The sequence below is a fragment of the Microbacterium sp. A93 genome (genome assembly GCF_051842835.1).
Window position 1 is genome coordinate 1 of record NZ_JBPXMT010000017.1, and the last position, 57,292, is coordinate 57,292.

53 protein-coding genes (1 of these 53 cut by a window edge) are annotated in these 57,292 nt (G+C 65.5%); 30 read left to right on the top strand and 23 right to left on the bottom strand.

Features of this window, described 5'->3' with window-relative positions:
* From ACSU1G_RS31490 to ACSU1G_RS31500, 3 genes are all read left to right on the top strand, one after another.
* The coding region (locus ACSU1G_RS31490) for a 3-hydroxyisobutyryl-CoA hydrolase (RefSeq protein WP_439285095.1) at positions 1-936 on the top strand (936 nt) is incomplete at its 5' end.
* 15 nt (positions 937-951) lie between these two features.
* Positions 952-1,860, top strand: coding sequence for a 3-hydroxyisobutyrate dehydrogenase (gene mmsB, locus ACSU1G_RS31495; protein ID WP_439285097.1), 909 nt, complete (start codon positions 952-954; stop codon positions 1,858-1,860).
* Between the two features lie 11 nt (positions 1,861-1,871).
* Positions 1,872-2,648, top strand: a complete 777-nt coding sequence (locus tag ACSU1G_RS31500; protein WP_439285099.1) for an enoyl-CoA hydratase — start codon at positions 1,872-1,874, stop codon at positions 2,646-2,648.
* Positions 2,649-2,683: 35 nt separating this feature from the next.
* Here the strand turns inward: ACSU1G_RS31500 and ACSU1G_RS31505 are convergent, their stop codons facing one another.
* Entirely contained in the window at positions 2,684-3,217 is a 534-nt protein-coding gene (locus tag ACSU1G_RS31505) for a MarR family winged helix-turn-helix transcriptional regulator (RefSeq protein ID WP_439285101.1), read from the bottom strand.
* Positions 3,218-3,423: 206 nt separating this feature from the next.
* On the opposite strand from ACSU1G_RS31505, the gene ACSU1G_RS31510 reads away from it, so the two are divergent.
* The 6 genes from ACSU1G_RS31510 to ACSU1G_RS31535 are packed head-to-tail and all read left to right on the top strand — an operon-like array spanning position 3,424 to position 10,587.
* Positions 3,424-4,260: a pyruvate, water dikinase regulatory protein gene (locus ACSU1G_RS31510; protein WP_439285103.1), complete on the top strand. Its 837-nt coding sequence runs from the start codon at positions 3,424-3,426 to the stop codon at positions 4,258-4,260.
* A 37-nt stretch (positions 4,261-4,297) separates the two neighbouring features.
* Positions 4,298-6,694: a phosphoenolpyruvate synthase gene (ppsA, locus tag ACSU1G_RS31515; protein ID WP_439285105.1), complete on the top strand. Its 2,397-nt coding sequence runs from the start codon at positions 4,298-4,300 to the stop codon at positions 6,692-6,694.
* Between the two features lie 48 nt (positions 6,695-6,742).
* A complete protein-coding gene (locus ACSU1G_RS31520) occupies positions 6,743-7,765 on the top strand; it encodes a TIGR03557 family F420-dependent LLM class oxidoreductase (RefSeq protein ID WP_439285106.1) in 1,023 nt (340 codons plus the stop codon).
* Position 7,766: 1 nt separating this feature from the next.
* Positions 7,767-8,591, top strand: a complete 825-nt coding sequence (cofE, locus tag ACSU1G_RS31525; protein WP_439285108.1) for a coenzyme F420-0:L-glutamate ligase — start codon at positions 7,767-7,769, stop codon at positions 8,589-8,591.
* Entirely contained in the window at positions 8,569-9,585 is a 1,017-nt protein-coding gene (gene fgd / locus ACSU1G_RS31530; RefSeq protein ID WP_439285110.1) for a glucose-6-phosphate dehydrogenase (coenzyme-F420), read from the top strand. The genes cofE and fgd overlap by 23 nt, the downstream gene beginning before the upstream one ends.
* A gap of 15 nt (positions 9,586-9,600) precedes the next feature.
* A complete protein-coding gene (locus ACSU1G_RS31535; protein WP_439285112.1) occupies positions 9,601-10,587 on the top strand; it encodes an LLM class F420-dependent oxidoreductase in 987 nt (328 codons plus the stop codon).
* A 36-nt stretch (positions 10,588-10,623) separates the two neighbouring features.
* Here ACSU1G_RS31535 and ACSU1G_RS31540 read toward each other — a convergent pair whose 3' ends face one another.
* From ACSU1G_RS31540 to ACSU1G_RS31560, 5 genes are all read right to left on the bottom strand, one after another.
* Positions 10,624-11,019, bottom strand: a complete 396-nt coding sequence (locus ACSU1G_RS31540) for a PPOX class F420-dependent oxidoreductase (protein WP_439285113.1) — start codon at positions 11,017-11,019, stop codon at positions 10,624-10,626.
* A complete protein-coding gene (locus ACSU1G_RS31545; protein WP_439285115.1) occupies positions 11,016-11,867 on the bottom strand; it encodes an ABC transporter ATP-binding protein in 852 nt (283 codons plus the stop codon). The genes ACSU1G_RS31540 and ACSU1G_RS31545 overlap by 4 nt, the downstream gene beginning before the upstream one ends.
* Positions 11,864-12,931 carry a putative F420-0 ABC transporter permease subunit gene (locus ACSU1G_RS31550; protein ID WP_439285117.1) on the bottom strand — a complete coding sequence of 356 codons (1,068 nt, stop codon included), beginning with the start codon at positions 12,929-12,931 and terminating at the stop codon, positions 11,864-11,866. Before ACSU1G_RS31550 ends, ACSU1G_RS31545 begins: the two co-directional genes overlap by 4 nt.
* Positions 12,928-13,935, bottom strand: coding sequence for a putative F420-0 ABC transporter substrate-binding protein (locus ACSU1G_RS31555; protein WP_439285119.1), 1,008 nt, complete (start codon positions 13,933-13,935; stop codon positions 12,928-12,930). Before ACSU1G_RS31555 ends, ACSU1G_RS31550 begins: the two co-directional genes overlap by 4 nt.
* Before the next feature lie 196 nt (positions 13,936-14,131).
* On the bottom strand, positions 14,132-14,992 hold the full coding sequence (locus ACSU1G_RS31560) for an LLM class F420-dependent oxidoreductase (RefSeq protein ID WP_439285121.1): 861 nt from the start codon (positions 14,990-14,992) through the stop codon (positions 14,132-14,134).
* A 131-nt stretch (positions 14,993-15,123) separates the two neighbouring features.
* Here ACSU1G_RS31560 and ACSU1G_RS31565 point away from each other — a divergent pair, with 131 nt between their 5' ends.
* The 9 genes from ACSU1G_RS31565 to ACSU1G_RS31605 all read left to right on the top strand — a co-directional run bounded on the left by ACSU1G_RS31565 (position 15,124) and on the right by ACSU1G_RS31605 (position 24,764).
* Complete coding sequence (locus ACSU1G_RS31565; protein WP_439285123.1) at positions 15,124-15,696, top strand: hypothetical protein; 573 nt, start codon at positions 15,124-15,126, stop codon at positions 15,694-15,696.
* Between the two features lie 68 nt (positions 15,697-15,764).
* Positions 15,765-16,778, top strand: coding sequence for a LacI family DNA-binding transcriptional regulator (locus ACSU1G_RS31570; protein ID WP_439285125.1), 1,014 nt, complete (start codon positions 15,765-15,767; stop codon positions 16,776-16,778).
* A gap of 144 nt (positions 16,779-16,922) precedes the next feature.
* On the top strand, positions 16,923-18,257 hold the full coding sequence (locus tag ACSU1G_RS31575; RefSeq protein WP_439285127.1) for an ABC transporter substrate-binding protein: 1,335 nt from the start codon (positions 16,923-16,925) through the stop codon (positions 18,255-18,257).
* Positions 18,258-18,336: 79 nt separating this feature from the next.
* Positions 18,337-19,242 (top strand): carbohydrate ABC transporter permease, encoded by a 906-nt coding sequence (locus ACSU1G_RS31580; RefSeq protein ID WP_439285129.1) that lies wholly within the window; start codon positions 18,337-18,339, stop codon positions 19,240-19,242.
* Positions 19,243-19,250: 8 nt separating this feature from the next.
* Entirely contained in the window at positions 19,251-20,201 is a 951-nt protein-coding gene (locus ACSU1G_RS31585) for a carbohydrate ABC transporter permease (protein WP_439285131.1), read from the top strand.
* Positions 20,198-21,496: an arabinan endo-1,5-alpha-L-arabinosidase gene (locus ACSU1G_RS31590; protein WP_439285133.1), complete on the top strand. Its 1,299-nt coding sequence runs from the start codon at positions 20,198-20,200 to the stop codon at positions 21,494-21,496. Before ACSU1G_RS31585 ends, ACSU1G_RS31590 begins: the two co-directional genes overlap by 4 nt.
* Positions 21,493-22,152, top strand: coding sequence for a YesL family protein (locus ACSU1G_RS31595; RefSeq protein ID WP_439285135.1), 660 nt, complete (start codon positions 21,493-21,495; stop codon positions 22,150-22,152). The genes ACSU1G_RS31590 and ACSU1G_RS31595 overlap by 4 nt, the downstream gene beginning before the upstream one ends.
* Positions 22,153-22,245: 93 nt before the next feature.
* The gene (gene arfA / locus ACSU1G_RS31600; RefSeq protein ID WP_439285137.1) at positions 22,246-23,745 is read left to right on the top strand and encodes an arabinosylfuranosidase ArfA; all 1,500 of its coding nucleotides are present in this window, start codon (positions 22,246-22,248) and stop codon (positions 23,743-23,745) included.
* A gap of 35 nt (positions 23,746-23,780) precedes the next feature.
* Entirely contained in the window at positions 23,781-24,764 is a 984-nt protein-coding gene (locus ACSU1G_RS31605) for an arabinan endo-1,5-alpha-L-arabinosidase (protein WP_439285139.1), read from the top strand.
* Between the two features lie 62 nt (positions 24,765-24,826).
* Here ACSU1G_RS31605 and arfA (ACSU1G_RS31610) read toward each other — a convergent pair whose 3' ends face one another.
* The 5 genes from arfA (ACSU1G_RS31610) to ACSU1G_RS31630 form a co-directional block, all read right to left on the bottom strand.
* The gene (arfA, locus tag ACSU1G_RS31610) at positions 24,827-26,353 is read right to left on the bottom strand and encodes an arabinosylfuranosidase ArfA (RefSeq protein WP_439285140.1); all 1,527 of its coding nucleotides are present in this window, start codon (positions 26,351-26,353) and stop codon (positions 24,827-24,829) included.
* 40 nt (positions 26,354-26,393) lie between these two features.
* Entirely contained in the window at positions 26,394-27,305 is a 912-nt protein-coding gene (locus ACSU1G_RS31615) for a carbohydrate ABC transporter permease (protein WP_439285142.1), read from the bottom strand.
* Complete coding sequence (locus tag ACSU1G_RS31620) at positions 27,305-28,249, bottom strand: carbohydrate ABC transporter permease (protein WP_439285144.1); 945 nt, start codon at positions 28,247-28,249, stop codon at positions 27,305-27,307. The genes ACSU1G_RS31615 and ACSU1G_RS31620 overlap by 1 nt, the downstream gene beginning before the upstream one ends.
* On the bottom strand, positions 28,246-29,583 hold the full coding sequence (locus ACSU1G_RS31625) for an extracellular solute-binding protein (RefSeq protein ID WP_439285146.1): 1,338 nt from the start codon (positions 29,581-29,583) through the stop codon (positions 28,246-28,248). Before ACSU1G_RS31625 ends, ACSU1G_RS31620 begins: the two co-directional genes overlap by 4 nt.
* A 94-nt stretch (positions 29,584-29,677) precedes the next feature.
* Positions 29,678-30,724: a LacI family DNA-binding transcriptional regulator gene (locus ACSU1G_RS31630; RefSeq protein ID WP_439285148.1), complete on the bottom strand. Its 1,047-nt coding sequence runs from the start codon at positions 30,722-30,724 to the stop codon at positions 29,678-29,680.
* A gap of 238 nt (positions 30,725-30,962) precedes the next feature.
* Here ACSU1G_RS31630 and ACSU1G_RS31635 point away from each other — a divergent pair, with 238 nt between their 5' ends.
* From ACSU1G_RS31635 to ACSU1G_RS31680, 10 genes are all read left to right on the top strand, one after another.
* On the top strand, positions 30,963-31,952 hold the full coding sequence (locus tag ACSU1G_RS31635) for a substrate-binding domain-containing protein (protein ID WP_439285150.1): 990 nt from the start codon (positions 30,963-30,965) through the stop codon (positions 31,950-31,952).
* A gap of 62 nt (positions 31,953-32,014) precedes the next feature.
* A complete protein-coding gene (locus ACSU1G_RS31640) occupies positions 32,015-33,589 on the top strand; it encodes a sugar ABC transporter ATP-binding protein (protein WP_439285152.1) in 1,575 nt (524 codons plus the stop codon).
* Positions 33,586-34,632 (top strand): ABC transporter permease, encoded by a 1,047-nt coding sequence (locus tag ACSU1G_RS31645; RefSeq protein WP_439285154.1) that lies wholly within the window; start codon positions 33,586-33,588, stop codon positions 34,630-34,632. The genes ACSU1G_RS31640 and ACSU1G_RS31645 overlap by 4 nt, the downstream gene beginning before the upstream one ends.
* Positions 34,629-35,678 carry a galactofuranose ABC transporter, permease protein YjfF gene (yjfF, locus tag ACSU1G_RS31650; RefSeq protein WP_439285156.1) on the top strand — a complete coding sequence of 350 codons (1,050 nt, stop codon included), beginning with the start codon at positions 34,629-34,631 and terminating at the stop codon, positions 35,676-35,678. Before ACSU1G_RS31645 ends, yjfF begins: the two co-directional genes overlap by 4 nt.
* Before the next feature lie 82 nt (positions 35,679-35,760).
* A complete protein-coding gene (locus ACSU1G_RS31655) occupies positions 35,761-36,780 on the top strand; it encodes a LacI family DNA-binding transcriptional regulator (protein WP_439285158.1) in 1,020 nt (339 codons plus the stop codon).
* A 109-nt stretch (positions 36,781-36,889) separates the two neighbouring features.
* The gene (locus tag ACSU1G_RS31660; protein WP_439285160.1) at positions 36,890-37,954 is read left to right on the top strand and encodes a LacI family DNA-binding transcriptional regulator; all 1,065 of its coding nucleotides are present in this window, start codon (positions 36,890-36,892) and stop codon (positions 37,952-37,954) included.
* Positions 37,955-38,035: 81 nt separating this feature from the next.
* Positions 38,036-38,770 carry an L-ribulose-5-phosphate 4-epimerase gene (locus ACSU1G_RS31665; protein WP_439285162.1) on the top strand — a complete coding sequence of 245 codons (735 nt, stop codon included), beginning with the start codon at positions 38,036-38,038 and terminating at the stop codon, positions 38,768-38,770.
* Positions 38,767-40,368, top strand: a complete 1,602-nt coding sequence (locus tag ACSU1G_RS31670; RefSeq protein ID WP_439285164.1) for a xylulokinase — start codon at positions 38,767-38,769, stop codon at positions 40,366-40,368. The genes ACSU1G_RS31665 and ACSU1G_RS31670 overlap by 4 nt, the downstream gene beginning before the upstream one ends.
* Before the next feature lie 92 nt (positions 40,369-40,460).
* Positions 40,461-41,978, top strand: a complete 1,518-nt coding sequence (araA, locus tag ACSU1G_RS31675; protein ID WP_439285166.1) for an L-arabinose isomerase — start codon at positions 40,461-40,463, stop codon at positions 41,976-41,978.
* 23 nt (positions 41,979-42,001) lie between these two features.
* Positions 42,002-42,922, top strand: coding sequence for an aldose 1-epimerase family protein (locus ACSU1G_RS31680; protein WP_439285168.1), 921 nt, complete (start codon positions 42,002-42,004; stop codon positions 42,920-42,922).
* A gap of 34 nt (positions 42,923-42,956) precedes the next feature.
* Here the strand turns inward: ACSU1G_RS31680 and ACSU1G_RS31685 are convergent, their stop codons facing one another.
* The 9 genes from ACSU1G_RS31685 to ACSU1G_RS31725 all read right to left on the bottom strand — a co-directional run bounded on the left by ACSU1G_RS31685 (position 42,957) and on the right by ACSU1G_RS31725 (position 52,280).
* On the bottom strand, positions 42,957-43,535 hold the full coding sequence (locus ACSU1G_RS31685; RefSeq protein ID WP_439285170.1) for an antibiotic biosynthesis monooxygenase: 579 nt from the start codon (positions 43,533-43,535) through the stop codon (positions 42,957-42,959).
* Between the two features lie 160 nt (positions 43,536-43,695).
* Entirely contained in the window at positions 43,696-44,055 is a 360-nt protein-coding gene (locus ACSU1G_RS31690) for a hypothetical protein (protein ID WP_439285172.1), read from the bottom strand.
* 268 nt (positions 44,056-44,323) lie between these two features.
* The gene (locus tag ACSU1G_RS31695; protein WP_439285174.1) at positions 44,324-45,376 is read right to left on the bottom strand and encodes a branched-chain amino acid ABC transporter permease; all 1,053 of its coding nucleotides are present in this window, start codon (positions 45,374-45,376) and stop codon (positions 44,324-44,326) included.
* The gene (locus ACSU1G_RS31700; RefSeq protein WP_439285176.1) at positions 45,373-46,251 is read right to left on the bottom strand and encodes a branched-chain amino acid ABC transporter permease; all 879 of its coding nucleotides are present in this window, start codon (positions 46,249-46,251) and stop codon (positions 45,373-45,375) included. Before ACSU1G_RS31700 ends, ACSU1G_RS31695 begins: the two co-directional genes overlap by 4 nt.
* A gap of 1 nt (position 46,252) precedes the next feature.
* Positions 46,253-46,960, bottom strand: coding sequence for an ABC transporter ATP-binding protein (locus ACSU1G_RS31705; RefSeq protein WP_439285178.1), 708 nt, complete (start codon positions 46,958-46,960; stop codon positions 46,253-46,255).
* Positions 46,957-47,724, bottom strand: coding sequence for an ABC transporter ATP-binding protein (locus tag ACSU1G_RS31710; RefSeq protein WP_439285180.1), 768 nt, complete (start codon positions 47,722-47,724; stop codon positions 46,957-46,959). Before ACSU1G_RS31710 ends, ACSU1G_RS31705 begins: the two co-directional genes overlap by 4 nt.
* A 57-nt stretch (positions 47,725-47,781) precedes the next feature.
* Complete coding sequence (locus ACSU1G_RS31715) at positions 47,782-49,065, bottom strand: ABC transporter substrate-binding protein (protein ID WP_439285182.1); 1,284 nt, start codon at positions 49,063-49,065, stop codon at positions 47,782-47,784.
* A gap of 26 nt (positions 49,066-49,091) precedes the next feature.
* The gene (locus tag ACSU1G_RS31720; protein WP_439285184.1) at positions 49,092-50,684 is read right to left on the bottom strand and encodes an alcohol dehydrogenase catalytic domain-containing protein; all 1,593 of its coding nucleotides are present in this window, start codon (positions 50,682-50,684) and stop codon (positions 49,092-49,094) included.
* Between the two features lie 3 nt (positions 50,685-50,687).
* Entirely contained in the window at positions 50,688-52,280 is a 1,593-nt protein-coding gene (locus ACSU1G_RS31725) for a long-chain-fatty-acid--CoA ligase (protein WP_439285186.1), read from the bottom strand.
* Positions 52,281-52,467: 187 nt separating this feature from the next.
* Between ACSU1G_RS31725 and ACSU1G_RS31730 the strand changes: the two genes are divergently transcribed.
* Entirely contained in the window at positions 52,468-53,676 is a 1,209-nt protein-coding gene (locus tag ACSU1G_RS31730) for a TetR/AcrR family transcriptional regulator (RefSeq protein WP_439285188.1), read from the top strand.
* Between the two features lie 6 nt (positions 53,677-53,682).
* Here the strand turns inward: ACSU1G_RS31730 and ACSU1G_RS31735 are convergent, their stop codons facing one another.
* Positions 53,683-55,176, bottom strand: a complete 1,494-nt coding sequence (locus tag ACSU1G_RS31735) for an aldehyde dehydrogenase family protein (RefSeq protein WP_439285190.1) — start codon at positions 55,174-55,176, stop codon at positions 53,683-53,685.
* Positions 55,177-55,301: 125 nt separating this feature from the next.
* On the opposite strand from ACSU1G_RS31735, the gene ACSU1G_RS31740 reads away from it, so the two are divergent.
* Positions 55,302-55,907 (top strand): TetR/AcrR family transcriptional regulator, encoded by a 606-nt coding sequence (locus tag ACSU1G_RS31740; RefSeq protein ID WP_439285192.1) that lies wholly within the window; start codon positions 55,302-55,304, stop codon positions 55,905-55,907.
* A 10-nt stretch (positions 55,908-55,917) separates the two neighbouring features.
* Here the strand turns inward: ACSU1G_RS31740 and ACSU1G_RS31745 are convergent, their stop codons facing one another.
* Both ACSU1G_RS31745 and ACSU1G_RS31750 read right to left on the bottom strand, forming a co-directional pair.
* Complete coding sequence (locus ACSU1G_RS31745; RefSeq protein ID WP_439285194.1) at positions 55,918-56,910, bottom strand: NAD(P)H-dependent flavin oxidoreductase; 993 nt, start codon at positions 56,908-56,910, stop codon at positions 55,918-55,920.
* A protein-coding gene (locus ACSU1G_RS31750; RefSeq protein WP_439285196.1) for a 3-hydroxyacyl-CoA dehydrogenase NAD-binding domain-containing protein crosses the window boundary here: on the bottom strand, positions 56,907-57,292 show its 3' portion. 1,816 nt of this gene lie beyond the right edge of the window; only the last 386 of its 2,202 coding nucleotides appear in the window; its start codon lies beyond the right edge, outside the window; it ends in the stop codon at positions 56,907-56,909. The genes ACSU1G_RS31745 and ACSU1G_RS31750 overlap by 4 nt, the downstream gene beginning before the upstream one ends.

Here is a 57,292-nt window from a genome sequence, read left to right on the forward strand (position 1 = left end):
ACACTCGCTCAATGGGCCACAGATGACTCTGTCGCCACCGTCGCGATCGTCGGTGCGGGCGAAAGGGGGCTCTGCGCCGGTGGAGATATCGTGTCGCTGTACAACGATGCCATCTCCGGCGATGGTGCCACTTCTGCCGCGTTCTGGTTCGACGAGTATCATCTCAACGCCGAGATTGCCCGCTTCCCGAAGCCGATCGTTACCGTCCAAGACGGGATCGTTCTGGGAGGAGGGATCGGCATCTCTGCGCATGCATCGCACCGAGTGGTGACCGAGCGGGGGCGTCTGGGCCTGCCCGAGGTTGGTATCGGATTCGTCCCGGACGTCGGAGCAACCTGGTTGCTTTCACGCGCGCCCGGCGAGATTGGGACGTTCCTCGCGCTCACCGCGGCGTCTGTCGGTGCGGCGGATGCGATCGAAGTCGGACTCAGCGACGTCTACATCCGATCCGAAAGGATCGCGAATCTACTGGCGGCACTTGAGACGACCGACGCTGGTGAAACGGTCATGCTTCTCTCGGAAGACCAAGGAGAGGCACCGCTGCGTGCTGCGCGTTCCTGGATCGATGAGGCGTTCGCCACGGATGATGTCGATGAAATCATCAGTCGTTTGCGCGCGAGCGGGATCGCAGAAGCAGGCCAGGCCGCAGACGCGATCGTTGCCAAGTCGCCGACGGCGCTGGCTGTGACCCGAGAATCGTTGCGCCGCGCCGCTCAGCTGTCGTCGCTGGAGGAAGCCCTCGACCAGGAGTATCGGGTGTCGCTGAGGATGCTCAAGGCACACGATTTCACTGAAGGCGTTCGAGCGCAGGTCATCGACAAGGACCGGAACCCCAGGTGGGAGCCGGCCGGTGCCGTCGAAACGGCAGTTGTCACAGCATTCTTTGACCCGTTGGATGTCCGTGAACTGGGCCTTGCTGCACGCACGGCCACCTGAAGGAGAAGTGAAAATATGACGAATATCGCATTCCTTGGCCTGGGCCACATGGGAGGTCCCATGGCGGCCAACCTGGTGAAGGCGGGCCACAGGGTCATCGGCTTCGACCCGATGCCCGCCGCCCTCGACGCTGGACGCGCGGCCGGTATCGAGATTTCCCCGGATGCCGTCTCCGCGGTGGCGGATGTCGACATCGTGATAACGATGCTCCCCAGTGGCGCGCATGTGATTGACGCGTATTCCGGTGTGGCGGGCGACCCGGGGCTGTTGGCCTCGGCGAAGCCGGGGACGTTGTTCATCGATTCTTCGACGATCGCCGTCGACGAAGCTCGGAAGGCTCACGACCTGGCCCTTGAGTCGGGGCACCGCGCAGCGGATGCCCCGGTCTCGGGCGGCGTGGTCGGTGCGGAGAAGGGCACGCTGGCGTTCATGGTCGGAGCCAGCGATGAAGACTTCCAGACGATCCAACCGATCTTGGATGTGATGGGCGGACGCATCGTGCACTGCGGCGGCTCGGGACTGGGGCAGGCAGCGAAGGTCTGCAACAACATGATCCTCGGGATCACCCAGATCGCCGTCGCCGAGGCATTCGTGCTCGGCGAGCGGCTCGGGCTCAGCCATCAGGCGCTGTTCGATGTCGCATCGAACGCCTCCGGGCAGTGCTGGGCGCTGACGACGAACTGTCCCGTCCCCGGCCCCGTGGCTACCAGCCCCGCGAACAACGATTACGAGCCCGGGTTCGCCGGTGCCCTGATGTCGAAGGATCTGGGGCTCGCGGAATCGGCCATCGACCTGACCGGCGTCGATGCGCAGCTTGGGCGTCATGCCCGTGAGATCTACCGCGCGTTCGCCGACGGTGATGGTGCACGCAAGGACTTCTCCGGAATCATCAACACGATCCGTGCGCAGAGCGCGGACGCCTGACAGGAGCAACTGTGAGCGACTACGAAACGATCATCACCGAGACCAAAGGCCGTGTCGGCTGGATCACGCTGAACCGTCCCGAGGCGCTCAACGCGCTGAACGCGAAGCTCATCAGCGAGGTCGTCGCGGCCGGTAAGGCCTTCGATGACGATCCCGCCATCGGTGCCATCGTGATCACCGGTTCCGCGAAAGCGTTCGCAGCGGGAGCGGATATCAAGGAGATGGCGGACAAGGGATACATCGACATGTATCTCAACGACCCCTTCGCCGATTGGAACGACTTCGGCCGGCTACGTACCCCGGTGGTTGCAGCGGTCGCGGGATTCGCGCTTGGTGGCGGATGTGAGCTCGCGATGATGGCGGACATCATCCTCGCCGCCGACACTGCGAAGTTCGGTCAACCGGAGATCAACCTCGGTGTCATCCCCGGTATCGGCGGCACCCAGCGTCTTCCCCGTGCGATCGGGAAGTACAAGGCTGCTGAGCTGGTGCTCACTGGACGCATCATGGGTGCCGAAGAAGCCGAGCGGTCAGGCCTCGTTTCACGAGTCATTCCTGCCGATGAGCTGCTGGACGAAGCGGGGAAAGTCGCTGAGACGATCGCGTCGAAGTCGCTCCCGGTCGTCTATGCGGCCAAGGCCGCGTTGCAGGCGGCGCAGGAGACCACCCTCGCCGAGGGGATGCGGTTCGAGAAGCAGGCGTTCGCGGCGACGTTCGCTCTGGATGACCAGACCGAGGGTATGGCCGCCTTCCGTGACAAGCGCCCGCCGGTCTTCACGCACCGCTGAGCACCTGATGCTGTGCGCTCGCTAGGCGTACAGCATCAGAGCGGGTCAGGCGGCTGCACTGGGTCCGAGAAGTCTCCGGCCTCCTTGCGGAAGCGTGCGAGGATCCGGACGAGGTCGACGGTGTCTTCATCAGCGAGCCCGACGTCACAGAACACTTCGTTCAGTGCTGCGGTTGCCGACTCGATGATCCCCCGGCCGGCGGGAGTCAGGACGACGAGGGCGGCTCGGCCGTCATCAGGATGTTGTTCACGCTGCACCAGCTCGTCTTTCACGAGACGTGTCACAGTGTTCGTCACACTCGTCGGGTGAACCTGCAGGCGCGCTATCGCACTAGCCATCGGCATCCGGCCCTCGCGCGTGAAGGCGAGAAGCCGCAGCATCTCGAACCGTGCGAAAGAAAGCCCGAAAGGCTTCAACGTCCGCTCCACTCGCGCGAGCATGAGCTGCTGTGTGCGCATCACCGACGTCACGGCCGACATGCCGGCGGCGGCATCCTGCCACCCGTGAACGGTCCACTGGCGCTTGGCCTCAGCGATCGGGTCAACAGGAAGCGGATTGTTGCGTGTCATCGTTCACTCTCCCCTTCACCGTCAAACATATTCGTTCTGACTCAATCGGCAGAATGCACCACGCAGGGCTTGTCGGCGCACGGGTGGGCGAGCAGCGGTCCCACAACGGAAAGGGAAAGACTTCGTCTTACCGGTCGGGTAAATATGCAGAATCCTTCGCCATGAAATGGCCATTCATCATGATGAACTTTCCGTAGCGTTGTCTCATGACCACTCCCGTAGTCGCTGACATCGCAGCCCCGCGCGCCGCGTACTTCGTCTCGGACAGCACGGGTGTCACCGCCGAAACCCTCGGCAACGCACTGCTCGCAAACTTCCCCGGCATCCGCTTCCTCAAACACACAATCCCGTTCGTCGTAACCGACGCCGAGGCGCGCACCGTCGTCGCCAGCATCGACGCTGACGCAGAACAAGGCCGCGCACCGCTCGTCTTCACAACGGTTAAGCACGCCGCACTCCGCAGCATCCTGGCCACCTCCAAAGCCACACTCATCGACCTCCTCGCAGGTCACCTGACCGAACTCGAGCAGGCGCTCGGCACGACGGCATCCGAACAGCTCGGCCAGTTTCATGGCCTAGGCGATACCGACCGATACTTCGCGCGGATGCGAGCCGTCGAGTACGCGATCGAGCATGATGACGGGCAGAGCTCCAGGGCCCTCGACCAGGCCGACGTCGTCATCATCGCCCCGTCGCGCTGTGGCAAGACGCCGACGACGATGTACCTCGCGCTGCAGCACGGCCTTCGCGTCGCGAACTACCCGCTGACGGACGACGACTACCCGACTGAAGGCCTCCCGCGCAGCGTCGAGAAGTACGGCGACCGCTGCTTCGGGCTCACCACCACGCCCCTGCGACTGAGCCAGGTGCGCCACGAACGGCGTCCCAGCTCGCAGTACTCCAGCCTCGAGCAGTGCACCATCGAGCTGCGTCGCGCCGAAGACCTCTACCGACGAAACCGTGTTCCCTTCCTGAACTCCTCGACCAAAAGCGTCGAGGAGATGTCCGCGGTCATCATGCAGACCATGAAGCTGCGTGCGTGACCGTGTTTTCAATGAGCCCAGTGAAAGAGGCATCACTATGAGCAACATCCTCTGGTTCGACGAGGTCGGCATGGCAGACCTTCCCCAGGTCGGCGGAAAGAACGCCTCCCTTGGCGAGATGGTGTCGCACCTCTCCGACCTCGGCGTGCGCGTGCCCGGCGGCTTCGCGACGACAGCGGATGCTTATCGCTCCTTCCTCTCGACAAGCGGCCTCGACCTGCGCATCCGCGAGGCGGTCGACGCGATCGACGTCGATGACGTCACCCAGCTCTCGCGCGTCGGCGCAGCGGTACGCGAATGGATCGAGCAGCAGCCGCTTCCCGCCGACATCGAACGCGATATCCGTGACGCCTACACGCGCCTGGTCGAGAACGACCCGGCACCGGATGCCGTCTCCTGGGCCGTGCGCTCATCAGCCACAGCCGAGGACCTCCCCGACGCCTCCTTCGCGGGTCAGCAGGAGACGTTCCTCAACATCTCCGGCATCGAGCACATCCTGCAAGCCGTGAAGCAGGTGTTCTCCTCGCTCTACAACGACCGCGCAATCTCATACCGGGTAAACAACGGCTTCGACCACCACGACGTCGCGCTCTCCGTCGGCGTGCAGCGGATGGTGCGCTCTGACATCGGAGCATCCGGAGTCATGTTCACCGTCGACACCGAATCCGGTTTCGAGGACGCCGTCTTCATCACCAGCTCGTACGGGCTGGGGGAGGCTGTTGTGCAGGGTGCCGTGAACCCCGACGAGTTCTACGTCTACAAGCCCGCGCTCGCCGCCTTCCGCCCGGCGATCCTCAAGCGCTCCGTCGGCGAGAAGGCCATCGCGATGCGGTACACCGAGAGCGAGCAGGTCGGCGGCACGACCGTCTTCGAAGACGTCCCGGCTGACCTGCGCCGACTGCTCAGCATCACGGATGCCGAGGTCGAAGAGCTCGCCCGGCACGCCGTCACAATCGAGCAGCACTACGGCCGGCCCATGGATATCGAGTGGGCGCGCGACGGCGTCGATGGCAGGATCTACATCCTGCAGGCCCGACCGGAGACCGTCGTCTCCCGCGCCGACGCGAACGTCATGCGCCGCTTTGTGCTCGCAGAGCGCAGCGAGGTGCTCTCGACCGGACGCGCGATCGGCCAGAAGATCGGCTCCGGCGCGGTGAGCGTGCTCCGCAGCATCGACGAGATGGCGAGTTTCAAGGCGGGCGACGTACTCGTGGCAGATATGACCGACCCCGACTGGGAGCCGATCATGAAGAAGGCATCCGCGATCGTCACCAACCGCGGCGGACGAACCTGTCACGCGGCGATCATCGCGCGCGAGCTCGGTATCCCCGCCGTCGTCGGCACGGGTGATGCCACCAGCGTGCTCCCTGACGGCCTTGACGTCACCGTCTCGTGCGCCGAAGGCGACGACGGCCTCGTCTACCAGGGGCTCCTCGACTTCACAGAGGAGGAGACGCACCTGGATCGGATGCCGGAGGTCCCGGTCAAGATCATGATGAATGTCGGAACGCCCGATCAGGCTTTCTCGTTCTCTCGTCTGCCCAATCGCGGCATCGGACTCGCGCGCCTGGAGTTCATCATCAACCGCCAGATCGGCATCCATCCGCGTGCGCTGCTCGAATACGAATCGCTCCCGGATGACCTGAAGGCCCAGATCACCGACCGCATCGCGGCCTACTCGTCACCACGCGAATTCTTCGTGCAGCGCGTCGTCGAGGGCGTTGCGATGCTGGCCGCGGCGTTCGCGCCGGAGCCGGTGATCGTGCGGATGAGCGACTTCAAGTCGAATGAGTACGCGAACCTGCTCGGCGGTGACCGCTACGAGCCGCACGAGGAGAACCCGATGATCGGGTACCGCGGGGCGTCGCGCTACATCTCGGCTGACTTCCGCGAGTGCTTCGACATGGAGTGCGAGGCGATCCGTCGGGTGCGCGATGACATGGGTTTGAAGAACGTCAAGATCATGATTCCGTTCGTGCGCACGGTCGCCGAGGGCGCAGCCGTTATCGAGCTTCTCGCCGCCAACGGTCTCCGTCGCGGTGAGAACGGGCTCGAGGTCGTGATGATGTGCGAGGTGCCGTCGAACGCGCTGCTGGCGGACGAGTTCCTCGACCACTTCGACGGCTTCTCGATCGGGTCGAACGACATGACTCAGCTCACCCTCGGCCTTGACCGTGACTCCGCACTCGTCGCGCAGACGTTCGACGAGCGTGACCCCGCGGTGAAGAAGATGCTCGCGATGGCGATCGAGGCATGCCTGCGCCGCGGCAAGTACGTCGGTATCTGCGGGCAGGGCCCGTCGGATCATCCGGACCTCGCCGACTGGTTACTCGATCAGGGCATCGAGTCGATGTCGCTCAACCCCGACACGGTGGTGGAGACCTGGATGCGGTTGGCGCAGCGTGCGGATGCGGCGGTGCCCGCGCTTGGCTGACTGGTCGCCGGAGCCCGTGCCCTCTCCATCGCGCAATAAGCTTCCGGTATGACCCCCAGCTTGATGAATGCCACGCCCGGTGAGGTTCATCACGTCGTTGCTCTGGAGCAGTTCGCTCCGGATGCCGCGGTCGAACTGGCGTCCGCGGCCGACAAGAGCGGTTTTGCCGGCACGGTCGTCGCTGACCGGTTCCAGCCGTGGCTGCCCGGCCAGGGAAATGCGTCGTTCGCGTGGACGGTGCTGGGTGCCATCGGGCAGCGAACGACCGGAATGGTGACGGCTTCGGCCGTGCCGGGCTATCGGATGCATCCGGCAGCGGTGGCGCAGGCGAGCGCGACGCTGGCGGCGTTGTACCCGGACCGGCACCGGCTCATCCTTTCCGCGGGTGATGCGATCGACGAACACATCGTGGGCGAGTACTGGCCGGAAGCGTCCGAGCGCGCGGCGAGGCTGTTCGACGCGGCAGAGGTCATCCGCAAACTCTTCGCAGCCTCGGTCAAGGGCAATGACACTCGGCACTCCGGACCGCACTTCCGGCTGGAATCCTCGCGCCTGTGGACGATGCCCACGTCGTCGCCGATGATGAAGGTGTGGGCAGGCGGCCCGATGACGGCGCGGCGTGCGGGGCGCACCCTCGACGGCATCGTCGTGCAGGCGGGCCCAGCAGAGCGACTGACGGCATTGCTCAATGCGTTTCGAGAAGGCCGGCGGGAGGCCGGACGCTCCACAGGACCCGCTCAGACGGTGGTCCACGCCCAGTTGTCGTGGGCACCCACCGATGACGAGGCGATGACCCAGGCCTTGCGGGACTGGCCGATGGCCGGGTTGCGCTTTCCGCGCGGGGATATCCGCTCTCCATTCGACGTCGATCAACTCGCGCGTTCCGTCACAGCGGACGATATCCGCGCACGCATCCCCATCTCGTCCGACCCCGAGGTTCATCGCGCGTACCTGCAGTCACTCTTCGATCTGGGATTTGATGCGATCCATGTGCATAACGTCGGCTCCCCGACGCAGGGCGAATGGCTCGAGATTGCCGGCCGTGAGATTCTTCCGAAATTGGTGAAATGACATGACTGATCGGATGCAGGTGTGGGCACTTACGGGAATCCCTGAAGTTGCCGCGGGCGCCGACCTGCCCAGGATGATTCTGGATGCTATCGCCACCGCCGGAGATCAGCTGATCGACGGTGACATCCTCATCGTCACGTCGAAGATCATCTCGAAGGCCGAGGGGCGGTCGGTGCGGGCGGAGGACCGCGAGGCCGCGATCACCGCAGAGACCGTCCGCGTCGTCGCGACGCGTGAACGCGCGGATGGTGGTGTGACGCGCATCGTTCAGAACCGTCTCGGAATCGTCGGGGCGGCGGCGGGAGTGGATGCCTCAAATACCGAGCCGGGAACGATCCTGCTGCTGCCCCTGGACCCGGATGCGTCCGCCCGTGCGATCGCGTCTGCAATCCGCGAAGAGACCGGCGCGGACGTCGGCATTATCGTGAGTGACACGCTGGGGCGCCCGTGGCGTGATGGGCAGACCGATGTGGCCATCGGCGCGGCGGGAGTGCACGTCTTCGACCAACTGCACGGGGAGCTCGACAGCGCGGGGCGGCCGCTGATCGTGACGCAGCCCTGCGTCGCGGATGAGTTGGCGGCTGCCGGTGACCTGGTCAAGGGCAAGATCAGCGGATGCCCGGTTGCTGTCGTCCGTGGCATGGGGCGACTGGTGGGCGATCTTGATCTTCCTGGCGCCTCGAGCATCGTGAGATCTTCCGAGAAGGACATGTTCCGTTTGGGCGCCGACGAGGCGCACCGGATCGGGTTCGAAGAAGGATATAGAGCTGCCGGTGTGGCCGCTGAAACGAAGGAGACAGTCAATGACGCTGACACTGGGTTATAAGGCATCCGCTGAGCAGTTCGCTCCGCGTGAATTGGTCGATATTGCTGTTGCCGCAGAACGGCACGGCTTCGAATCGGTGGCGGTGAGTGATCATTTCCAGCCGTGGCGGTACACCGGCGGTCACGCGCCGTTCTCGATCGCATGGGCTGCGGCTGTCGGTGCGCGCACCGAGCGGATCCGGATCGGCACCAGCGTGATGACCCCGACGTTCCGCTACAACCCCGCCGTCATCGCGCAGGCTTTCGCGACACTCGGATGCCTGAGCCCAGGACGGGTGTTCCTCGGCGTCGGCACGGGTGAGGCGCTGAACGAGATCGCAACGGGTTTTCAGGGTGCGGGTGAGCAGGAGTGGCCGGAGTTCCGTGAACGCTTCGCGCGGCTGCGGGAGTCGATCCGCCTGATGCGTGCGTTGTGGACGGGGGAGCGGACGAGCTTCGATGGCGAGTATTACTCGACGCACGATGCATCCATCTATGACGTTCCCGAGGGTGGTGTCCCGGTGTATATCGCCGCGGGAGGGCCGCTGGTCGCGAAGTATGCGGGGCGTGCGGGTGACGGGTTTATTTGCACGTCTGGCAAGGGCCGTGAGCTGTATGTCGACAAGCTGGTTCCTGCTGTCAAGGAAGGAGCGGCGGCAGGTGGTCGCAGCTTCGAGCAGATCGATCGGATGATCGAGATCAAGCTGTCCTACGAGGAGACGGCCACGGCCTCGCTAGAAAACACCCGGTTCTGGGCGCCGCTGTCGTTGTCGAAGGAGCAGAAGCACGACATCACTGACCCGATCGAGATGGAGAAGGCTGCGGATGCCCTCCCGATCGAGCAGGTCGCGAAGCGCTGGATCGTGGGCACGGATCCCGACGAGGTTGTCGCGCAGATCAAGGAGTACATCGACTGGGGCTTCAACCACCTCGTCTTCCACGCCCCCGGCCACGACCAGGAACGCTTCATGACGCTGTTCGAGCGTGACCTGGCGCCGAGGCTGCGGGCGCTGTAGCCCTAAGCTGGCCGCATGCGCTTCGGAACTTTCATCCCTCAAGGCTGGCGATTCGATCTCGTTGGCATCGACCCCGCTGATCACTGGACGACGATGCGCGACCTTGCGCAGGCCACGGATGCCGGACCCTGGGAATCGCTGTGGGTGTATGACCACTTCCACACGACCCCGGTTCCCAGCGAAGAGGCCACCCACGAGGCGTGGACGCTCATGTCGGCATTCGCCGCATCGACCAGTCGCATCCGCCTCGGACAGATGTGCACCTGCATGACGTACCGCAATCCGGCGTACCTCGCGAAGGTTGCGGCGACGGTCGACATCGTCTCCGGCGGGCGCACCGAGATGGGGATCGGCGGTGGGTGGTACGAGCACGAGTGGCGCGCCTACGGCTACGGATTCCCCTCGGTGGGTGACCGCCTCCGCCGTCTCGACGAGGGTGTCCAGATCATGCGCCAGGCGTGGACGACGGGCGAGGCCACTCTGGATGGGAAGTTCTACCAGGTAGACCGGGCGATCGTCCGGCCGCTTCCGCTCCAGGAGGGTGGCATCCCGCTGTGGATCGCCGGCGGCGGCGAGAAGGTCACGCTGAAGATCGCCGCGAAGTACGCGGACTACACGAACTTCGCTGGCAGCCCGGAGGAGTTCACCCGCAAGAGTGAGATCCTGCGGCAGCACACGCTCGACGTCGGAACGAATTTCGACGCGATCGTGCGCTCGACGAACTTCAACACCGTGATCGGTGCGACCGAGGCTGAGGTTGCCGAACGGCTCGCCGTGATCGAGGCGCGCGTTGCTCCTCACCTCGGCGACCGTACGGATGCATATATGCAGAACTATCGCGGCGATCAGGGTCTCGCGGGCACTCCGGAGCAAATCGTGGAGCGGCTGCAGGCCATGTCCGACCGCGGGCTCGGCTACGCGATCCACTACTTCCCCGAGGCCGCCTACGACCGGTCCGGGATCGAGCTGTTCGAGCGTGAGGTCATCCCCGCGCTGAGCTGAGCTCGCACCGAGCGCGCTCTGACCCGAGTCGCAGCCTTAGCGACCGATGACGCGGTCGATCGACATCGTGAGGATCACGCGGTCGGCGCTGTCCGCCGGCGCAGGCGTGTCAGGCGTGCCGTACCGGCGACCAAGCTGCTGATAAAACGCACCGGTGGGGTCATCCGTGATCTCGATGAGGCGCCCGCGCACCTCGACGTATCGGGTCGGGTTATCGGAATCGAACACCGCAAGGCTCATTGACGGATTGCGCTGCAGGTTGCGGTACTTGGCCCGCTTGTTCGTGTGAGTGAAGCGGATGGTGTCACCATCGCGTTCGAACCACATCGGGCTCACGTTCGCGGCGTCGTCACGGCCGACCGTGCCCAGGGCGCCGTACAGTGGCCGCTCCAACAGGTCGATCAGATGGTCGGGGACGCTCGAAGTACTCATGCCTCCGAGTGTATCGACGCCCAGGACGGCGAGGACAATCCGGTGGTGGGCTCGACAGGCTCGGCATCCAGCGGCGAGAATGCGATCAACGGTGAGCCGTCCACCGGATGCGGGATGACGTCGGCGCGCACACCGTAGACGAGCTGGATCAGCTGAGGGGTGAGAGTGTCGGTCGGCGCCCCGGATGCCACGACTCGACCGTGGTCGACGACGATGACCTGGTCGGCGTAGCGGGCAGCGAGCGGGAGGTCGTGCAGCGCCGCGAGGATCGCGATGCCGTCGTCGGCCAGCGTGCGCATCAGCCCGAGCGTGTGCAGCTGCGCATGGATGTCGAGGTGGTTAGTCGGCTCGTCCATGAGTAGCAGTGTCGGCTCCTGCGCGAGTGCGCGGGCCAGCAGCACTCGCTGGCGTTCGCCGCCGGAGAGCTCCTGGAACCGCCGCCCTGAGAAGGCATCCGCCCCCGCGCGACGCAGCGCCGCTCGGGCGATTTCAGCATCCGCCTGATCCGGCCCTCCGAGCATCGAGAGGTGAGGAGTGCGCCCGAGAAGGACGACATCGAGCACGCTCAGGTCGAGATCGGTGTCTGCCTGCTGCTCGACGAGCGCGGTGTAGCGTGCCCGCGCGCGGCGACGCATCGTGCGAGCATCCGTCCCGCCGAGCTCGATCGCGCCCGTCGTCGGCGCCTCCGCTGCGGCGATCAGATGCAGCAGCGTCGACTTGCCCGCACCGTTGGGGCCGACGAGCGCGGTGAGGGAACCGGCCTCGACCGTGCAGTCGATACCGTCGATCAGCATCCGCCCGCCACGGTTGAATGAGATGCCGTGAGTACGAAGGGGCGCGCGCGTCATGAGATCCTCCGAGAGCGCAGCAGCAGGAGCCCGAACAACGGTGCCCCGATGAGCGCAGTGACGACGCCGACGGGCAACTCCCTCGGGTCAAAGAGCGTGCGAGCCAGTGTGTCGGCCCAGATCAGGACGATTGCACCGGTCAGTGCCGACAGTGGCAGCAGTACGCGGTGCCGAGCGCCGACGATCAGTCGCACCGCGTGCGGAACGACCAGACCGATGAAGCCGATCGAACCGCTCACCGCGACCAGGCACCCCGTCAGCAGCGCCGTGGCGCCGAGAAGGATCCAGCGGGTTCGTTCGACCGAGACCCCGAGGGATGCTGCCGCGCGGTCGCCGAAGGCGAAGGCATCCAGTGCGCCCGCGCTGAGCATCAGCGGCCCGCCCACCAGTGCAATCGCCGCCAGCGCGAGGATGGCCATCGGCCAGGTAACACCGGCCAGCGACCCGAGCAGCCATCCGAGGATCTCCCGGTAGGTGTCGCCGGTCGCGCTCCAGAAGATCACCAGACTCGTCAGCGCGCCGAGCGCGGCAGAGACGGCGACGCCGGCCAGGATCGTCCGCGACGCGGTCATGCGCCCGATCGCACCGGCCATCACGAGCGTCAGTGCCAGCGCGCCCAGCGCACCGCCGAACGCGGCGAGAGGCAGTGCGATCGAGAACCCCAGCACGATCACCAGGACGGCACCGAGGGATGCGCCGGAGGAGACGCCGAGCAGATAAGGGTCAGCGAGCGGATTGCGCAGCACCGCCTGCATGATCGCCCCGCAGATCGCGAGTCCGGCGCCGACGGCGGCGGCTGCGAGCACGCGCGGCATCCGCAGTTGCCAGATGATTCCGTCGCGCAACGGCGTCAGAGAGGATTCCCCGATCCCCAGATGAGACAGGATGCTTCCCCACACCTCGCCGGCGGATATCTGCGCCGGGCCCAGGGTGACGCTGACCACGACGGAGAGCCCGAGCGCGATGATCAGCGCGACCGTCCACGCACTGGTACGCGCGCCGGACCGATCACGCCGATCGTTATCGGGCGCAATAACCGGTTGATTCGAGGTGAGGGCGGTCACGGCAGGTCGATCGCCTCCAACTGGGTGAGCAGAGACTCGACGGCCTCGACATTGCGGACCCCGGCTTCGGCGGTGGGGAACGGCACGACCAAGTACCGGCCGTTCAGAACCGCCGGAAGCTGCGCCGTCGCCGGGTTCGCCTCGAGCAGGCTGATCTTCTTCTCCGTCGAGCCCCACGCAGAATCGACCAGCACGATGACGTCGGGGTTCGCGTCGACGATGACCTCCCAGCTCAGGCTCGACCAGGTCTCGTCCACGTCTGCGGCGATGTTGGTGAGGCCAGCGGCATCCATCATCATCTGTGGTGCGCCGATGCCGGCGCCGACGAACGGGGTGTCGCTGCCGGAGCTGAACCAGAGCGCGGTCAGGCCGCGGTCATCAGGGGTGACCGCATCGAGTCGGGTCTGCAGTTCGGTGACGAGGTCGGCCGCGGCATCCGATGCGTCGAAGATCGCACCGACCTGCTCGATCTCGGCGAAGACGTCATCGAAAGTCAGCGGAACCGGCTGATAGCCAGGCTCCTGGCAGGCCGAAGGCGAGACGAACGTGTTCACGCCGAGAGAAGCGAGCACCTCGCGGTCACCGGCGCCGTCGGCCGTGACGTTCGACTCCCACCCCGCGTACACGAGGTCAGGTTCGAGCTCGAGCGTCGCCTCTTGGCCGGGCACCTTGTCGGAGATTACCGGGACCTCGGCGCCACGATCTGCCCACGCTTCTGCGAGCGGTCCGTCCGAGAAGGCAGTACCGATCATCCGGTCTTCCAGGCCCAACGCGAGCATCATCTCGATCGAGGTCGACTTGATCGCGAGGGTGCGCTCTGGCGCTTCGTCGAACGTGACGCGGGTACCGCAGTTGTCGATCGTCAGCGGGTAAGCAGAGCCCGCAACGGAAGCCGGGACATCTTCTGCCGCCGTGCTCGGCGTGCTGGCGGAGCATCCGCTGGCGACGAGCGCGGTGAGCAGAATGGCGGATGCCGCGAGAGGGCGGCCGGTGACAACGGGCATGGATCTCCTGAGCGCAAGTCGAAAGTGAAGACGTGCGGCCAAGATTCCGGCCGAGAAACCCCGCCAATGCGGGCGAGGTGTGTCGCGAGTCTAGCGGAACGGACGGGCGCCGTGCACAACTTCGGATCACGGGCGCGACACGCCGGTCTGCGGCATCCGTTCTCGGGGTGTCACCCTTTCGAATCCGAAGTTGTGCCTACGCGGAGAGCCCGAGCTCGATCGCGAGCGGACGCAGAGTCTCCAGCGGGTCGTCACTGGCGGGCAGCACCTGGACGCAGACGTGGTTGGCGCCGGCATCGAGGTGGCCACGAACCGTTGTCGCGAGCTGGGCTGCCGTCCCGTGCGGTGTGAGCGCATCCACGGCTGCGTCGGTCGCTCCGTCGTCGAGATCCGCGGCGGCGAAGCCGTGGCTCTCCAGCGTGCGCCGGTAGTTCGACAAGCCGAGATAGCGGGAGAGGAAGCGGCGACCCGCTGCGCGGGCTTCATCCTGGTCTGTGTTCAGGATGAGCCGCTGTTCCGGCGCGATGAGGGAGTCGTCCCCGACGACCTCGCGGGCGAACCGGGTGTGCGTTGGCGTCGTCATGTATGGGTGGGTGCCCGCAGCGCGTTCGGCCGCGAGTTTCAGAGTCTTCGGTCCGAGCGCCGAGATCACCCGACGCTCGGCGGGCACTCCCGCGTCATCGAGTGCATCGAGATAGGCGACGAGCGCGGCGTACGGCTTCTGGTAGGTGTCGCCCTGGGCCTCACGGTGGCCGATACCGATGCCGAGGAGGAACCGACCGGGGTGGGTCTGCTCGAGGCGATGGAACGATGCTGCGACCGAAGCGGCCGGGGCGGTCCAGATATTCACGATCCCGGTGGCGATCGTCAGGTGCTCAGTGGCATCCAACAGCTCTTCGGCGATGTTGAGATCGGCCGCAGGCGAGCCGCCGATCCACAGCGCTCCATATCCGAGCTTCTCGATGGAGGATGCGATCTCGGGGGTGAGGAGGCTGCCGCCGCGCCACACGCCGACCTGGCCGACTGACTGGATTGCCGATGATGGAGAGATGGGCATGTGGATCCCCTTTATGGTGAAATCGCCGTGCTTCACGGCCGGTGATGAGGACCGTGGGTGGCACTGCGCAGGAGCCTACACGTCGCGATCGATCCGACGGCGATGAGCCGGTGCATGCCAAAGTAGAACCCATGAGGAAAACGGCGCGAAGAGTCACCGCCATCGTCAACGTTCCTGCTCGGAAGAAGGCGAAAGTTGCCCTGTGTACCGCGGTGATCGCGGCGGGCTTCGTCTTGACCGGATGCACCGCTCCGACGGCGGAGGAGACGGCGCCGCACGTCGAGCAGACGCCTTCCGAGGTGACCGAGCAGACCGCCGGGCCCGAACCCACGCCAGAGCCCACGCCCGAACCCACGCTGGGAGCGACCGAGAGCTTTCGGGCATGGCTGGAGGCTTCACGCATCCCCGAGGTCGATGAGGCCTGTGCCACGTTGGCTCCCGAGCTCGTGACTCGCATGCTCGCCGAAATGGCGGAGTCGGGCATCGAAGCTTCCTCGTGCGAGGAGATGATCACGGTCACCGCAGATCTTTACCGCGCATTCGATCAGAACGCAGACATCACCATCGCCGCCGTGTCGGAGACCGAGACGGATGCAGTGCTGCACGTCACCTATCTCGCTTCCGGCGATTGCGGAACGGTTGTCATGACGCGTCCGGCATCCGAATGGATCATCACCGAGCAGACGCAGGAAACATGTGAGTAGTCGCACGCGCTCCGTGCGCTGAGCACGATCGATACAACGTTGTAGAGTGGCCGAAAAGGGGGTAGCGCATGGCGGCGACGCTGCATGACGTGGCGAGGCTCTCCGGAGTGTCGATCAAGACGGTCTCGAACGTCATCCATGACTATCCGCACATCCGCCCCGAAACGCGGGCGAAGGTCGAGAAGGCCATCGCTGAGCTCGGCTATACGCCGAACCTCACCGCCCGGAACCTCCGCTCGGGACGCACCGGTGCCATCGCTCTCGCGCTGCCGGATCTGAGCTTGGCGTACTTCGCCGAGCTTGCCGCTCAGGTCATCCACGAAGCGGAAGCCGCCGGAGTGGTCGTCCTCGTCGAGCAGACCGGCGCGGATCGCACCCGCGAGCTCGAACTGCTGCGCAGCCCCAGGCTCAAGCTCACTGATGGTCTCATCTTCAGCCCGCTCGGCATGGGCCAGGAGGATGCCGCGGCACTCGATGTGTCGTTTCCGCTCGTCCTTCTGGGTGAACGCATTTTCGATGGGCCCACTGACCACATCACGATGCGCAATGTGGATGCCGCGCGCGCGGCAACCGAGTATCTGATCGCCTCCGGAAATCGCCGTATCGCCGTTGTTGGTGCACATGAGGGCGAAGTGATCGGATCGGCGGGTCTGCGTCTGCGCGGCTATCGAGAGGCATTGGATGCCGCAGGCATCCCCTTCGACGAGAGCATCGTCGGCTACACGACCCTGTGGCATCGCGCGAACGGCGCCGAATCGATGCGTGAGCTGCTCGCGCGCGGAGTGAAGTTCGATGCCGTCTTCGGGTTGAACGACACCCTCGCCCTCGGTGCGATGCGCGTATTGCAGGAAGCCGGGCTGCGGGTGCCTGACGACGTGCGCGTGCTCGGATTCGATGGGCTGGACGAGGCCGAGTACTCCATCCCGTCGCTGACGACGGTCGATCCCGGCCGAGACTGGATCGCGAAGACCGCGGTCGCAACGCTGCTTGAACGCATCAAGGGCGGCGATGTGGGCGAGCCTCGCACTCTCCTGTCCGACTTCCGCATCCTGTCTCGTGAATCAGCGCCCGCCACTCACTGAACAGGTCGTTGACAGGGTCCAGCATCCTGTGTCACTATTCTCTACAACGTTTACTACAACGTTGTAGAAGTTTGGGAATCTCGTTATGGCCATGGGCCACACGACATAGATGTCACGTAATCCCCCGAGAGGAAACACAGCACAATGAAGTCACGAATCCTTGCCGCAGTGGGCGTGGTCGCCCTCGCGTCGGCAACCATCACCGGCTGCTCAAGCGGCGGCGACACCGGAGACAGCGGCGGCACCGACACGCTCACCTTCATGTTCCGCGGAGCTGACGCTGAGAAGGCCGCGTACACCGCTGCCATCGAAGAGTTCGAGAAGACCCACGACGTCGACGTCAAGATCATCATGACGACCGCAGACGAGTACAGCACCAAGCTCAAGGCCGCCATCACCGGCAGGCAGATCCCCGATGTCTTCTACGTCGACCCTGGCAGCGTGCAGGCCTACGTGAAGACCGGCATCATCAAGGACCTCACCGAGGCAGTGGAATCCTCCGACGTCGTGAATCTCGACAACGTCTGGGACTACGGCATCGACAGCTATCGTTTCGACGGTGAGCTCATGGGGCAGGGCCCGATCTACGCCATGCCCAAGGATGTCGGGCCCTTCTCCTTCGGCTACAACAAGACGATGTTCGAGGCGGCGGGCATCCCGCTGCCCGACATCGACACCCCGTACACATGGGACGAGTTCGTCGCGATCTCGCAGCAGCTCACGCAGGACCTCGACGGCGACGGCAAGGTCGACCAGTGGGGCACAGGACTGAACGTGACCTGGAACCTGCAGCCGTTCGTCTGGTCCAACGGTGGAGACTGGCTCAACGAGGACCGTACCGAAGTCACCGTCACCGATCCCGAGTTCGCCGAGGCTCTGCAGTTCTTCGCCGACCTGTCGACCGAGTACGAGGTCACCCCATCGGCCGGCGACGCGCAGACGCTCGACACCTACCAGCGCTGGATGCAGGGACAGATCGGGTTCTTCCCGGTCGCACCGTGGGACATCCCCACCTATGAGACTCTCGACTTCGAGTGGGACCTGCTCCCATACCCGGTCGGCGCCACCGGCGAACCCGCCACCTGGATCGGCACGCTCGGCTTCGCTGTCGCTGAGTCGTCGAAGAACGCTGATCTGGCATCTGAGCTCGCGATCTACCTGAGCGTCGACCCGACCGCGCAGCAGGCTCTCGTCGATGCCGGCATTCAGGTGCCGACACTCATCGACATGGCCGATGAGTGGGTTGCCGCCTCGACGCTGCCGCCGAACAACAAGCAGGAGTTCCTCGACATCCTCAAGGACTACGGCCGCGCGCTGCCGGCGAACACCACCTACAGTGCCGAGTGGTATGACGAGCTCTTCAAGAACATCCAGCCTGTTCTCGACGGAGACCAGACCGCTGCGGACTACCTCGAAGAGGTGCAGCCACGCATGCAGGAGATGCTCGACAAGGCGAACGCCGAAGCCGGCATCGGCTGACCGGCAGACGGATGCCGCGGCTCTATGCGGCCGCGGCATCCCTCCCCGACCCTTCCCTGTGTGAGAACGAGGACCCCTCATGACGACGACGTCCACTCCCCGTCGATCGAAGCTGCACCGCCGCGAGCATCAGGCCGCACTCGGCTTCGTCGCGTTGCCGGTGATCGGCTTTCTGATCTTCATCGCCTATCCGCTGGTGTTCTCGGTGTACGCCTCCTTCACCAAATGGAACGGCCTGAGCGCTCCGGTGCCGAATGGGTTCGACAACTTCGTCGAGATGTTCGGTGATCGCTACTTCTGGCAGTCGATGGGCAACACGGTGTTCTACATGATCGGCATCCCGATCGGCCTCGTCCTGTCTCTCCTGCTGGCCCTGGCGTTGAACCGCAAGATGCGCGGCACCACTTTCTTCCGCACCGTCTACTACGTGCCGGTGGTCTCATCGCTCGCGGCCGTCGCCATCCTGTGGCAGTGGGCCTACAACGGCGACTTCGGCCTGGTGAACCAGGTGCTCGCGATCTTCGGCGTCGAGGGACCGAACTGGCTGCAGAACCCCGACACCGCCAAACCCGCGATCATCATCATGTCGGTGTGGAAGGGGCTCGGCTTCTCGATGCTGCTGTATCTGGCGGCGCTGCAGTCCGTGCCGCCGCACCTGCTCGAGGCAGCATCCCTCGACGGTGCCAGCGCATTCCAGAAGTTCCGGCACATCATCGTTCCGCTGCTAAACCCGGTCACCTTCTTCCTTGTGGTGACCAGCATCATCGGCGGGGCTCAGATCTTCATTGAGATCAACATCATGACCCCCACCGGTGGCCCGGAATTCTCGACCGCATCCATCGTCTGGTACATCTGGCAGAAGGCATTCAACTACCTCCAGATGGGCTACGCGACCTCGATGTCGGTGGTGCTCGGACTGCTCGTGTTCATCATCACGGCCATCCAATTCCGACTCAACCGCCGATTCCAATTCTCGATCGACTGAGGCGAGCCATGTCCAATACTCTGTCTTCCCAGGCTCCGGCCATCCTCGGCTCGACCACTGTCGGCGACGACACCGCCACGCATCTGCTGCCACGTGGTCGCGGGCGCCTTCCCGGGCGCAAGCTGTCGCGCTCATACCGAATCGTCAACGCCATCATGCTGGCGGTACTCAGCCTCGGCGGCGTCGTCATGGTCGCGCCGCTGGTGTGGACCTTCAGCACCTCGCTGAAGACCCGTGAGGCCGTATTCGCCCTGCCGCCGCAGTGGATTCCCGACCCGGTGATGTGGGAAAACTACATCAGGGTCTGGTCCGCGGCACCTCTCGCCACCGGCATTGTCAACAGCGTCATCGTGTCCGCGACCGTCACCATCTTCGGCACCGTCACCTCGATGCTGGCGGCGTTCGCCTTCGCGAAGATGCGCCTGCCGATGAAGAACGTGCTTTTCCTAATGCTGCTGGCAGCCATCATGATCCCGTTCCCGACGATCATGATTCCGCAGTTCTCGCTGTTCGCCGGCGTGGGCCTGGTCGACACCCTCTGGCCGCTGATCCTGCCTGGCATTTTCGGCAATATCGTCATGGTCTTCTTCATCCGCCAGTATCTCGATTCTGTGCCGGATTCGATCATCGAGGCGGCCAAGATCGATGGCGCGGGTTACCTGCGCATCTTCTTCACGCTGATCTTCCCCGCCATCCGTCCGGCGATCGCGGCACAGTTCATCCTGTGGTTCATGGCGGTGTGGAACGACTACCTCGGCCCGATCATCTACCTGAACTCGCCGGAGAAGCAGACGCTGCAGCTCGTGATCGCGAGCCTCAACATGACCTATGCGAGCCAGACCGACTATCCGCTGATCATGGCGGGATCGTTCATCGCGCTCATTCCGGTGCTGGTCGTGTTCATCATCTTCCAGCGTCAGATCATCGAGTCCGTCGCGTTGACGGGAGCCAAGGGATGACGATCCACGCACCCAGTGCTGACACGACGACGTGGGGGGCGCGCAACGCACACGACCCGACCGTCGTGCACGGGGACGACGGCCTCTGGTACATGTTCTCGACCGATGCCGCCGCACGCCTGGACGAGATCCCTGCTGGCGTTCATGTGCGCACGTCGCCCGACCTGGTGCACTGGACGTTCGCCGGTACTGCGCTGGACGGAGTGCCGGATGCCGCGAGGCAGCACTCCGGAGCCGTCGGCCTGTGGGCGCCGGAAGTAGTGCGCTGGCCGGCCGCCGACGACTCCCGCCGCTGGCACATATACTACTCGGCATCCTCGTTCGGGTCGCGAACCTCGGCGATCGGACTGGCCACGGCGCCGGAGGCGCGCGGACCATGGACCGACGAGGGCATCGTCGTCTCGACATCGCACGATGACGACGGGTACAACGCCATCGACGCTGCGATCGTGTTCGACCGCGACGGCGTCCCCTGGCTCACCTACGGGTCGTTCTTTGGGGGCATCCACACGCTGCCGCTCGACGTGGGAACCGGTCGGCCTGCGCGTCCTGCGGATCGTGGCACGCTCATCGCCCGGCGTCCTGCCACCGTCGATGGCGCGATCGAAGGCGCCTACATCGACTACGACGCCGACGCCGATCTGTACGTCCTTTACGTCTCCTACGATTCACTGTTCGATACGTACAACATGCGGGTCGGGATCGCAGCGCAGATCCAGGGCCCGTACCTCGATGCCGCCGGCCTGCCGTTGCTCGATCCTGCCGAGGACGACGCGGCGCGTGCCGGGACGAAGATCCTCGGCGGGCACCGGTTCGCCGGCGGCGAGGCCTGGATCGCGCCGGGGCACAACTCGACATTCCGTGACGGCCAGGCCCGCTTCGTCGTCCATCACGTTCGCCGCGCTGACGACCCGGCCCAGCACGAGGCGCAGATCCGGCGCGTGCACACCACCGCGTCCGGCTGGCCGGTCGTGTCACCTCACCCGTTCGCCGGCTACGCCGCCGAGACGCTGCCCGCCGCCCGCGAGGTCACGGGGAACTGGCAGGTGGTGTGCTTCGCGCCCGAGCAGAGCGCACTGATCGACGCCGTTCCCCTCGCTGTCACCGGCGCGATGCGCACTGCGGGTGATGCCGTCGCTGGGGAGATCGTCCTGCATGCCCCCCGCGGTGACGTGCGTCTGGATGCTGTCGTCTTCGGCGCATGGGATCCGGTTGCTGCCCGATCGGTCCTGGCATTCGGTGGTCTCGATGACACCGGTGTGGTCTGGGTCGGGTCTCAGGAGGTCGGATCATGATTATCGAGCATGGGTGGGCAGGGCGGGTGATGACCTGGCTGCGTGTCGTATCGACACTCATCATCATCAACCTGATGTTCCTTGCAGGCGTCCTCGTCGGACTCGTCGTGCTCGGCGTCATGCCGGCGGCCGTCGCGGCGACAGCGTGCCTGACCCGACTTCGTGACGGTGAGAACGACGGGATGGTCCGCGCGTTCATCGCGTCATACCGTGGCGCGTTCTGGCGCGCCAACCTGCTCGGCGTTCCCTTCGCCATCGTTCTGCTGCTGATCCTCGCCGACACCGCGGTGCTGCCATTGCTGCCCGCGCCGGCCTCCGCCGCGTTGGTCGTCGTGACCTGGGCGATCGCTGCCATCGCTGTGGTGGCATTGGTCGCCGTGCTCACGATCGATGTGCGCTACGAGGATCGCCCGCTTGCGACGCTACGGTACGCGGTGATGCTTCCGCTGGTCTCGCCGCTGATGAGTGCCGTCATGCTGGTGTCTCTGCTTGCCGTTGGTGCCGCACTCGCGCTGTTGCCCATGCTCGTCCCACTTGTCGGTATCTCGGTGCCGCTGTTCATCAGCGGATGGTTCATCGACCATCGGCTGGCCGGGCTCGACCCAGGACACCCCCGTGCCGCTGAGCGCCCGCCCGTGGCGCTGCCGGCGCACTGAGCTATCCCAAATCCACCACCCCGCGGGCCTCGCCCGCTGTATCCGTGCTGCCCCAGCCGGTCCATCAAAGAGAGATCAAAGAGAAGGAAAATCGTGAGCACCGCACGCATTTCTGTCGACCGCGAAGCAGTCGTCGCCCCCCTCAACCGAAGGATCTTCGGGTCGTTCGTCGAGCACCTGGGGCGCTGCGTCTACGACGGCATCTACGAGCCCGGCCACCCGACCGCGAACGAGGACGGCTTCCGCCTCGACGTCGTCGACCTGGTGCGCGAGCTCGGCTCGAGCACCATCCGCTACCCCGGCGGCAACTTCGTCTCCGGCTTCCGCTGGGAAGACAGTGTCGGGCCCCGTGAGCAGCGCCCCGTACGCCGCGACCTCGCATGGCACGCGCTGGAGACCAACCAGGTCGGCGTCGACGAGTTCTCGCGCTGGCTGAAGCTGACCGGCTCCGAGTTGATGATGGCCGTCAACCTGGGGACCAGGGGCATCGAAGCTGCTCTCGACCTGCTCGAGTACTCCAACCATCCATCTGGCACGGCGCTGAGCGACCAGCGCATCGCCAACGGTACGCCGGAGCCGCACGACATCCGCATGTGGTGCCTCGGCAATGAGATGGACGGTCCCTGGCAGACCGGCTACATGACGGCTGACGACTACGGCAAGATCGCGGCCCGCACGGCGCAGGCGATGAAGGCGGCAGACAAGAACCTGGAGCTCGTCGTGTGCGGCTCTTCCGGTTCGGGTATGCCGACCTTCGGCGATTGGGAGCGCACCGTCCTCGAGCACTCATACGAGCACGTCGACTACATCTCCTGCCATGCCTACTACCAGGAGCGCGGCGGCGACCTCGCCTCCTACCTCGCCTCGTCGATCGACATGCAGTACTTCATCGAGACCGTCGTGGCCACCGCCGATCACGTCGGCAACAAGTTGAAGTCGAAGAAGAAGATCAAGCTCTCCTTTGACGAATGGAACATCTGGTACCTCGATGAGCACCGCGACTCTGACGAGGTCAACGACGAATGGCGCTACGCCCCGCGTCAGCTGGAGGATGTGTACTCGGTGGCGGATGCCGTGGTCCTCGGCAACCTGCTCATCACGCTCCTGCAGAACCACGACCGCGTGGTCTCGGCATCCTTGGCGCAGCTCGTCAACGTGATCGCCCCGATCATGACCGAGCCAGGTGGGGATGCCTGGCGTCAGACGACGTTCTTCCCATTCTCCGTCACCTCGCGTCTGGCGAAGGGTGAGGTGCTGAAACCGCGTATCGACGCTGGCACGTACGAGACGGCCGTGTATGGCGCAGCTCCGCTCATCGACTCGGTCGTCACCCGCTCCGACGACGGCTCGGCAGTGTTCCTGGTCAACCGCAGCCTGACGGAGTCCATCGAGGTCACGGTCGATGTGGCCGAACTGGGGATCTCTTCGATCGAGGAGGCCGTCACGCTCTGGGACGACGATGTATACGCGAAGAACACGCTCGTCGACCAGGACCGTGTAGGGCTCAAGTCGCTCGAGGGCGCGGTGCTTACGAATGGTGTTCTCACCGTGACGCTGCCTCCTGTGTCGTGGTCGGCATTGTCGTTGGTGTGAGGGCAGCCATCTTGAGACCAGCGATCTTGAGATCAGTGACCGCCGTGGCCGCGATTCTTTTCGCGGCCACGGCGCTCGCCGGATGCTCCCCGGCCGTCGCTCCCGAGCTCAGCGGTGACATCTGGGTACACGATCCGGCGTATGTTCAGCAGGACGACGCCTCGTACATTTACTCCACCGGCAACGGTCAGATCGGCGACGGCAACATCCAGATCCGTCGCTCGGAAGATGACGAGATCTGGGAGTACGTCGGCGAGGTGTGGAGTGAGAAGCCGGCCTGGCTTGAGGAACGCGTGCCGGGAGTCGACAACCTCTGGGCGCCCGAGCTCTACGAACACGACGGCACCTGGTACCTCTACTACGCCGCATCCACGTTCGGAAGCAACCGTTCGGTGATCGCGCTCGCCACCAACACGACGCTCGAGCTCGAAGACCCCGACTATGAGTGGGTCGATCGCGGCGAGGTCATCGCCAGCGAGGGGACCGACTTCAACGCGATCGACGCCGGCATCGTCGAGGATGCCGACGGCACTCCATGGATGTCATTCGGATCGTTCTCCAGCGGTCTGCACATGGTGCAGCTGGAATGGCCGAGCGGCCTGCGCGCGGACGATGAAGAACCGCTGCTGATCGCCGACCGCGGCCTCGTGGAGAACGCGATCGAGGCGCCGTTCATCCTGCCCCATGACGGACAGTTCTATCTGTTCGCCTCACGCGGCTTCTGCTGCCGCGGGGTCGACAGCACCTACGAGATCATCGTCGGTCGATCGGATGCCGTGACCGGCCCCTATCTGGATGCCGACGGTGGCGAACTGCTCGACGACGGCGGAACGGTCATCCTGACGACAGACGGCACACGGATCGGGCCCGGCGGCCAGTCCATCTCCGGCGACATGCTCGCATTCCATTACTACGACGGCAACGCCGACGGTCAGTTCACGCTGGGCTTGCTGCCGCTGCGCTGGCACGATGGCTGGCCTACCGCCGAATGGCCAGCGGAGTCGGACCCGTTCAAGTAGCGCAGATGGCTGCATCCGATGGGTGGATGCAGCCATTTGTGCCTGTCGAATGCGAGTGGCGGCTACGCCGCGAGCTCGATCACTGACCAGGACAGCGGGGGCAGCGTCGCGCGGACGGCACCCTCGACAACCTCTGCCGCGGCAAGCGGCACCATGCGCACGGCATCCGGTGCCGTCTCGAGGTTTGCTGTGTGGCGATCGCCGGCGTCGGGGATCGTCAGCGTCTCGGCGTTCGTGACCCGCAGATCGCCGAGGCCGCGAAGGTCGATCGTGAGGTCGTTCGACTCCTCCAGCGACCGGTTCGCGACGAATACGACGACCTGCCCCGTCTCCTCGTCATACGTTGCCGCGGCATCCACAGCGTCGACATCGCCGTAGCGCTTCGTGCTGATCTGCGACGACGACACAGCGAGGCGCAGGATGCGACCGCGTGCGAGCTGCGACATCCGGGCGAACGGCCAGAAGCTCGCCTGTCGCCACGCCGCCCCACCCTCTTCGGATCGGATCGGCGCGATCACGTTCACGAGCTGCGCCTGGTTCGCGATGCGCACCCGGTCGCCGTGGCGCAGCAGGCTGTTGAGGAACGTGCCGACGACGACGGCATCCGTCACCGAATATGTGTCTTCGATCAGGCGAGGGTGGGTGCGCCAGGACTTCGATACCTGGTGCGGCTGGTCCTCGCTGTCGAGGCCGCTCTGGTACCAGACGTTCCACTCGTCGAACGAGATGTCGACCTGCTTGGTGTGCTTGCCCGCGGCCTTGACCGCGTCGATTGTCGCGACGACGCCCTCGATGAAGGCATCCATCTCCACCGCTTCGGCCAGGAACGACTCTGCGTCACCATCGTGCTCCTGGTAGTAGGCGTGCATGGAGATGTAATCGACCTCGTCATAGGCGTGTGTGAGCACCGTGTGCTCCCACGTCCCGAAGGTCGGCATTCCTCGATTAGAGGATCCGACGGCCACCAACTCGATCGACGGGTCGACCAGCTTCATGGCCTTCGCCGACTCCTGAGCGAGGCGGCCGTATTCGTGGGCGGTCTTGTGTCCGATCTGCCACGGCCCGTCCAGTTCATTGCCGAGGCACCAGAGTTTGATGTCGAAGGGGTCAGCCGCACCGTTCTTGCGACGCAGGTCTGACCACGCCGTGCCGCCGGGGTGGTTTGCGTACTCGACGAGTGCGCGCGCCTCCTCGACGCCGCGGGTGCCCAGGTTGATGGCCTCCATCACTTCGACTTCGGCTTCCTTCGCCCAGTCCACGAACTCGTGCAGGCCGAAGGCGTTGGTCTCGATCGTGTGCCAGGCGCCGTCGATGCGTGTCGGGCGCTCGGCGGCGGGGCCGACCCCGTCTTCCCAGCGGTAGCCGGAGACGAAGTTGCCGCCCGGATAGCGGATGACGGTCGGTCCCATCTCGCGTACCAGCTCCAGCACGTCCTTCCGGAAACCGCGCGCGTCGGCTGCCGGATGGCCTGGTTCGTATATGCCGGTGTACACGCAGCGACCCATGTGCTCGACGAACGAGCCGAAGAGCCTGCGCGGCACCTCGGCGATCGTGAAGTCGCGGTCGATGGTGATACGGGCCTTGCTCATTGTGCTCCTTGATTCTGGCTCTGACGCCGGTGGGGATGGATTACTGACCGCCGAAGCCGCTGGTCGCGACTCCCTTGACGATCTGCTTCTGGAAGATGATGAAAACGATGATGAGCGGGAGAGCAGCGAGCACGGCCTGCGCCATGACCTGGGCGTACTGCACGCCGTAGGCGCTGATGACGGTCTGCAGGCCGACAGGCAGGGTCATCAGGGTGGTGTCATTGATGACGAGGAATGGCCAGAGGAAGTTGTTCCACGCGCCGATGAACACGAAGATCGCGACGGATGCCATGATCGGACGCGACAACGGCAGCACGATCGACCAGAAGATGCGGAACCTGCTCGCACCGTCGACGCGGGCAGCGTCCTCGAGCTCGATCGGGATCGCGTCGAAGAATCGCTTGAGGATGAACACCATGGCCGGCGCCACTACCTGCGGCAGAATCAGACCCCAGTACGTATCGATCATGTTGAACGCGAGCATCTCGTAGAACAGCGGGATGATCAGCACCTGCGGCGGCACCACGATCGAGGCGATGATCGCCACGAACAGCCACTTGCGGCCGGAGAAGTCCAGTCGCGAGAACGCGTAGGCGGCGAGGGCCGAGATCGTGAGCGTGATCAGAGTCACCGCGACCGACGTCCACAGACTGTTGAATGCCCAGACGTAGACGTTGCCCTGCGACAGGATCGCGACGAACGCCTCGATGGTCGGACCGGTCGCGCCGATCCAGCCGGCGTCGCCGGACGCGGCATCCGTCTCGGTCTTGAACGCTGTCGCGATTGCCCACAGGAACGGCAGCAACCAGCTGATTGCGAGGAGTGCGAGCACGACGAATGCGGCGACGCGCAGCGGGGCGAAGGGCTTCTGGCCAGGCAGACGGGGCCGATGAGAGCGACGAGCCTTCGGCACGGTGATCGCCTCGGTCGGGGAGAGGGTGGCGGTGGACATCACAGCTCCTTCCGGCGGCGCGTGACCAGGGCCTGCGCGACACCGACGATGACGATGAGGGCGAAGAAGATGTACGAGATCGCGGCGGAGTAGCCGAAGCGATAGCTCACGAATCCGGCCTCGTAGATGTACTGCACGATCGAGCGGGTCGTGTCACTGGCGACCCCTCCGAGCATCTGGTACGCCTGGTCGAACAGCTTCAGGGAGGCGAGGATCTGCAGCAGCAGGATGAGCACGGTGGCGGGGCCCAGCTGCGGCAGCGTGATCGACCAGAACTGGCGCCAGGCGCCGGCGCCGTCGAGGGATGCTGCCTCGTACTGCTGCGAGGGGATATTCTGCATGGCGGCGAGGTACAGCAGGAAGTTGAACCCGACCGTCCACCACACCGTCGCGATGACGATGGAGAGCATGTTCGTATCGGGGTTCTGCAGCCAGGCGATCGGCTCGAGCCCGAAGAAGGTCAAGATGTTGTTCGCCGCACCGATCTGCGGGTTGAAGATCCACACCCAGATCTGCGAGATCACGGTCGATGCCAGCAGATACGGCATGAAGAAGGACAGCCGCCACAGCCACTGGCCCGGCAGCCCGCGGTCGACGAGGGCTGCCATCACCAGGGCGATCGCGACCAGCGGAACGGTGGAGAGCAGTGTGAACCACACCGTGTTCCACATTGACTGCCACATCACCGGGTCGGTGAGAGCTTCGGCGTAGTTGGCGAATCCGACGAACGCTCCGCCGGCTCCGGTGAGCGACTGGTTTGTGAAGCTCAGGAAGATGCCGTGTGCGATCGGCCAGGCGAGGAACAGTATGAAGGCCACGAGGAACGGGGCGAGGAATGCCCAGCTGATCAGCTGCTCCCGGCGCTGGAAACCGGCGCGGCGGGGCCGGAAATCGGATGCTCCGGCGGCGACGATTGCGCGCGTGGCGCTGGCGGTGGTCGTCATGGCTTCCACGTCCCTTCGGGGTCGGCCGGGTTCGGCTGGGCGAGCAGGGTGTTCACACGGGATTCGAACCGGTCGATCGCGGCGGCGGGGTCATCGCCGGAGAGCAGCACACCCTGCACTGCGGCGCCGAACTCGCCCTGGAAGTTGGATCCGGATCCGGTGAACCATGCGGTCGGGTCGTAGACGACGTGGTCGGCGGCCTCGGCGTAGTGCGCCTGAGGGACGAGTTCCGCGTACTCGGGCGAGGAGGTCACGGGGAGGAATGCCGGGATGTGCCCGGCCTCTGCCCACCCGAAGGATCCCTTCAACATGTCGGCAACGAACCGATAGGTCAGGTCGCGATTCACCGGATTCGCGTTCGCCTGATGGGGGAGGACGAACGAGTGCGAGTCGGCGTAGACGGCCGGCGTTCCGTAAAGGGTGGGGATCATCGTCGCATCGAACGGGATGCCGGCGTTCTGCATCGTGCGCAACTCCCAGACACCGGTCATCAGCATGCCGCTCTTGCCGGTTGCGAACTCGGCGATCGCGCTGCCGTAGTCGTTCTGCGCGGCGGCGATCTCGCCGTCGAGCAGGCTCTGCATGAAGAGGAGCGACTCGACTGCTGCGTCCTTGTCGATCACGGCCTTGCCTCCGACGGGCAGCTCCATGGCGAGCCCGTGCTGTGCGTACAGACCGTAGAAGAGACGCCACATCTGCGCACCATCGCCGAGGTAACCATAGGAGAGGGCGTGTCCTTCGGTGGCGCCGCCGACGGTGCGGAGCTGATCGAGGAACTCCTCGGGGGAGGACGTCTCCTTCAGCGCACCCTTGGAGTCGAGAACACCGGCCGCATCACACACATCCGTGTTGAACATCAGGACGAACGGATGCGCGTCAAGCGCGACGCTGAATAACCGGTCGCCGACGAACCCCTTCTCCCAGATCGGAGTGGGGAATGTGCTCTCGTCGACGCCGAGCTCGGCGAGGCGATCGAGGTCCCAGTCATCGAGGAGCCCACCCGGTGCCCAGCCGTTCACGCGGGTGGCGTGCATGATGGCGACGTCGGGTGCGCGCCCACCTGCACCGGCCATGGCGAGCTTCGTATAGTACGGCGTGCCCCAGGCGAGCACTGTCGGGCGGATCTTGTAGGCATCCTGCGCGGCATTGACCTGGTCCAGCAGCGACGACATGGTGACGCCGTCACCGCCGCTGAGGAGATGCCAGAACTGCAGTGTCTGGGCGTTCGATGCGGGGTTGGTGCCGGGGGCGCATCCTGCGAGCAGGGCAGCGGCGGCGGCTACTGAAGCGGCAGTCATGAACTGCCGGCGGGACAGATCGAGCGGGGGCGTCATCGTCACTCCTTCGTGACCGGGGCGGGGCGCCTACATCCTTACATCGATGTAATCGGTGGCGCAAGGGAAGATGGCCGATCCATCGATGCTGCGCTCAGGGATGGTAGCCGGCGGGTGTGTGCGCCGTGCTCGCCCGTTCCAACAGTCGATGGGCAAGGGTGAGTGAGCGTGTCGGGGCGGCGCGATCCTGCATCCGTGATTCGAGGAGACCCAGTGCGGCCTCGGCGAATGCGCGGCGGTCGAACGCGACGGACGTGAGCGACGGTGAGGTGAACTCCGAGAACTCGACGTCATCGAAACCGGTGACGATCACGTCGTCCGGTACGCGTATCCCGTGGTCGTGCAGGGTATGCAGCACGCCGAGCGCGAGTGAGTCGGTGAGCGCTACGACGGCGTCGAAGGGAACCTGTCGGGAGAGCAGCACGCGCGCGGCCTCGGCGCCGGATGCCATCGACCAGGGTAGTCGGTTCACTTCCAGGCGTGGATCGCGCGGGATGCCGGCTTCGCGCAATGCGTCGTGCACTCCCTCGAGGCGGAGCCGGCTGGTTGCGGTCGCGACAGCGGCATCGTCGTCCGCGCCGATCACCGCGATCTTCCGCGCGCCCCGTGAAAGCACGTGACGGGTGGCATCTGCCGCCGCGAGGCGACTGTCGATGCGCACGTGATCGGCGCGATTCTGCTCGACTTCACCGATCACGACTAGGGGTGGCAGCCGGTCGGCGTAGCGGATGACGCTGTCTTCCAGACGGATGGGATTGAGAATGAGTCCGTCGATGAGGTGCGAGCGCGCGCGAGAAAGAAGCTCTTTCTCGCGCTGAGGCTCGGCGGCGGTCTCCTCGATGAGCACCGCGAGTCCGCGCTCATGCGCGGCGGCGACGATCCGATGCAGCAGTTCCGCTGAGTACGCGGTGGCGAGGTCGGGGAGTGCGAGTGCGATGATTCCGGAGCGTCCCTTCCGGAGCCCCCTGGCGCTGAGGTTGGGGACGAAGTCGAGCTGCAGCATCGCTGCCTCGACCTTCGCCCTGGTCTCCTCGCGAACGGCGACAGTGCCGGTGACGACGTTGGACACCGTCTTCGGTGATACTCCCGCGAGCGCGGCGACATCCTTCATCGTCGCGCGTGGCGGCAGCGTCGCTGTCATCCGGTCAGCTTAGCTGCGTCGTCGGATCAGTCGCGAGAGTACATCGATGTATTCCGATCGCACACGCCGGACGATGTGAAGATCCGCGGCCGTGATGCATTCGTTGCTTTTCGACCTCATAAGACACTTGTGAGCGCTAACAGTGAGCGCTAACATTTCGAACGTGGCCATGGCGGCCGCCCCGTACGCATCGCGGCTCATCCCCGTACTGGTACCGGACGAACAAGGAGGTTCACCCATGAAGAAGCTCATTTCGATCGCTGCGGCCGGCATCCTGCTGCTCAGCCTGGCCGGTTGCGCCTCGGGCGGTGAAACGCCTGCCGCTGGCGGATCAGACGGGCCAAAGGCCCTCGACGAACTCGTTGTCGGGTTCGCTCAGGTTGGCGCAGAATCCGGCTGGCGCACGGCGAACACCAAGGACGTCCAGGCGGCGTTCAAGGATGCCGGCATTGAGCTGAAGTTCTCCGACGCGCAGCAGAAGCAGGAGAACCAGATCAAGGCGATCCGCTCCTACATCCAGCAGGGCGTCGACTACATCGCCTTCTCTCCGGTCGTGGAGACCGGGTGGGACGCGGTGCTCAACGAGGCCAAGGCCGCCGGAGTTCCCGTCATCCTCACCGACCGTGCCGTGGACTCGCAGGACGAGTCGCTGTACGTCAGCTTCCTCGGCTCCGACTTCATCGAAGAGGGCCAGAAGGCCGGCGCATGGGTCGTTGAAGAGTTCGCGGATGCGGACTCCGTCAAGATCGTCCAGTTGGAGGGCACTACCGGTGCTGCACCGGCGATCGACCGTGCCGAAGGCTTCGCCGAGGTGATCGGTGAAGACGATAAGTTCGAGATCGTCGCAAGCCAGACCGGCGACTTCACTCGCGCCGGCGGCCTGCAGGTGATGGAGGCGCTGCTCAAGTCCAACCCGGACATCGACCTCGTCTACTCGCACAACGACGACATGGGTCTCGGCGCGATCGAGGCGATCGAGGCGGCCGGGCTTGTTCCGGGCGTCGATATCAAGATTGTCACCGTCGACGCGGTCAAGGACGGTATGCAAGCGCTCGCCGACGGCAAGATCAACTTCATCGTCGAGTGCTCGCCGCTGCTCGGCGCACAGTTGGTTGACATCGTCGAGACTCTGAACGAAGGCGGTACCGTCGAACGTCGCATCGTGACGGAAGAGACCACCTTCACCCAGGAGCAGGCCATCGAGGCGCTGCCCGACCGCCAGTACTGAGCACGACCCTGCCGGGAGCGGGCATCACCCGCTCCCGGCTTCGCCTTCGATGGAGAAGCAGGATGACTGAGCTGAGCAGACCCGCAGCCCCGACCGCGCACCCCGACCCGATCATTGAGATCCGCGATGCGTCGGTCTCGTTCCCCGGAATCAAGGCCCTCGACGCAGTCTCATTCCGGATGTTCCCCGGTGAAGTGCACTCACTGATGGGTGAGAACGGTGCGGGCAAGTCGACGCTGATCAAAGCCCTGACCGGCGTCTATCAGATCGACTCGGGCAGCATCGAGTTCGACGGCGCCCCGGTGTCGTTCCACGGCACCGCGCAGGCGCAGGATGCCGGGATCAGCACGGTCTACCAGGAGGTGAATCTCCTCCCCAATCTCTCCGTCGCCGAGAACATCATGCTCGGCCGTGAGCCGCGCCGCTGGGGTTCCATCGATGTCAGGTCCATGCGTGCACAGAGCCGCACCGTGCTGGACACCCTGGGCCTCGACGTCGACCCTGAATCGATGCTCGGCACGCATTCGCTCGCGATCCAGCAGCTGATCTCCATCGCTCGCGCGATCCACATCAATGCAAAGGTGCTGATCCTCGACGAGCCGACCTCGAGCCTCGACGCCGACGAGGTCACCGAACTCTTCCGCATCATCCGCAACCTTCGAGATGGAGGCGTTGCCATTCTCTTCGTCTCGCACTTTCTCGACCAGGTGTACGAAATCGCCGACCGGCTCACGGTCCTGCGCAACGGCCGACTCGTCGGCGAGCACCTGACCCCCGAACTGCTGCGCATCGAACTCGTGCAGAAGATGATCGGCAAGGAAGTCGGCGCTCTCGAAGACCTCGAGCAGCGCGTCCGTGAGAACGAGCAGAGCTCGCCGGAGTCTGTCCCGTTCATCCAGGCGACAGGAATCGGACGCAAGGGCGCCGTCTTCCCCGTCGACATCAGCATCGGCGAGGGCGAGGTCGTCGGCTTCGCTGGCCTGCTCGGCTCCGGCCGTACCGAGGTCGCCCGACTGCTCGGCGGAATCGACAGAGCAGACACCGGAACGATCGCCATCCAGGGCGAGAGCATCCGCCTACGCACGCCCCGCCAGGCGCTTTCACGGCGGATCGCATTCTCCAGTGAGAACCGCAGGGCCGAAGGCATCGTCGATGAGCTGACCGTCCGCGACAACATCATCCTCGCGCTGCAGGCCGATCGCGGCTGGTTTCGCCCGATCCCGCGCAAGCGTCAGGATGAGCTCGCGCAGAGCTACATCGACGCCCTGCACATCCGTCCAGCGAACCCGGATGCGATCGTGCGCAACCTCTCCGGAGGTAACCAGCAGAAGGTACTCCTCGGGCGCTGGCTCGCCGTCGCCCCGCGCCTGCTCATCCTCGACGAGCCCACCCGCGGCATCGACATCGGTGCGAAGGCGGAGATCCAGAAACTCGTGATCAGCCTCGCCGAGAACGGCATGAGCGTCGTGTTCATCAGCGCCGAGCTCGAGGAAGTGCTGCGGCTCAGCCATCGAATAGTTGTCATGCGCGACCGGCACAAGGTCGCAGACCTCGAAAACGACGACCTGACCATCGACAGCCTGCTCGCCCTCATCGCCGAGGGTGACGCGGACGAAGACCTCGGAGTGACCGCATGAGTGCCCTGCTCGCCCGGATCGCCTCCAGCCGGCTGGTCTGGCCGCTGGTGATGCTCGGCATCCTGTTTCTGATCAATGTCATCGCGTTCCCCGGGTTCTTCTCCATCACGATCCGCGACGGCAATCTCTACGGCAGCCTGATCGACATCCTGCGCAATGGTGCACCGATGATGATCGTCGCAATCGGGATGACGCTCGTCATTGCCACCCGCGGCATCGACCTCTCGGTCGGGGCCGTCGCCGCGATCGCCGGCGCGGTGGCCTGCAGCATCCTGCTCGGCGCACCCGACCCCGCGAATCCGGGAACTGTTGCGGTGGCCATCCTCACCGCCGTGCTGATCTCGCTCGTGCTCGGTGCATGGAACGGATTTCTCGTCGCGGTCATCGGCATACAACCGATCATCGCGACGCTGATTCTGATGACCGCGGGACGCGGGGCCGCGATGCTCATCACCGAGGGGCAGATCCTCACGGTGAGCAGCGCACCATTCAAAATGCTCGGCGCAGGCTTCCTGTGGGGCATCCCTGTCGCGGTCTACATTGCAGCCGGCGCCTTCCTCATCGCCGTTGTCTTCACTCGACGCACCGCGCTCGGGATGCTCATCGAAGCCGTCGGGATCAACCCAGAGGCCGCCAGGCAAGCGGGGGTGCGCTCTCGCGCGCTGCTGTTCCTCGTGTACATTTTCGTGGCGCTGTGCGCGGCCGCCGCGGGGCTCATCCTCACGGCGAACACGATGGCCGCCGACGCGAACAACGCTGCGCTGTTCATCGAGCTCGACGCGATTCTCGCCGTCGTCATCGGCGGCACCTCGCTCGCCGGGGGTAAGTACTCGCTGACCGGCACGGTGGTCGGAGCGCTCGTGATCCAGACCCTGGTCACGACGGTCTACACGGTCGGCATTCCGCCGATCATCACGATGGTGTTCAAGGCAGTTGTGGTGACGCTGGTGTGCCTGCTGCAGTCACCGACGACGAACGAGGCGTTCGCGTCGTTGCGGCGAAGGCTCGCGTTGCGAGCAGGCAAGGAAGCGGTGTCCGTATGAACACGCACGTCAAGACGCCGGCGCCCACTGCGAAGGCCTCCACCTCGAAGGCTGCCACCGGGATCGAGCTGTTCCTGCAGCGCGTGCGGGCCACGTTCACGAGTCCGAAGTACGGACCGGTGCTGGTCACTGCGATCCTGTTCGTCGCGGTGTTCATCGCAGGCGGCATCCGCTACCAAGGATTCTTCGCGGGGCAGGTGATCCTCAACCTTTTCATCGACAACGCCTATCTCATCGTGCTCGCGGTAGGAATGACGTTCGTCATCCTCACCGGCGGCATCGATCTGTCCGTCGGCGCGGTGGTGGCTCTTTCGACGATGATGGTGGCGAGTCTGCTGCAGACAGGTGTACCCGCCGGCATTGTGATCCCGCTCGTCATTGTGGCCACCACGTTTCTGGGGCTGCTGGTGGGGTTGATGGTCCACTACTTCAAGGTGCAACCGTTCATCGCGACCCTGGCCGCGATGTTCCTCGCCCGCGGGCTCTGCTACGTCATCAGCCAAAGCTCGATCTCGATCTCCGATCCAGCGTTCATCGCTCTGGCGGTGACGCGCATCCCGCTCGGCGGCGGAATGTCGATCACCTGGAGTGTGGTGATCGCGCTCGTGATCGTGGCCACCGCTGTGTGGACGCTGCACCGAACCCGGTTCGGTCGCACGGTCTATGCGATCGGCGGGGGTGAGAACAGCGCCGTGCTGATGGGGCTTCCTGTCGCACGCACCAAAGTGCTCGTCTACGCCGTCAGCGGTCTGTGCTCAGGGCTCGCAGGCATCCTGTTCTCCTTCTACACGCTCTCCGGGTATCCGCTGACTGCGATCGGCACTGAACTCGACGCGATCGCGGCGGTCGTCATCGGCGGCACTCTCCTCACCGGCGGATACGGTTTCGTGCTCGGATCGGTTCTGGGGGTGCTGGTGCTCGGCATCATCCAGACGATCATCACCTTCGAAGGCACGCTGTCGTCGTGGTGGACGAAGATCTTCATCGGTGCGCTGCTGCTTGCCTTCATCGGCCTGCAGCGGGTGCTTACGGCGCGCAAAACGTGACGTGCCGGAGCGCGGCCGGTCATGACGCGATAATGGGGAAAGGAAAGCGTCGCAGGACGCCCGAGGGGAGCAGGCGGAGCCGGTGAGTCCGAACGACGAGCGGCCGCGGGCCACGACGACGATCTTCGACGTCGCCCGCCTGGCGGGGGTCTCTCATCAGACCGTGTCGCGGGTGCTCAACGATCTCCCGAATGTCAGGGCTACCACCCGTGAGCGTGTCGAGCAGGCGATCCGTCAGCTGAACTATGTGCCATCACAGGCAGCGCGCGCGCTCGTCACTCGGCGATCCCGCACGATCGGTCTCGTCGCCACGGGCCTGCCGGACTTCGGTCCATCAAGCATCGTGCTCAGCTTCAACCGGTCGGCGCGCGAGGCCGGCTACGCAGTCATTGCATCTCACCCCACTGACGTTGAGGGCCCGACCCTGCGCTCAGCGGCAGAGATGCTCATTCGGCAGAGTGTCGAAGCCATCGTCCTGCTCGCGTCCGAGCGGGGAGTGCTCGACGCCTTCGACGGGTGGGAGCTGGGCGTTCCTCTGATCGCGATCGCGTCGGAGGTGCGCGGGCGCGGCGTGAGAGTGAGCCTCGACCAGTACGGTGGCGCGCGCCGTGCCGTCGGGCACCTGCAGGAACTCGGCCATCGTGACATCGTGCATATCGCGGGGCCGGCAGGATCCATGGATGCCGAGGAGCGACTGCGCGGCTGGCGCGATGCGCTCGTCGACGCCGCGATGCCGGTGGCCGAGCCCTTGCGCGGAGACTGGTCGTCTGGCTCCGGCTATCGCCTCGGCCGGCAGTTGCTGGCAGAGCGCGTTCCGGACGCAGTATTCGTCGGCAACGATCAGATGACACTGGGATTCCTGCACGCGGTTCAGGATGCCGGGCTCAAGGTGCCCGCAGACATCAGCGTCGTCGGCTTCGACGACCTGCCCGACTCCGCGCATTTCTCGCCGCCGCTGACCACGGTCAGACAGGATTTCACCGCGCTCGGCCAGGAAGCAGTGTCGGCGGTGCTCGCTCAGCTCCGAGATGAGGACTCGCCCGTTCAGGCAGTGATGCGTGTCCCTGAGCTCGTCATCAGGGAGAGCACTCGGCGGAGGTGACTCGTCACCCGTTCGACAGGCGCAAATTGCGGTATCTGCGCGCCGGATTGAGCCATTTGCGCTTGTCTCACGTCATATCTGGGTGCCGGATCGCCGTACAGTGGTCGGCGTGAGCGAGTTGAGAGCGGGCGCTGCCCGCACCGTCGGCGTCAGGGACGTCGCCGCGCTCGCCGGGGTCTCCCGGCAAACCGTCTCGCGTGTGCTGAACGACCATCCCGACGTTGCGGCCGAGACCACAGCCCGCGTGCGGCAGGCGATGGACGAGCTGGGCTACCGCATGAACAACGCTGCCCGCGCCCTCGGCACCCGCCGTTCGCGCACGATTGGCATTCTCGCGTCCGACACGCTGCTGTATGGCCCTTCGCGCAGCATCGCGGCGATCGAAGCATCCGCGCGTGACGTCGGGTACTGGGTGAGCGCGGCATTCGCGGAGTCTGGCGACCCGGACGCCGTCGCTGCAGCCGTCGAGCACCTCGTCGCCCAGGGAGTAGAAGGCATTGTGGTCGTGACGCCGCACGCGCGCACCCTGCAGGCCCTCGAGGCGTTGCACGTGGGCGTGCCCGTGTTGACTCTGCAGTCGGCGGGCCGCGGTTCCCGGGGGCTCTCTGTCGATCAGGTCGCCGGAGCCCGTCTCGCTGTCGCCGCGCTCGCGAATGTCGGACACACCCGCATCGCACACCTCGCCGGTCCCGCGCACTGGCTGGAAGCGGAACTGCGTGCGGATGGCTTCGCCGCTGAGATCGCGGCCAGAGGGCTCGAGCCCGGCTTTGTGCTCGAGGGGGACTGGACCGCGCGCTCCGGGTACGAGGCGGCGCCTGCGGTGATCGACGCCGGCGTCACCGCGGTCTTCGCAGCAAATGACCAGATGGCGTTGGGGCTGATCGGCGGTCTGCACGAGGCGGGCGTCGCCGTGCCCGGTGACGTCAGCATCGTCGGCTTCGACGACGTCCCCGATGCCGCCTTCTACTGGCCGCAGCTCACCACCGTCCGCCAGGACTTCGAAGAGCTCGCGCGCCGCGCGGTCGCTGCGCTCACCGGGGGTGCGGATGGCGACAGCGGTGCGGATGGCGATGGCGTTACGGATACCGCGGCATCCGATCTCCCGCCTGTCGAACCCGTACTCATCGAGCGCCGCTCGGTCGCCGCTCCTGCCGCTCCCAATGCGTCATCTTGACGCCCCGAGTCCTGCACGCCTAAACTTCTGAGACCGGAACTGTGACCGGTCACAGCCCTACGAGCATCCGATGAGGTATCCGTGAGCCACGAAGCACCCGCCTACACCGCCGAGGTGGAAGCATCCATCCAGACAGTCCGCGCCGACGTCGCGCGACTGCACGGCGAACTGGTCCGCAACGGCCTGGTCGTCTGGACCGGCGGCAATGTCTCTGGCCGAGTGCGCCTTTCAGAAGACGGTGGCGCCGACCTGTTCGTGATCAAGCCGTCCGGCGTCTCCTACGACGACCTCACCGCCGAGAACATGATCCTGTGCGACCTCGACGGCAACGTCATCCCTGGTTCCGCCGGCAGCGACCGCTCGCCCTCAAGCGACACCGCCGCCCACGCCTACGTGTACCGGAACATGCCCGGCGTCGGCGGCGTCGTGCACACGCACTCCACGTTCGCGGTCGCCTGGGCCGCGCGCGGCGAGGAGATCCCGTGCGTCATCACCGCGATGGCCGACGAGTTCGGCGGCCCGATCCCGGTCGGACCGTTCGCGATCATCGGTGATGACTCCATCGGCCGCGGCGTCGTCGAGACCCTGACCGGTCACCGCTCGCGCGCCGTACTCATGCAGAACCACGGCCCGTTCACGATCGGTGTCGACGCGAAGGATGCCGTGAAGGCAGCGGTCATGGTCGAAGACGTCGCCCGCACCGTGCACTACGCCCGCGAAGCCGGGCCCGTGATCCCGATTCCGCGAGAAGCGATCGACAGCCTCTTCAACCGGTACCAGAACGTGTACGGCCAGAACTCGGATGCCCGCCGATGACTCTTGGACAGGGCGTGAGCGCCGCAGCTGATATCGCCGCAGGCCGTACGAGTCTCGGCATCGAGCTTGGCTCCACCCGTATCAAGGCCTGCCTGATCGGGCCGGATGCCACCGAGGTTCTCGCCACTGGATCCTTCTCCTGGGAGAACAGCCTCGAAGACGGCCTCTGGACCTACGGGCTCGACGAGGTCTGGCAGGGGCTGCAGACCGCATACGCGGATCTCATCGACAATGCCGAGAAGCGGCATGGCATCCGCCCTGAGACCTTCGGTGCCATCGGGATCTCGGCGATGATGCACGGCTATCTCGGCTTCGACGAGGCTGGCGAACTGCTCGTGCCGTTCCGCACCTGGCGCAACACCAACACCACTGTCGCCGCTGCGGAGCTCACCGAACTGCTGGGCGTCAACATTCCTCTGCGCTGGTCGATCGCGCACCTGCACCAGGCCGTCGTCGACGATGAACCGCACGTGCCGAACCTCGACTTCGTCACGACGCTCGCCGGCTACGTGCACTGGCGCCTCACCGGCGAGAGGGTGCTCGGTGTGGGAGATGCCTCCGGCATGTTCCCGATCGACTCCGCAACCTGCGACTACGACGCGCGGATGCTGGACGCTTACAGCGCGCTGGCCGCCGACCGTCTCCCGGCGCCGGTGACGGAGCTGCTCCCGCGGGTGTTGCCTGCTGGCGCATCTGCCGGATCCCTGACCGCCGAAGGTGCGAAGCTGCTGGATCCGAGCGGCGCGCTGCCCGCCGGCATCCCGCTCTGCCCGCCCGAGGGCGACGCCGGCACCGGCATGGTCGCGACGAACTCGGTCGCTCCGCGCACCGGCAACGTCTCCGCAGGCACGAGCATCTTCGCGATGGTGGTGCTGGAGCATCCGCTGGGCGAGGTGCACCACGAACTCGATCTCGTCACCACGCCAGCCGGAGACGGCGTCGCGATGGTGCACTGCAACAACGGAGCCAGCGAGCTGGCCGCGTGGGTGGGCCTGTTCACTCAGTTCTCGGCGGCCGCCGGTCAGCCGATCGACAGCGACGCTGCCTTTGACGCGCTGTTCCGCGAAGCGCTGGAAGGCGAAGCGGATGCCGGCGGCCTTCTCGCCTACAACCACCTCGCGGGTGAGCCGATCGCCGGCCTCACCGAGGGGCGCCCGCTGTTCGTGCGCACCCCGGACAGTGCCTTCACCCTGGCGAACTTCATGCGCGCGCAGCTCTACGGCGTGTTCGGCACGCTCGCGCTCGGCATGAAGGTGCTGGAGGCGGAGGGTGTGGGGCTCGACCGGATGTTCGCGCACGGCGGGATGTTCCGCACGGCAGGTGTCGCCCAGCGCTTCCTCGCCGGTGCGCTCGGAGCCCCGGTCGCTGTCGGAGAGCTCGCTGCTGAGGGCGGCGCCTGGGGGATTGCGGTGCTGGCCTCGTACCTCGCGCACGCCGAATCTTCGGATCTCGGCACATACCTCGACGAGCAGGTGTTCGCCACGGCATCCATCTCGACGGTCGATCCGACCCCCGCGGATGTTCAGGGTTTCGCCACCTACCTCACCCGCTACCGCGCCGGCCTCGCCATCGAGTCCGCCGCCGTCACCTCGCTCTAACCCGTCCCAGCCGCGAGACTTCACGAATGTCACCTTTTCGGGCCGAAAACGTGACACACGCGAAGTCTCGCGAGCTGAGTGAAAGGAACACCATGTCAACGCTCAACACAACACTCGACGGCTTCGAGGTCTGGTTCCTCACCGGCAGCCAGCACCTGTACGGCCCTGAGACGCTCGCGCAGGTTGCTTCGCAGTCGCAGGAGATCGCTCGTCTGCTCGACACTGCGGGCGACGTGCCGGTGAAGATCGTGTGGAAGCCCGTCCTCACCGACAGCGACGCGATTCGCCGCACCGCGCTCGAAGCCAACTCTGACGACCGCGTCATCGGGCTCGTCGCCTGGATGCACACCTTCAGCCCCGCGAAGATGTGGATCGCCGGCCTGGATGCACTGAAGAAGCCGCTTGCACATTTGCACACGCAGGCGAATGTCGAGCTGCCCTGGGCCGACATCGACTTCGACTTCATGAACCTCAACCAGGCCGCCCACGGCGACCGCGAGTTCGGATACATCCAGACCCGCCTCGGCGTGCCGCGCAAGACCATCGTCGGCCACGCCAGCGATCCGCGCGTGCAGCAAGAACTCGGCACCTGGCAGCGCGCAGCGGCAGGGTTCGCGGCATCCCGTTCGCTGAAGCTCGCCCGTTTCGGCGACAACATGCGCTTCGTCGCCGTCACCGAGGGCGACAAGACCGAGGCCGAGCTGCGCTTCGGCGTGCAGGTGAACACCTGGGGTGTGAACGAGCTGGCGGATGCTGTCGATGCGGCCACCGACGCCCAAATTGATGCGCTCGTCGCTGAGTACGAAGAGCTCTACGAGGTTGTTCCTGAGCTGCGAAAGGGCGCCGAGCGTCACCAGTCGCTCCGCGATGGCGCGGCGATCGAGATCGGACTGCGGTCGTTCCTCGAAGACGGCGGCTTCGGCGCCTTCACCACCTCGTTCGAAGATCTCGGGTCTCTCAAGCAGCTGCCCGGCCTTGCCGTGCAGCGATTGATGGCCGAGGGTTATGGTTTCGGCGCCGAAGGCGACTGGAAGACGGCCATCCTCGTGCGCATCGCGAACGTGATGGGTGCGGGGCTCCCCGGTGGCGCGAGCCTTATGGAGGACTACACCTATGACATGACCCCCGGCGACGAGCTCATCCTCGGCGCGCACATGCTCGAGGTCTCGCCGTCGCTGACGAGCGTGAAGCCCACGCTGGAAATCCACCCGCTCGGCATCGGCGGCAAGGACGACCCGGTGCGTCTGGTCTTCACGGCCGACCCCGGCCCCGCGATTGTCGTCGCCATGAGTGACATGCGCGACCGCTTCCGCCTCACCGCCAACGTGGTCGAGAACGTCGCACCGCGTGCCTCACTGCCCAATCTGCCGGTCGGCCGTGCCGTCTGGAAGCCGCAGCCGGACTTCAACACCAGTGCCGCAGCCTGGCTGACCGCCGGTGCCGCACACCACAGCGTCATGTCCACCGCCGTGGGACTGGAGGCGTTCCGCGACTTCGCCGAGATGGCCGAGGTTGAGTTGCTCGTGATCAACGACGAGACCACGCTGCCGGAATTCCAGAAGCAGGTCCGCTGGAACCAGGCTTACTACCGTCTCGCGCAGGGGCTGTGATCCCGACGGCTATCGTCGAATACATGAACGCTTCTTCCCCCGCATCCGGTCGTCAATTGCGCATCTCGGCACACGGATACGAGGCGGCCATCGCCAGCGTTGGTGCGTCGCTGCGCGTGCTCCAGTACGACAGTCGCGACCTCGTCGTGCCATTCGGCGCGGATGAGGTCCGCCCCGCCTACCGTGGTGCGACGCTCGCTCCGTGGCCGAACCGCGTCGTCGACGGTCAGTACTCCTTCGCGGATGCCGAGTATCAGCTGCCGCTCACCGAGCCAGCCCGCGGTCACGCGCTGCATGGTCTCCTGGCCTGGACGGAGTTCGCTGACCGTCTCGTCGAGAGCGACCGGGTTGTGTTGGTCGCCGTCATCGAACCGCAGTTCGGGTACCCGTTCCGCGTCGAGGTTGAGGTCGAGTTCCGCCTCGCAGCCGACGGCCTCACCCAGACCGTGACGGCGCGCAACCTCGGGGCGGACGCTGCGCCCTGGGGTACCGGACCGCATCCGTATCTCGTCGGAGGCGATGGCCGTGTGGATGACTGGACGCTCACGCTTCCGGCATCTGAGGTACTCACGGTCACCCCCGATCGGCTGAGCCCGGTCGCGGTGGAGCCTGTCGAGCAGCATCCGGAATGGGACTTCCGCGAGGCGCGCGCGATCGGCGACGTCTTCATCGACCACGCGTTCACCGAGCTCTCGCGGGCTGATGGTGTCGCCGAAGTCCGGGTCGTGGCAGCGGACGGTCACGGTGTGGCGCTGAGTTGGGATGAGAGCTGCCCGTGGGTGCAGGTGCACACGGCGGACACTCCGGACCCGGCCACCCACCGGATTGGCCTTGCGGTCGAGCCGATGACATGCCCGCCCGATGCCTTCAACTCCGGCGTGGACCTGATCGTTCTCGAACCCGGTGCCGAGGCCGCGGCATCCTGGCGGTTTACCGCGCTCTGAGTCCCGGTTGACCGGAGTCCGAGCGTCGCCGCGCCTAGCGGGCGAGCCAGCGTCGTAGGGTGCGAGTGACCCAGGGGAGCACCCAGTACGTCATGATCGGCGTCAGCACGAGCGTCGTCGCGAGCACGCGCAGCCAGAGGGGGAGTTCGCCCCAGACCGGGATCGGCGACATCAGGTAGGTGAAGAGCAGATTCGTCGGAAAGAACCCCAACCAGATCGCTACGGCCTGCTTCCATCGCGCCGGCGCAGGCGGAGGAGTGTCGAATTCGGCTGTAGCGGGTAGGTTGATGGCCCCGGTCGCCGGTTCGTCGAACCAGCCCTCGATTCCGGTGCGACGTCTCGAGCGCTCGCTGCGGACGAAGCCCTGGCCCATCGACAGCCACCAGGTCCGCTCGGACGAGTGCTCCCACGCTTCGAGCGTCTCGGTGCTCGCGAAGCGGTAGAGCATGTGCCAGACCTGGGAATCATCGCCAGCACGCACCCACCCTGACCCCAGGAATCCGGGGTACTTGTGGGCGAGATTCACCCCGGTCTGTACCCAGGTCGTCGCCTCGGAGATGCGTGCGGGATCGACCTCTCGGCGGATCGAGACGGTGATGGGTTCGCTGGACATGGGTGGGCCCCTCGGGAAGAAAGCTGCTTGTGGCGAATCCGAGTGTACGTCGACTGTGTTTCGCGTTTGCTACGAGGGCGTCGGGCTCTATCCGTTCGACAGGCGCAAATGGCGGCATCTGGCATGCAGATCGAGCCATTTGCGCCTGTCGAACGCCGCGTCATCGGCCGAGCGCGGCCGAGACCCGACGGACAAGCTCGGCGGGGCGCTTCAGGAGCGGGCCTGTCACCTCGATGACTGTCCAGCCCGCGGCGCGCAGCGCAGCTAAGCGCTCGACGTCTTGCGCCCAGCTCTCGCCGTGCAACATTCCGAGGTACTCGATCGCCACCTTCTCGCCGGGATAGACCATATCGACGCACCCCAGGAACCGTCCAGACTCGTCGAACACGTCGATGTTGAGCTCATCACGCGTAGCCAGCGGCGCACGACCGGCGTTCGGTCGCCCGTAGCCCGCCCTCCATTGCCGGCAGAAGTAGTCGCCCAGGGCGACCAGATCGATCACCGGCAGTGTGCCGAGCATCGCCCAGGTTGACGCCTATCGCGCACACGTGCAGCTTGAGCTCGGCCTCAGTGGCGAGCGTGTCACACCGTGTAACCGCGCGGTTACACGTCGAATGTCGGCCCGAACTCGGGCGGAAGCTCCTGTCGTCGTCCCATCCGCACACCGTGCCACAGCCGCCGGCTCCGCCGCCAAGGGTATCCACAGGCTGGTGCTCCGTTCGACAAGCGCAAATGACTCAATCTGGCCACCGGATGCAGCCATTTGCGCTTGTCGAACGCCCCGGAGGCTATCGCCGCCCAGGGATCCGCGCCACGATCGGCGCGAGCGCACCGCGGACCAAGCCGACCAGGCCGAACGGCACGAAGAACGCGAACAGGATCAGCACGATGCCGTAGGTCGCGCCGGTCGCCGACGGGCTGATGCTGGAGGTGAACGTCGGGACGTACTGGATGAACAGGGCTCCGAGCACCGCGCCAGGCACGGTGGCGAGGCCGCCGACGACGATCAGCGTGACGAACGAGATCGACATCATCAGCCCAAAGTTCTCGGGGCCGACGAACTCCAGCATCATCGCGTACAGACCTCCGGCGACGCCGGCATAGGCAGCGGACGCCGCGAACAGCCGCGTCTTGGTCTGCCACACGTCCACGCCCAGTGTCTCGGCGACGAGTTCTGCATCGCGCACGGCGATGAATGATCGCCCCAGCCGTCCGCGGGCGAGGCGCCGAGTCACGACGTAGGCGATTGCCACGACCAGCAGTGCCAGGTAGTAGACCCACTGATCGTGCGCGAGCGGTATCCATGCGGGCGGATCTCCGTCGATCGCGATGCCGCGGCTGCCGTGCGTGATCGGCTCGAACGCCCGGATCGCGGCCGGTGTTGCCATGGCCATCGCGAGGGTCACCAGGCCCAGCTGCAGACCCTTCAACCGCAGCGCGGGCAGGCCGATCAGATACCCCAGAATGAAGGGCAGGATGCCGGCGGCGATGAGCGTGAACGGATGCAGCCACCCCGCCTCTCCGCCGACGGCGACCGTGTATGCGCCGATCGCGAAGAAGGCGGAGTGGCCGAGCGAGATCTGGCCGCCGAAGCCGACCAGCAGATTCAGCCCGAGTCCGACGATCGTCCAGATCATCACCAGCGTGACCGTGAGGTTGATGTAGCTCGGGTTCACCAGCGGAATGAGCACAAGCGCGACCGCCAGCGCGACGAGCAGCACGAGCAGAAGCCAGCGCGGCAAGGCCAGCGCAGGACGAGGCCGGCGCAGCCATTCACTCACCGAGGTGCGCTGCGTGCGCGCGGCCAGCAGATTCCGGATGGGGGAGGTCACCGCGGTCATGCGCGCACCAGCTCTCGTCGTCCGAAAAGTCCCTGCGGTCTGACCAACAGCACAACCACGATGATGAGCAGCGCCACCACCTGCTTGAGCTCGCCACCGATCACCGGGATGTAAGTCCCCGCCAGATTCTCGACTACGCCGACCGTGACGCCGCCGACGAGCGCGCCCAGTGGCGAGTCCAGCCCGCCCAGAGTGGCGGCAGCGAATGCGTAGATGAGCACCGGCGCCATCATGCCTGGATGCAGGAAGAGCTCAGGGGCGATGAGGGTTCCGGCAAGAGCGCCGACAGCCCCCGCGATCGCCCAGCCAGTCGACATGGTCCTGCCGGTTGAGATGCCGCTGAGCTCGGCAGACTCCGGCGCCGAGACAGCTGCCCGCATCCTCAGGCCGATCCGGGTTCGACCCAGCAACAGGGCCAACGCCACGGCGGCAACGCTCACGCAAACGGCGATGCCGACATCCTGTCGTGACAGCGAGATCGGCCCCAGCGTGAACGAGCCCGAGCCGAACAGTGCGGGCACCTCTTTGGTCTGATACGTCCACGCCCATCCGATCAGCGCATTCAGCGCGATCATGAGGCCCAGGCTGACGATGATCAGCGCGAGATGCTGATTCCGGCGCACGAGGGGACGGAACAACACCCGCTCGATGCCGGCGGAGAGCATCGCCAGCGCGAGCATCGAGATGACGAGAGCGACCCAGATGGGCACACCCCACGCGGTCAGCTGCCATGACACATAGGCGCCGAGCAGCGCGAGCTCGCCCTGGGCGAAGTTGAGCGTGTGCGAGGCGCGGTAGACGAGCACGATCGCGAGGGCGAGGGTGCCGTAGATCGCGCCAGTGGCGATGCCGTCGACGAGTTGCTGAAGGAACATCTCACACTCCCAGGTACGCGCGGCGGACGTCGTCGTTGTCGCGCAGATCGGATGCCGTGCCACGCAGTGTGATCTCGCCGCTCTCGATGACGAGTGCCTCCTCGGCGATGCCGAGCGCGAGCTGGGCGTTCTGCTCGACGACCAGCAGGGCGGTGCCGCGCTCGCGGGAGAGGCCATCGAGTGTCGAGAACAGCTCGGTCGTGATCTTTGGTGCCAAGCCCAGAGAGGGCTCATCGAGAAGCACCAGGCGAGGGTTCGACATGAAGGCGCGGGCGATCGCGAGCAACTGCTGCTCCCCGCCGCTCAGACCGGATGCTGGGCGGGAGCTGCGTTCCGCTAACCGGGGAAAGCGCTCCAGCCAGCGGTCGGCATCCGCCATCGCGTCGCGCCGGGAGCGCGTGGTGCCACCGGCGAGCAGGTTCTCGCGCACAGTGAGATCGCCGAAGGTACCGCGGCCCTGCGGCACGTGGGCGATGCCGGATGCCGCGACGCGGTGCGGCGCAAGCCCCGCGAGCTCGCGACCGTCGAAGCGGACGGATCCGGCCATCCGACACATCCCTGAGATCGTGCGCAGCGTCGTCGTCTTGCCCGCACCGTTCGCACCGAGGATGACAAGGCGTCCGCCCTCAGGAATCTCGAACTGGATATCGCGCAGGATCGTCACCGGTCCGTAGCCAGCGGCAGAGATGTCGAGGCTCAGCAGGCTCATGCGGCGCTTCCCAGATATGCGGTGATGACCTCAGGGTCACGAGAGACCACGAGAGGGTCGCCCTCGGCGATGAGATGTCCGAAATTCAGCACCACGACGCGGTCGCACACGCTGGTCACCAGGCCCATGTGATGCTCGACCAGGAGGATCGCCGTTCCTCGTTCGGTCGCCAGTCGGCGCAGAGTCGCACCGAGCTCATGCACCTCGCTGTGGATCAGACCATTCGCCGGCTCGTCGATCAGCAGCAGACGCGGTGTGGTCAGCATGGCGCGGGCCAGCTCGACTCTCTTGAGCGTGCCAAAGGGAAGTACCGCCACGACCTGGTCCGCGACTGCTGAGAGCCCCAGCTCTTCGAGCAGTGCATCGGCGTCGGCGCGTAGCGCGCGCTCGGTCGCAGCGGTCCGTGGCAGGGCGAGAGCGGTCGCCCAGTAGCCCCCGCGCGTGGTGTGGTAGCCGCCGGCGAGCACATTCTCGCGGACAGTCTGCGATGGCAGCAGGCCAAGATTCTGGAAGGTGCGGCTCACACCGAGACCGGTGATGCGGTGGCGACGCATCCTCGTCACCTCGGTGCCGGCGACACTGATGCTGCCGCTCTGCGGGCGGTAGAGGCCGCCGATGCAGTTGAACAGGCTGGTTTTGCCCGCGCCGTTGGGGCCGATGAGACCCACCACTTCGCCGTCGGCGACCTCGAAGCTCGGCCCGTCCAGTGCCTGCAGGCCGCCGAACGATAGGTGCACGTCCCGCACGTCGAGTAATGCGTTCATGTCATCTCCCCGGTGAGATGGGTGGGCTTCCGGTATTCGGAAGCCGACCCAGGTTCGTCAGTCGACCGTGTAGGTGTCGGGAGCCAGGTCCCAGGTCTCCCCGTTGAATACCTGCACGCCCAGCTCTCGGAACGCGAACGGATAGTCCGGCGTGGTGGTGATGGCCACCGGCGACAGGTCGAGCTCGAGTTCTTCGAACGAGGATGCCGCTTCCAGCAGCGATTCGCGGGTGCAGCCTTCCATCTGTGCTAGCGCTGCTTCAAGTAGCTGCGCCGTCTGATAGCCGGCGGCGGCCGGGGCACTGAGAGCATTGATGTCATCAGAATGCGCACCGGCGAACTCGGTCCAGGCATCGAAGCCGGCATCGCCAGCCAGCGAAGGGTCGGTGATGTCCTTCGTGTAGGCGATAGAGACGACGCCGTCAGCTGCCCCTGGACCGGCCGGCTTCAGGAAGAACGTCGCATCGGCGGCCGGGGCGTTGATGACCGTGGTGGCATCCCAACCGAGCTCGAGCTTCTTCTTCAGTGACTGCGTTGCGAAGGCGCCCACGGCCCAGTTCAGGAACACGTCGGCACCGGATGCGGCCAGGTTCGTCACCTGACTGTCGATGGTCGCCGAAGTCAGTTCATAGGGCTCAGCGGCGACGATCTCCAGATCTGTGCCCTCGAAGGCGGCTTCGAAGCCGGCCCGGATGCTCTCGCCGAAATCGTCATTCTGGTAGAGGATCGCAGCCTTGGCGCCAGGGTGATTCTCGACGAGGTACTCCGCGAGTGCCTTCACCTCGAAGCCGTACTGCGGCATGAAACCGGTCGTCCATGACGGGTCGTCGGCGTGAAGTTCGAGCATGGCATCCGTGCCCGTGCCGGTGAACAGATTGGGCACGCCCTGCTCTTCGATATAGGGAGCGACGCTGATCGCTGCTCCGGTGCCGAGCACGCCGGCGAGGGCGAACACGCCATCCTGCTCAACAAGGGTGCGGACGTTGGTAGCAGTCTTCGCCGGATCGTAGCCGTCGTCCATGATCTCGACGTTGACCTCGCGCTTCTTGCCATCGGTGAACTCCAGGCCACCGGCGGCGTTGATGTCGTCGAAGTAGATCTTCATGGTCTGGGCGATGGCGCCGTACGTGGCAGCGGGGCCGGATAGGGCGATGCTGTTGCCGATCTTCACCTCCGTGTCGGTGAAGCCAGGGCTGCACTGCACAGCATCGCCTGCAGCGGCGGGTGCGGCATCGGCCGGGTCGTCGCGACCGGCGCAGCCGGACAGGACGAGGCCGGCGGTGAGCGTGCTGGCTATGGCGATCGGCAGTGCGCGATTTCGGGTGGTGCGCAGAGTGGACATCATTCCTCCTTGAATGAACGTGGAGCTCAGGTGCTGCGAGGTAGGTGGTCGGGGACGATCACTTCGCGCGGGCCGACCTTCTCCAGCGCGAAGTAGTACAGGGCGCCGTCGTCATCGGCGGCGTGTCGACCGGTCATGACGCCGAGGACGGCATCGGGGCTGAGGCGGGTGAACAGGTCGATGATCGGCATGCCGTCGTAGACCATGGCGGCGGTGCGGATGCCTTCGTGCTCCACCGTGCGCAGCATTGCGCCGCCTCGAGTGAGGGCGACATCAGCCGTCAGCACGCCGTCGAAGCCTTCGCAGACGAGCGGCACCACGTCGTCGTCGGAGCGGAACAGCTTTCCGAACCATCCGCTTCGGGTGAGCATCTGGTGCGTGCGATGCTGAGGACTCAGACCGATGCCCTGCCAGAGTCCACGGAGCTCTTCCGGGCGCACTGCGGGCAGCGACCTCCAGAGTGTGGGCAGGTCGGCGGCCGGTACCCGGCCGTCCCGCAGCAGATCGATCAGCGCACCGGTAGGGGGCATCGTCGTGGGCAGAGACACGTCGTCGGCATCCATCATCAACACCGGTTTGATCGCGCGCCCGGCGCGTGCGTCGTCGATGGCCACGCCGATCTCATCGAATCGATAGCTGCGGATCAGCTTCTCGACCGGGAGGTGGCCGGCTCGCCACAGCCCGATGAGCATCGCGATGTCACGATCGATCTGCGCATCGCCCTCGACAACGCCGGTGAGCGTGCGGCCCCACAGCAGCTGCGACTGCGAGACCGTGACGCGGTTCGATCCGGAGTGCAGCGCGACCGTGGCGCACACGCCGCGCGGGCGTAGGGCGGCGAGCCCCGCATCGATGGTGTCCTGTCGGCCGACCGTGTCGAGCGCGTGAGTGACGCCGAGTCGTCGTGCATCGAGTTCACCGGGGGCCCATGCCTCGGTGGCGCCGAGCTCGAGCGCGAGCGCCCTTCGCGCCGGATCGGGGTCGCTAACGATGATGCGCAGGGCGCCGCGGTGATGCGCGGCCATGACCCCTGCGAGCCCGGTAGTGCCTGCCCCGAGGACGAGGAGTGAGTCTGCGGGCCCAGGTCGCAGCACGTTGATGACACTGCCCGCGCCGGTGAGGATGCCGCAGCCAAGGGGTGCGGCGACCTCCCATGGCACGTCGTCGGGGATCCGTACAGCGTTGGTCTCGCGCGCCAGTGCCAACGTTGACCAGGATGACTGCGCCATCCATCCGGTTGTGATCGACTCGTGCGCGGTCTCGGCATCCGAGCGGGGAAGATGATTGCGTTCCGCGAAGCGTTCGCAGTACGCAGGGTGGCCGTTGTCGCATGACGTGCACGCGCCGCAGGCGTCGAAGCTCAGCACCACACGGTCGCCGATTTGCACCTTCGTCACCGCGGGGCCGGTCGCCTCGACGATACCCGCCCCCTCGTGTCCGAAGACCGCGGGGAATCGATCGCCGGCACCGCCGGACATGCCGAACAGGTCGGTCGGGCACACGCCTGAGGCGTAGATGCGAACGAGAATCTCGTCCTCGCCAGGCTCACGCATCGTGACGTCGGAGAGCACGACGGATCCGCCGCGCTCTCGAACGAGCGCGGCCACAGCTGCATTCATTGGCTAGGCCACCGACACTTTGGAGTCGACATGTTCGCGGTCGGCCGCGCGCAGCGCGACCTTGTTCACCTTGCCGCCGGCATTGCGGGGCAGCGCGTCCATGAAAACGAGCGCCTTGGGCTGCTTGAAGCGGGCGAGCTTGTCACCCAGCCACGACTGCAGCTCTTCGAGGGTGAACTCTTCGCCTGGACGCACGGCGACGGCGGCGACCGGGATCTCTCCCCAGCGCTCGTCGGCCCGACCGTAAACGGCGGCGTCGAGCACCTTCGGGTGCGCGGCCAGCACGTTCTCGACCTCTGCGCAGTAGATGTTCTCGCCGCCCGAGATGATCATGTCCTTCTTGCGGTCGACGACCCAGACGAAGCCCTCGTCATCCTGACGGACCAGGTCGCCGGAGTGGAACCAGCCGCCCTCGAAGACCTCGGTGGTCTCCGTGGGCTTGCGCCAATACCCCTTCATGAGGTTGGGACCGCGATAGACGATCTCGCCGACCTCACCGCGGGGCACGTCATCGAAGTTCTCGTCGACTACGCGATACTGGAGCGTTGGAATGGGCCTGCCGACGCTGCCGAGCTTGCGCAGGGAGTCCTCGCCGCTGAGCGCGCAGGTGATCGGCGTCATCTCGGTCTGCCCGAACACCGCGACGTTCGTCGCCTTCGGGAAGCAATCGGCCATCTGCCGCAGCAGGGTGTCGGATGCGGGAGCCGCACCCCAGCTGATGATGCGCAGGTACAGATCGCGGTCCGCGATGGTGGGATCGGCGCAGATTACCTGCCACTGCTGCGGCACGTTGAAGACGATCGTCGCCTTCTCGGTCTCCCAGGCGTCGAGCAGTTCGGTCGGGTTGAAGGCGCCGAGTGGATGGATGACGGTCGGGATGCCGATCACGAAGTTCGGTGCGATCGAGCCGAGGCCAGCGATGTGGAACAGGGGAGCGGTCATAAACGCGATGTCGTCTTCACCGAAGACCTGGTTCACGCGCAGCAGGGTGAGCGATTGCGCGAACAGATTGATGTGGTCGAGCATCGCGCCCTTCGGGCGACCCGTGGTTCCCGAGGTGTACATGATGAGGCAGGTGGTGTCTTCTGGTACATCGGGGGCCTCGAACCCGTCCAGGTCTTCCGCGACGAGGTCGTCCCACGACTCCTGCCCGTCACCTGCTTCGCCGATCACGATGACGCGCGTGATGCGGTCGGTCACCTGCGCCACCGCGCCCACCAAAGGTGCCAATGGGCCATCGACGATGAGGATATCGGCGTCGGCATCGTCGACGATGTAGGCGATCTCGGGAGGCGTGAGGCGGATGTTGAGAGGGACAGCGATCGCGCCGAGGCGATTGATGCCGAAAACCGAGAGCACCACCTCGGGGCGGTTCAGAGTTAGCAGCAGCACACGGTCGCCGAAGCCGACGCCGCGTCGAGCAAGGGCTGCGGCGAAGGAGTCCATCTTTTCGGCGGTCTGACGCCAGGTGGTCACATCTCCGAGGTACTTGAACGCGGTGTCATCTGGCTTCATCTCGCTGTGTGTCGCGACCTGGTTCATCCAGTGGTTGCGGCGCGTGGCCGCGGGGATCGCGGAAGGAATCTGGTCGGACATCGGATCGTCCCTCTCATTACGTCTCTGTAAGGCTGCCGCGTCACTGCGGCTGGGCTTGCCACGAGTATGCCAGGACTTCGCGCCGATGTCACGACTTTTGTTAATGAAAATTCACATTATGCTAGGCGCGATAAGTTAACAGCCAATCACGTCAGGTGTGGCCATCTCGGCGAGTAGGCTGTCGATCATGCCCCGCATCGATGGCCCACCTGCGAATCGCACGCGTCCGCGCGACCGCAAGCGTCACATTCAGGATGCGGCGGCGTCGGCTTTCGCGCGTAACGGGTATCACGCCGTCGGCATGCAGGACATCGCGGATGCCGTGGGCATCTCGGCGCCTGCTCTTTATCGGCACTTCCCGAACAAGTACGCCCTCTTCGTACGCACGGCCTTCGCGCTCGTGCAGCAGCTGATCGAGGCGACGGAAGAGGCAGCCGCCCGCCCTGCAGAGACCGTGGATGAGGCGCGTGCCGCACTGAATGCGTTGCTGGACGCGGTCATCGCCACGACCGTCGGGCTGCGCGACATCGGCGGAATCTATCGCTGGGAGGGTCGCTACCTCGAGCGTCCTGATCGCGAGCAGCTGACCGGGCAGTTCCGGGTGCTGCGCGAGAGGTTCGAGCGTGTGCATCGGGTGTATCGGCCGGAGATGGATGAGCGTCAGCGACTTCTCGTGGTGCTCGGCGCGCTCAGCGTCGTTGCCAGCATCACGGCGCACCGTACGGCCGTGGCGGCGCGCAGCCTGCGGGCACTGCTCAAGACGGCGGCCTGGCGCATGCTCGACGTCGGTTCAGCGGACGCGGCGTCGTCGATCGGTGGCGGCGATTTCGTCGAGTCCGTCGATGTCGGCGTCGGACGGCGAGAGCAGCTCGTCGACACCGCTGTCCGGCTTTTCGCCGCTCGTGGCTACAACGAGGTCACGATCGAAGACCTCGCCGTCGAGGTCGACCTGACGCCTTCGGGTGTCTATCGTCACTTCGACGGCAAGCCGGCCGTGCTGCTGGCCGCGTGCGACCGGGCGGCCGTGGCGCTGGAGCGTGCCGTGCTGCGCGTGCGTGAATCGGCGAACACCCCGGAGGAGGCGCTTCGTCGGCTGTGCCGTGCCTACGTGGACCATTCGTTCCGCAACCTCGCGCTGATGCGGATCTACTTCTCCGAGTTGGGGAATCTCGCGCCCGAAGACCAACGACGGCTGCGGGCCATGCAGCGTGCGCACATCGCTGACTGGACCGCTCTGCTGCAGGCTGTTCGTCCGGAACTCGGCGGACGCGAGGCTGCCGTGCTCGTGCATGCAGGCCTGAGCGTCGTCACCGACGAGATCCCGCTACTGTCGGAATTCGATGAAGCTGCGGCCGTGCGGCTCGCCCACTTTGTGGAGACCGTGCTCGGAATCTGACCCGCCTCAGCGACTGCGGCCGTGCAGCATCGGGATCATCTTCGCCACCAGATGCATGTCGCGCCCGGAGCGCTCCATTGTCAGAAGATTCAGTGCGGCCTTCCCGGTCTGGCGTGCGATCGACTTCGGCACGCTGAACTCACGCAGGCCGTCGGCGCCGTGGATCCGACCGAAGCCAGACCCCTTGACACCGCCGAAGGGAAGCGCAGGGATCGCGGCGAAGCCGAGCACCGAGTTGATGGTGACGACCCCGGCGCGCAGACGCGCGGCGACGGCCTCGCCCGTCTTCGCGCTCTTCGTGAAGACCGCGGCGCCCAGGCCGAATTCGGTACCGTTCGCGCGCTCGATCGCTTCGTCGAGATTCACGACGGCGTTGATCACGACGGTCGGGCCGAATGTCTCCTTCTGTACGGCATCCGAATCCTCCGGCACGTCGACCAGGACGACCGGTGCCACGTGGCGCCCGTCGACCGACTCGGGGCCGCCGAGGACAGCGTGACCGCCTCGTGCCAGCGCATCTGCGATGTGATCGGCGATCACTTCGGACTGCGGCGCGAGCGTCAACGGCCCATAGGAGGGATCATCGCCGTCCAGGCGCAGCCGCCGCGCGCGTTCGACGACCTTCTCGACCAGGGCATCCCGCACCGAACGCACGACATAGACGCGCTCAACGCCGACGCAGGTCTGGCCGGCGTTGCCGAGGCCGCCGAACACGATGAAGTCCGCAGCGGAATCGAGGTTGGCATCCGCGGCGACGATCATGGCATCCTTGCCGCCGCACTCGGCGACCAGCGGTGTCAGCCTTTCTGCGCAGGCGGCCATCACGCGCTTCGCGCTCGCCGTGGATCCGGTGAACGCCACCTTGTCGATGTCGGAGGCGACGAGGGCGGCGCCCGTGACGCGATCGCCGGTGGCTACCTGCAGGACGGGGTGTTCGCTGACTTCATTCCACCGTGCTTCGATCCAGCGGGCGGTGCCGGGTGTCAGCTCGCTGGGCTTGAACACGATCGCGTTTCCGGCGGACAGCGCGTACGAGATCGAACCCATCGGCGTGTACAGCGGGTAGTTCCACGGTCCGATGACGCCAACGACGCCGTACGGCTCGTAGCGCAGCGTCGCCTTCTGGTTGTAGTTGATGATCCCGGCCTTCACGCGACGGGGCTTAAGTACGGAGTGCGCGTTCTTGGCTGCCCAGTCCAGATGGCCGAGAGTGAGCATGACCTCGAGCAGGGCGTCGCCTGCGGGCTTGCCCGTCTCGCGGGAGATGATCGCGGCAAGATCGTCGGCGCCGCGAGCAATCGCCGACTTCCACGCCAGCAGGGTGCGCTTGCGGCCGTCGAAGCCGATCTCGGCCCACCAGGCGGCGGCCTTTCGCGCGGTGCGCACGCGCTCGGTGACGCGTGCGTCGTCTTCGAGCGCGTACTCGGCGATCACGGATCCATCGCGCGGATCGCGGGTGGTGAGACCGATGGTGGCTTCTGCTTCGCGGTTGATTGTCATGGGGCACCTCTTTGCTCGTCATTGAGAAAAAGTTAATCGATATTCACATTAGGGTGATTGGTGTCGAAGGGCAAGAGCTCGGAGAATATTTTCGAATCCTGGTTAGAATGAGCCAGGGAGGCGAGATGATCACGCAGCAGTCGTCGAAGTCGGCACGCACACGTCAGCGCATCCTGGATGCCGCAGCTCAGGTGCTCAGTCGCAAGGGCTACGCCGGTACTCGCCTCACTGATGTCGCCGAGGTCGCAGGTGTCCAAGCGCCCGCAATCTACTACTACTTCGCTTCGCGCGATGAGCTCGTCGAAGAAGTCATGTGGGCGGGCGCTCATCGCGTGCGGGTGCATGTGGAAGAGGTCCTCGCGGCGTTGCCTGATGACGCTGCGCCGCGCGAACGGATCCTCGTCGGAGTCAGCGCGCATCTGCGCTATGAGCTGCAGATCTCCGATTACACGACGGCATCCGTGCGCAACGCGGGACACGTTCCCGAGCATCTGCGGGTACGCCCTGCAGCAGAGGAGGGTGAGTACAGTCGACTCTGGCGCGAACTCTTCCTCGCAGCGCAGGATGTCGGCGAGCTGCGTGAGGGCCTCGACATCAATGTGTTCCGCCTGCTGTTGCTCGGTTCGATGAACTGGGCAGTTGAGTGGTGGAACCCGCGCACGCGATCGCTCGATGACCTCGTACGCGGGGCCCAGGACATGGTCCGCTACGGGACCTTCGCGCAGCCCTGACGGAACGCGCTCAGGCGAACATCCCCAGTCGGTCGGTGAGCACCTGGTGCGCCTGCGCGACCGTGCGACGCACAACTTCCCCCGCGGTCGGGATGTCGCGGATAATGCCCTGCACCTGGCCGACCGTCCAGATCCCGGCATCGAGGTCGCCGTCCTCGAAGACCTTGCGGCCTCGGACGCCGGCGACGAGCGGTTGCACGTCGGGAAACTGCCCGCCGTCGGCCAGGATCTGCACGACCTCGTCGGAGACGGCATTCTTCGCCACGCGGGCAGTGTTGCGAAGGCTGCGGAAGATGAGGTTGGTGTCGAGTTCGGATGCCTCGACGATGCGCTCCTTCACCGCCTGAGCGACCGGCGACTCCACGGTGCTCATGAACCGTGAGCCCATGTTCACTCCGCTCGCGCCGAGCGACAGCGCCGCAGCAAGCCCTCGACCGTCAGCGAAGCCGCCCGAGGCGATGAACGGAATCGTCAGCGCATCGGCTGCCGCAGGAATCAGCACCAAACCTGGCACGTCATCCTCGCCGGGGTGTCCTGCGCACTCGAAGCCATCGATCGATACTGCGGTCACTCCGACCGCCTGCGCCTTGAGCGCGTGGCGCACCGAGGTGCACTTGTGGATGACCCTCACGCCCGCAGCGTTGAAGATCTCCATGTGTGGCTCGGGGCTAGACCCCGCAGTCTCGACGATCGTGATTCCTGCGTCGATGATCGCGCGCCGGTACTCGTCGTAGGGCGGCGGGTTGATCGACGGCATGATCGTGAGATTCACCCCGAACGGCTTGTCGGTGAGCGTGCGTGCCCGTTCGATCTCCTTTACGAGATCCGCCGGGGTCGGCTGGGTGAGTGCTGTGATCATCCCGAGCCCGCCTGCCTCAGACACGGCTGCGGCGAGTTCGGCGCGGCCGACCCACATCATGCCGCCCTGGACGACCGGATGCTCGATACCGAGCACCTCGGTGAACGGGGTGCGCAGGTGCGGCGTCGTGGTTGTCTCACTCATCGGTACTCCTCCCCGACCTCGGCGCGAGCCAACAACGACTCAGGTGGCGTAAAGCGCTCGCCGTAGGTTTCGGCCAGCTCCTTTGCTCGTTCGACGAAGCCGGGCAGTCCGCCCTCATACTGGTTGACGTACTGCAGCACCCCGCCGGTCCAGGCAGGGAACCCGATGCCGTAGATCGAGCCGATGTTCGCGTCGGCGACTGAGGTGAGCACGTTGTTGTCGAGGCAGTCGATCGTGTCGAGGGCCTCGGCGAACAACATCCGCTCCTGCAGATCTAGCAGCGGCAGCTCGGTGCGACCCGAATCGTATTTCTCGCGCAGCCCTGGCCAGATTCCGACCCTGCGACCGTTCTCGTCGTAGTCGTAGAATCCGCCGCCCGACT

Coding starts and splice junctions, on each gene's coding strand:
- mmsB (WP_439285097.1), top strand. CDS start 952: ATGACGAATATCGCATTCCTTGGCCTGGGCCACATGGGAGGTCCCATG.
- ACSU1G_RS31505 (WP_439285101.1), bottom strand. CDS start 3,217: ATGACACGCAACAATCCGCTTCCTGTTGACCCGATCGCTGAGGCCAAG.
- ACSU1G_RS31510 (WP_439285103.1), top strand. CDS start 3,424: ATGACCACTCCCGTAGTCGCTGACATCGCAGCCCCGCGCGCCGCGTAC.
- ppsA (WP_439285105.1), top strand. CDS start 4,298: ATGAGCAACATCCTCTGGTTCGACGAGGTCGGCATGGCAGACCTTCCC.
- ACSU1G_RS31520 (WP_439285106.1), top strand. CDS start 6,743: ATGACCCCCAGCTTGATGAATGCCACGCCCGGTGAGGTTCATCACGTC.
- cofE (WP_439285108.1), top strand. CDS start 7,767: ATGACTGATCGGATGCAGGTGTGGGCACTTACGGGAATCCCTGAAGTT.
- fgd (WP_439285110.1), top strand. CDS start 8,569: ATGACGCTGACACTGGGTTATAAGGCATCCGCTGAGCAGTTCGCTCCG.
- ACSU1G_RS31535 (WP_439285112.1), top strand. CDS start 9,601: ATGCGCTTCGGAACTTTCATCCCTCAAGGCTGGCGATTCGATCTCGTT.
- ACSU1G_RS31540 (WP_439285113.1), bottom strand. CDS start 11,019: ATGAGTACTTCGAGCGTCCCCGACCATCTGATCGACCTGTTGGAGCGG.
- ACSU1G_RS31545 (WP_439285115.1), bottom strand. CDS start 11,867: ATGACGCGCGCGCCCCTTCGTACTCACGGCATCTCATTCAACCGTGGC.
- ACSU1G_RS31555 (WP_439285119.1), bottom strand. CDS start 13,935: ATGCCCGTTGTCACCGGCCGCCCTCTCGCGGCATCCGCCATTCTGCTC.
- ACSU1G_RS31560 (WP_439285121.1), bottom strand. CDS start 14,992: ATGCCCATCTCTCCATCATCGGCAATCCAGTCAGTCGGCCAGGTCGGC.
- ACSU1G_RS31565 (WP_439285123.1), top strand. CDS start 15,124: ATGAGGAAAACGGCGCGAAGAGTCACCGCCATCGTCAACGTTCCTGCT.
- ACSU1G_RS31570 (WP_439285125.1), top strand. CDS start 15,765: ATGGCGGCGACGCTGCATGACGTGGCGAGGCTCTCCGGAGTGTCGATC.
- ACSU1G_RS31575 (WP_439285127.1), top strand. CDS start 16,923: ATGAAGTCACGAATCCTTGCCGCAGTGGGCGTGGTCGCCCTCGCGTCG.
- ACSU1G_RS31580 (WP_439285129.1), top strand. CDS start 18,337: ATGACGACGACGTCCACTCCCCGTCGATCGAAGCTGCACCGCCGCGAG.
- ACSU1G_RS31585 (WP_439285131.1), top strand. CDS start 19,251: ATGTCCAATACTCTGTCTTCCCAGGCTCCGGCCATCCTCGGCTCGACC.
- ACSU1G_RS31590 (WP_439285133.1), top strand. CDS start 20,198: ATGACGATCCACGCACCCAGTGCTGACACGACGACGTGGGGGGCGCGC.
- ACSU1G_RS31595 (WP_439285135.1), top strand. CDS start 21,493: ATGATTATCGAGCATGGGTGGGCAGGGCGGGTGATGACCTGGCTGCGT.
- arfA (WP_439285140.1), bottom strand. CDS start 26,353: ATGAGCAAGGCCCGTATCACCATCGACCGCGACTTCACGATCGCCGAG.
- ACSU1G_RS31615 (WP_439285142.1), bottom strand. CDS start 27,305: ATGTCCACCGCCACCCTCTCCCCGACCGAGGCGATCACCGTGCCGAAG.
- ACSU1G_RS31620 (WP_439285144.1), bottom strand. CDS start 28,249: ATGACGACCACCGCCAGCGCCACGCGCGCAATCGTCGCCGCCGGAGCA.
- ACSU1G_RS31625 (WP_439285146.1), bottom strand. CDS start 29,583: ATGACGCCCCCGCTCGATCTGTCCCGCCGGCAGTTCATGACTGCCGCT.
- ACSU1G_RS31630 (WP_439285148.1), bottom strand. CDS start 30,724: ATGACAGCGACGCTGCCGCCACGCGCGACGATGAAGGATGTCGCCGCG.
- ACSU1G_RS31635 (WP_439285150.1), top strand. CDS start 30,963: ATGAAGAAGCTCATTTCGATCGCTGCGGCCGGCATCCTGCTGCTCAGC.
- ACSU1G_RS31640 (WP_439285152.1), top strand. CDS start 32,015: ATGACTGAGCTGAGCAGACCCGCAGCCCCGACCGCGCACCCCGACCCG.
- ACSU1G_RS31645 (WP_439285154.1), top strand. CDS start 33,586: ATGAGTGCCCTGCTCGCCCGGATCGCCTCCAGCCGGCTGGTCTGGCCG.
- yjfF (WP_439285156.1), top strand. CDS start 34,629: ATGAACACGCACGTCAAGACGCCGGCGCCCACTGCGAAGGCCTCCACC.
- ACSU1G_RS31670 (WP_439285164.1), top strand. CDS start 38,767: ATGACTCTTGGACAGGGCGTGAGCGCCGCAGCTGATATCGCCGCAGGC.
- araA (WP_439285166.1), top strand. CDS start 40,461: ATGTCAACGCTCAACACAACACTCGACGGCTTCGAGGTCTGGTTCCTC.
- ACSU1G_RS31680 (WP_439285168.1), top strand. CDS start 42,002: ATGAACGCTTCTTCCCCCGCATCCGGTCGTCAATTGCGCATCTCGGCA.
- ACSU1G_RS31685 (WP_439285170.1), bottom strand. CDS start 43,535: ATGTCCAGCGAACCCATCACCGTCTCGATCCGCCGAGAGGTCGATCCC.
- ACSU1G_RS31690 (WP_439285172.1), bottom strand. CDS start 44,055: ATGCTCGGCACACTGCCGGTGATCGATCTGGTCGCCCTGGGCGACTAC.
- ACSU1G_RS31695 (WP_439285174.1), bottom strand. CDS start 45,376: ATGACCGCGGTGACCTCCCCCATCCGGAATCTGCTGGCCGCGCGCACG.
- ACSU1G_RS31700 (WP_439285176.1), bottom strand. CDS start 46,251: ATGTTCCTTCAGCAACTCGTCGACGGCATCGCCACTGGCGCGATCTAC.
- ACSU1G_RS31705 (WP_439285178.1), bottom strand. CDS start 46,960: ATGAGCCTGCTGAGCCTCGACATCTCTGCCGCTGGCTACGGACCGGTG.
- ACSU1G_RS31710 (WP_439285180.1), bottom strand. CDS start 47,724: ATGAACGCATTACTCGACGTGCGGGACGTGCACCTATCGTTCGGCGGC.
- ACSU1G_RS31715 (WP_439285182.1), bottom strand. CDS start 49,065: ATGTCCACTCTGCGCACCACCCGAAATCGCGCACTGCCGATCGCCATA.
- ACSU1G_RS31720 (WP_439285184.1), bottom strand. CDS start 50,684: ATGAATGCAGCTGTGGCCGCGCTCGTTCGAGAGCGCGGCGGATCCGTC.
- ACSU1G_RS31725 (WP_439285186.1), bottom strand. CDS start 52,280: ATGTCCGACCAGATTCCTTCCGCGATCCCCGCGGCCACGCGCCGCAAC.
- ACSU1G_RS31730 (WP_439285188.1), top strand. CDS start 52,468: ATGCCCCGCATCGATGGCCCACCTGCGAATCGCACGCGTCCGCGCGAC.
- ACSU1G_RS31735 (WP_439285190.1), bottom strand. CDS start 55,176: ATGACAATCAACCGCGAAGCAGAAGCCACCATCGGTCTCACCACCCGC.
- ACSU1G_RS31740 (WP_439285192.1), top strand. CDS start 55,302: ATGATCACGCAGCAGTCGTCGAAGTCGGCACGCACACGTCAGCGCATC.
- ACSU1G_RS31745 (WP_439285194.1), bottom strand. CDS start 56,910: ATGAGTGAGACAACCACGACGCCGCACCTGCGCACCCCGTTCACCGAG.